At 45.0% G+C, this 57,671-nt stretch carries 44 protein-coding genes and 1 pseudogene (2 of these 45 cut by a window edge); 21 read left to right on the forward strand and 24 right to left on the reverse strand.

The genetic code is table 11. From position 1 onward, the window contains the following. The 4 genes from B7360_RS07145 to B7360_RS07160 form a co-directional block, all read right to left on the reverse strand. A protein-coding gene (locus B7360_RS07145; RefSeq protein WP_085343119.1) for an ATP-binding protein crosses the window boundary here: on the reverse strand, window positions 1–819 show its 5' portion. 531 nt of this gene lie to the left of the window's left edge; 819 of the gene's 1,350 nt are visible here — the first part of the coding sequence; it begins with the start codon at window positions 817–819; the stop codon falls past the left edge of the window. Continuing rightward, the gene (locus B7360_RS07150; protein ID WP_005378073.1) at window positions 809–1,468 is read right to left on the reverse strand and encodes a response regulator transcription factor; all 660 of its coding nucleotides are present in this window, start codon (window positions 1,466–1,468) and stop codon (window positions 809–811) included. Before B7360_RS07150 ends, B7360_RS07145 begins: the two co-directional genes overlap by 11 nt. Before the next feature lie 76 nt (window positions 1,469–1,544). Next, on the reverse strand, window positions 1,545–1,970 hold the full coding sequence (locus B7360_RS07155) for a PepSY domain-containing protein (protein WP_046874807.1): 426 nt from the start codon (window positions 1,968–1,970) through the stop codon (window positions 1,545–1,547). 95 nt (window positions 1,971–2,065) lie between these two features. Further along, window positions 2,066–3,817 (reverse strand): DEAD/DEAH box helicase, encoded by a 1,752-nt coding sequence (locus B7360_RS07160; RefSeq protein WP_012841929.1) that lies wholly within the window; start codon window positions 3,815–3,817, stop codon window positions 2,066–2,068. Window positions 3,818–3,938: 121 nt separating this feature from the next. Between B7360_RS07160 and rsuA the strand changes: the two genes are divergently transcribed. The 3 genes from rsuA (at window position 3,939) to B7360_RS07180 (ending at window position 6,928) form a co-directional block, all read left to right on the forward strand. After that, on the forward strand, window positions 3,939–4,640 hold the full coding sequence (rsuA, locus tag B7360_RS07165) for a 16S rRNA pseudouridine(516) synthase RsuA (protein ID WP_085343121.1): 702 nt from the start codon (window positions 3,939–3,941) through the stop codon (window positions 4,638–4,640). 426 nt (window positions 4,641–5,066) lie between these two features. Beyond that, the gene (locus B7360_RS07175; protein ID WP_005393240.1) at window positions 5,067–6,269 is read left to right on the forward strand and encodes a Bcr/CflA family multidrug efflux MFS transporter; all 1,203 of its coding nucleotides are present in this window, start codon (window positions 5,067–5,069) and stop codon (window positions 6,267–6,269) included. Continuing rightward, on the forward strand, window positions 6,269–6,928 hold the full coding sequence (locus B7360_RS07180; RefSeq protein ID WP_005393239.1) for a DUF2913 family protein: 660 nt from the start codon (window positions 6,269–6,271) through the stop codon (window positions 6,926–6,928). The genes B7360_RS07175 and B7360_RS07180 overlap by 1 nt, the downstream gene beginning before the upstream one ends. Window positions 6,929–7,014: 86 nt before the next feature. Here the strand turns inward: B7360_RS07180 and B7360_RS07185 are convergent, their stop codons facing one another. From B7360_RS07185 to B7360_RS07195, 3 genes are read right to left on the reverse strand one after another with little or no spacing between them, the layout of a single operon-like run. Continuing rightward, entirely contained in the window at window positions 7,015–8,997 is a 1,983-nt protein-coding gene (locus B7360_RS07185) for an MtrB/PioB family decaheme-associated outer membrane protein (RefSeq protein WP_085343123.1), read from the reverse strand. A 9-nt stretch (window positions 8,998–9,006) separates the two neighbouring features. Next, a complete protein-coding gene (locus tag B7360_RS07190) occupies window positions 9,007–9,987 on the reverse strand; it encodes a DmsE family decaheme c-type cytochrome (RefSeq protein ID WP_085343125.1) in 981 nt (326 codons plus the stop codon). Between the two features lie 53 nt (window positions 9,988–10,040). Then, the gene (locus B7360_RS07195; protein ID WP_085343127.1) at window positions 10,041–12,305 is read right to left on the reverse strand and encodes an OmcA/MtrC family decaheme c-type cytochrome; all 2,265 of its coding nucleotides are present in this window, start codon (window positions 12,303–12,305) and stop codon (window positions 10,041–10,043) included. Window positions 12,306–12,756: 451 nt separating this feature from the next. Here B7360_RS07195 and B7360_RS07200 point away from each other — a divergent pair, with 451 nt between their 5' ends. Both B7360_RS07200 and B7360_RS07205 read left to right on the forward strand, forming a co-directional pair. After that, window positions 12,757–13,380 carry a c-type cytochrome gene (locus B7360_RS07200; RefSeq protein WP_085343129.1) on the forward strand — a complete coding sequence of 208 codons (624 nt, stop codon included), beginning with the start codon at window positions 12,757–12,759 and terminating at the stop codon, window positions 13,378–13,380. A 22-nt stretch (window positions 13,381–13,402) separates the two neighbouring features. After that, window positions 13,403–13,987 (forward strand): NapC/NirT family cytochrome c, encoded by a 585-nt coding sequence (locus B7360_RS07205; RefSeq protein WP_085343131.1) that lies wholly within the window; start codon window positions 13,403–13,405, stop codon window positions 13,985–13,987. Here B7360_RS07205 and B7360_RS07210 read toward each other — a convergent pair. Beyond that, window positions 13,944–15,422, reverse strand: coding sequence for a DUF2867 domain-containing protein (locus tag B7360_RS07210; RefSeq protein ID WP_085343133.1), 1,479 nt, complete (start codon window positions 15,420–15,422; stop codon window positions 13,944–13,946). The two genes, B7360_RS07205 and B7360_RS07210, sit on opposite strands and share 44 nt — an antisense overlap. 95 nt (window positions 15,423–15,517) lie before the next feature. On the opposite strand from B7360_RS07210, the gene B7360_RS07215 reads away from it, so the two are divergent. The 8 genes from B7360_RS07215 (at window position 15,518) to fabV (ending at window position 27,886) form a co-directional block, all read left to right on the forward strand. Then, window positions 15,518–16,894 (forward strand): MATE family efflux transporter, encoded by a 1,377-nt coding sequence (locus B7360_RS07215; RefSeq protein ID WP_085343134.1) that lies wholly within the window; start codon window positions 15,518–15,520, stop codon window positions 16,892–16,894. Window positions 16,895–17,081: 187 nt separating this feature from the next. Continuing rightward, window positions 17,082–17,753 carry an ABC transporter ATP-binding protein gene (locus B7360_RS07220; RefSeq protein ID WP_005393230.1) on the forward strand — a complete coding sequence of 224 codons (672 nt, stop codon included), beginning with the start codon at window positions 17,082–17,084 and terminating at the stop codon, window positions 17,751–17,753. Then, on the forward strand, window positions 17,734–20,190 hold the full coding sequence (locus tag B7360_RS07225; protein ID WP_085343136.1) for an ABC transporter permease: 2,457 nt from the start codon (window positions 17,734–17,736) through the stop codon (window positions 20,188–20,190). Before B7360_RS07220 ends, B7360_RS07225 begins: the two co-directional genes overlap by 20 nt. Beyond that, window positions 20,190–21,314 (forward strand): lipocalin-like domain-containing protein, encoded by a 1,125-nt coding sequence (locus B7360_RS07230; RefSeq protein ID WP_005393228.1) that lies wholly within the window; start codon window positions 20,190–20,192, stop codon window positions 21,312–21,314. The genes B7360_RS07225 and B7360_RS07230 overlap by 1 nt, the downstream gene beginning before the upstream one ends. Window positions 21,315–21,643: 329 nt before the next feature. Continuing rightward, complete coding sequence (gene nhaA / locus B7360_RS07235; RefSeq protein ID WP_006742626.1) at window positions 21,644–22,795, forward strand: Na+/H+ antiporter NhaA; 1,152 nt, start codon at window positions 21,644–21,646, stop codon at window positions 22,793–22,795. A 724-nt stretch (window positions 22,796–23,519) separates the two neighbouring features. Further along, the gene (locus B7360_RS07240) at window positions 23,520–24,164 is read left to right on the forward strand and encodes a TetR/AcrR family transcriptional regulator (protein ID WP_005393225.1); all 645 of its coding nucleotides are present in this window, start codon (window positions 23,520–23,522) and stop codon (window positions 24,162–24,164) included. 62 nt (window positions 24,165–24,226) lie between these two features. Continuing rightward, entirely contained in the window at window positions 24,227–26,509 is a 2,283-nt protein-coding gene (locus tag B7360_RS07245; protein WP_006742625.1) for an acyl-CoA dehydrogenase, read from the forward strand. A gap of 174 nt (window positions 26,510–26,683) precedes the next feature. Continuing rightward, window positions 26,684–27,886, forward strand: coding sequence for an enoyl-ACP reductase FabV (fabV, locus tag B7360_RS07250; protein ID WP_006742624.1), 1,203 nt, complete (start codon window positions 26,684–26,686; stop codon window positions 27,884–27,886). A gap of 76 nt (window positions 27,887–27,962) precedes the next feature. On the opposite strand, the gene B7360_RS07255 is transcribed toward fabV, so the two are convergent. Next, entirely contained in the window at window positions 27,963–29,645 is a 1,683-nt protein-coding gene (locus B7360_RS07255) for an aspartate:alanine antiporter (RefSeq protein ID WP_006742623.1), read from the reverse strand. Between the two features lie 174 nt (window positions 29,646–29,819). Beyond that, on the reverse strand, window positions 29,820–30,086 hold the full coding sequence (locus tag B7360_RS07260; RefSeq protein WP_005378026.1) for a GrxA family glutaredoxin: 267 nt from the start codon (window positions 30,084–30,086) through the stop codon (window positions 29,820–29,822). A 377-nt stretch (window positions 30,087–30,463) separates the two neighbouring features. On the opposite strand from B7360_RS07260, the gene B7360_RS07265 reads away from it, so the two are divergent. Then, window positions 30,464–31,708 carry an iron-containing alcohol dehydrogenase gene (locus B7360_RS07265; protein WP_005393219.1) on the forward strand — a complete coding sequence of 415 codons (1,245 nt, stop codon included), beginning with the start codon at window positions 30,464–30,466 and terminating at the stop codon, window positions 31,706–31,708. Between the two features lie 78 nt (window positions 31,709–31,786). On the opposite strand, the gene B7360_RS07270 is transcribed toward B7360_RS07265, so the two are convergent. The 5 genes from B7360_RS07270 to B7360_RS07290 all read right to left on the reverse strand — a co-directional run bounded on the left by B7360_RS07270 (window position 31,787) and on the right by B7360_RS07290 (window position 37,496). Next, the gene (locus tag B7360_RS07270; protein WP_005378021.1) at window positions 31,787–32,641 is read right to left on the reverse strand and encodes a MurR/RpiR family transcriptional regulator; all 855 of its coding nucleotides are present in this window, start codon (window positions 32,639–32,641) and stop codon (window positions 31,787–31,789) included. Window positions 32,642–32,952: 311 nt separating this feature from the next. Next, window positions 32,953–34,599 carry a pyridoxal-dependent aspartate 1-decarboxylase PanP gene (gene panP / locus B7360_RS07275; protein ID WP_006742621.1) on the reverse strand — a complete coding sequence of 549 codons (1,647 nt, stop codon included), beginning with the start codon at window positions 34,597–34,599 and terminating at the stop codon, window positions 32,953–32,955. A 199-nt stretch (window positions 34,600–34,798) separates the two neighbouring features. Beyond that, window positions 34,799–35,311: a hypothetical protein gene (locus B7360_RS07280; protein WP_012841922.1), complete on the reverse strand. Its 513-nt coding sequence runs from the start codon at window positions 35,309–35,311 to the stop codon at window positions 34,799–34,801. Between the two features lie 206 nt (window positions 35,312–35,517). Further along, window positions 35,518–36,423: a lysine exporter LysO family protein gene (locus B7360_RS07285; protein ID WP_006742620.1), complete on the reverse strand. Its 906-nt coding sequence runs from the start codon at window positions 36,421–36,423 to the stop codon at window positions 35,518–35,520. A 152-nt stretch (window positions 36,424–36,575) separates the two neighbouring features. Further along, entirely contained in the window at window positions 36,576–37,496 is a 921-nt protein-coding gene (locus B7360_RS07290) for an HDOD domain-containing protein (protein WP_048626253.1), read from the reverse strand. 369 nt (window positions 37,497–37,865) lie between these two features. On the opposite strand from B7360_RS07290, the gene B7360_RS07295 reads away from it, so the two are divergent. Further along, complete coding sequence (locus B7360_RS07295; RefSeq protein WP_005393210.1) at window positions 37,866–38,453, forward strand: TfoX/Sxy family DNA transformation protein; 588 nt, start codon at window positions 37,866–37,868, stop codon at window positions 38,451–38,453. Between the two features lie 190 nt (window positions 38,454–38,643). Here B7360_RS07295 and B7360_RS07300 read toward each other — a convergent pair whose 3' ends face one another. The 3 genes from B7360_RS07300 to B7360_RS07310 all read right to left on the reverse strand — a co-directional run bounded on the left by B7360_RS07300 (window position 38,644) and on the right by B7360_RS07310 (window position 41,847). Beyond that, complete coding sequence (locus B7360_RS07300) at window positions 38,644–39,192, reverse strand: hypothetical protein (RefSeq protein ID WP_005393208.1); 549 nt, start codon at window positions 39,190–39,192, stop codon at window positions 38,644–38,646. A 289-nt stretch (window positions 39,193–39,481) separates the two neighbouring features. Continuing rightward, window positions 39,482–39,979, reverse strand: a complete 498-nt coding sequence (locus B7360_RS07305; RefSeq protein WP_012841921.1) for a response regulator — start codon at window positions 39,977–39,979, stop codon at window positions 39,482–39,484. Beyond that, complete coding sequence (locus B7360_RS07310; RefSeq protein ID WP_085343220.1) at window positions 39,976–41,847, reverse strand: ATP-binding protein; 1,872 nt, start codon at window positions 41,845–41,847, stop codon at window positions 39,976–39,978. Before B7360_RS07310 ends, B7360_RS07305 begins: the two co-directional genes overlap by 4 nt. Window positions 41,848–42,033: 186 nt before the next feature. Here B7360_RS07310 and B7360_RS07315 point away from each other — a divergent pair, with 186 nt between their 5' ends. The 3 genes from B7360_RS07315 to B7360_RS07325 all read left to right on the forward strand — a co-directional run bounded on the left by B7360_RS07315 (window position 42,034) and on the right by B7360_RS07325 (window position 45,950). After that, window positions 42,034–43,302: a DUF945 family protein gene (locus B7360_RS07315; protein WP_085343138.1), complete on the forward strand. Its 1,269-nt coding sequence runs from the start codon at window positions 42,034–42,036 to the stop codon at window positions 43,300–43,302. A 138-nt stretch (window positions 43,303–43,440) separates the two neighbouring features. Next, on the forward strand, window positions 43,441–44,535 hold the full coding sequence (gene serC, locus B7360_RS07320) for a 3-phosphoserine/phosphohydroxythreonine transaminase (RefSeq protein WP_085343139.1): 1,095 nt from the start codon (window positions 43,441–43,443) through the stop codon (window positions 44,533–44,535). A gap of 83 nt (window positions 44,536–44,618) precedes the next feature. Continuing rightward, window positions 44,619–45,950, forward strand: coding sequence for a D-serine ammonia-lyase (locus tag B7360_RS07325; RefSeq protein WP_085343141.1), 1,332 nt, complete (start codon window positions 44,619–44,621; stop codon window positions 45,948–45,950). Between the two features lie 97 nt (window positions 45,951–46,047). On the opposite strand, the gene cydC is transcribed toward B7360_RS07325, so the two are convergent. The 3 genes from cydC to trxB all read right to left on the reverse strand — a co-directional run bounded on the left by cydC (window position 46,048) and on the right by trxB (window position 50,612). After that, complete coding sequence (gene cydC, locus B7360_RS07330) at window positions 46,048–47,769, reverse strand: cysteine/glutathione ABC transporter ATP-binding protein/permease CydC (RefSeq protein WP_085343143.1); 1,722 nt, start codon at window positions 47,767–47,769, stop codon at window positions 46,048–46,050. Next, the gene (gene cydD / locus B7360_RS07335; RefSeq protein WP_085343145.1) at window positions 47,762–49,549 is read right to left on the reverse strand and encodes a cysteine/glutathione ABC transporter permease/ATP-binding protein CydD; all 1,788 of its coding nucleotides are present in this window, start codon (window positions 49,547–49,549) and stop codon (window positions 47,762–47,764) included. The genes cydC and cydD overlap by 8 nt, the downstream gene beginning before the upstream one ends. Before the next feature lie 103 nt (window positions 49,550–49,652). Continuing rightward, window positions 49,653–50,612 (reverse strand): thioredoxin-disulfide reductase, encoded by a 960-nt coding sequence (gene trxB / locus B7360_RS07340; RefSeq protein ID WP_005393195.1) that lies wholly within the window; start codon window positions 50,610–50,612, stop codon window positions 49,653–49,655. Window positions 50,613–50,971: 359 nt separating this feature from the next. On the opposite strand from trxB, the gene B7360_RS07345 reads away from it, so the two are divergent. Together B7360_RS07345 and B7360_RS07350 are read left to right on the forward strand one after the other, a co-directional pair. Continuing rightward, window positions 50,972–51,628, forward strand: a complete 657-nt coding sequence (locus B7360_RS07345; protein WP_074191154.1) for a 2OG-Fe dioxygenase family protein — start codon at window positions 50,972–50,974, stop codon at window positions 51,626–51,628. Then, window positions 51,612–52,847, forward strand: coding sequence for a cysteine desulfurase-like protein (locus tag B7360_RS07350; protein WP_085343147.1), 1,236 nt, complete (start codon window positions 51,612–51,614; stop codon window positions 52,845–52,847). Before B7360_RS07345 ends, B7360_RS07350 begins: the two co-directional genes overlap by 17 nt. Window positions 52,848–52,945: 98 nt before the next feature. On the opposite strand, the pseudogene B7360_RS07355 reads toward B7360_RS07350, so the two are convergent. Then, a pseudogene (locus B7360_RS07355) lies at window positions 52,946–53,769 on the reverse strand (DUF2797 domain-containing protein). 336 nt (window positions 53,770–54,105) lie between these two features. Here B7360_RS07355 and B7360_RS07360 point away from each other — a divergent pair. Continuing rightward, window positions 54,106–55,443: a GGDEF domain-containing protein gene (locus tag B7360_RS07360; protein WP_048626262.1), complete on the forward strand. Its 1,338-nt coding sequence runs from the start codon at window positions 54,106–54,108 to the stop codon at window positions 55,441–55,443. Window positions 55,444–55,585: 142 nt separating this feature from the next. Here the strand turns inward: B7360_RS07360 and B7360_RS07365 are convergent, their stop codons facing one another. Both B7360_RS07365 and B7360_RS07370 read right to left on the reverse strand, forming a co-directional pair. Then, window positions 55,586–56,956, reverse strand: a complete 1,371-nt coding sequence (locus B7360_RS07365; protein ID WP_005395853.1) for a DASS family sodium-coupled anion symporter — start codon at window positions 56,954–56,956, stop codon at window positions 55,586–55,588. A gap of 218 nt (window positions 56,957–57,174) precedes the next feature. Next, window positions 57,175–57,671, reverse strand: partial view of a vancomycin high temperature exclusion protein gene (locus B7360_RS07370; protein ID WP_031780501.1) — the 3' portion only. It continues 238 nt past the right edge of the window; only the last 497 of its 735 coding nucleotides appear in the window; its start codon lies off the right edge, out of view; it ends in the stop codon at window positions 57,175–57,177.

Below are 57,671 nucleotides of genomic sequence, written 5' to 3' on the forward strand. Positions count from 1 at the left end.
GGATTGCGTATTAGGTTCTAACGTCTGTACTTCATTTTTTAGGACAGAAAGGGGGGTTTTTAGCGCGTGTGAAAGATTGCCTGCATGATTCCTAGCTCGTTCTAACAATTCCTGATAATGGAAAAGCAGAGCGTTGAGGTCGAAGATAAGAGGAGAAATCTCTTTCGGATAGGTTTCTTCTAGACTCTTTTTGTTACCAGACTTCAGCTCGGCCAACTCTTTTTGTAACTTTGTAAGCGGACTCAATGACCATGCAATTTGCAGCAAAATGACGGCAAGAACCCCTGCGAATAATAAGCCTAAAATAAGCCAGAGTTGCCCGATTAGCGTTTGCAGGGTGCTTTTGATAGGCTCTTCGTCAATACCAATAATGATATGGATAGGCCCATCGTAATCTGGTAAGTACAGAGCTTTTTCTATGGTAATCAGCCTTTCGCCTCTCGCGCCGTAAGCATCGTTATCCAGACCTTTGTATTCGATTTTTTTGTCCCACAAAGAACGAGAACGCTCGAGACTCGTCTCAGTAGAGGCACTCCAATATAAACCACTGTAAGGTCGGTTAAATCGAGGATCTGAGAGCAGAGCAGCGAGTGAGAGGTGCCCAGTCTCATCGACTTCTAACTGAGCGGCGATTTCATCCATAAAAATGCTCAGCTGTGAGCGAGTGTCGTCAACCATATAGTTGTACACTTGGGTCGGTATCGTCACACCAGCTGCGAGGATCATTGCCGTCAACCAAACGATCGCCGCTAAAACGAGGCGACTTTTGATACTCAGTCGTTTTATTGCGTTCAACGGTAGCCTGTTCTTATTCGGCATTTAATTGGTATCCCAACCCTCGGACAGTTTTTATGATCTTTGGCGCGATTTTTTTGCGAATTCGGCCGATAAAAACTTCGATTGTGTTGGAGTCACGATCAAAGTCTTGTTTGTAAATGTGCTCGACGAGTTCGGTGCGAGAAATTACTTTTTCTGGGTTATGCATAAAGTAAGCGACCACTTTATACTCCAGCGCCGTTAAGCTTACTGCTTGCCCTTGCCACATGACTTTAGAAGTGCGCGTATCCAAGCTCAAGTCGCCAATTTGCATCACAGGAGAGGCGTTACCTGATGCTCTTCGCAGTTGTGCGCGAATACGAGCGATAAGCTCAACCATTTCAAACGGCTTAGTGAGGTAATCGTCTGCACCTGCGTTTAGACCTTCAACTCTCTGCGTTAGGGTATCGCGAGCACTCAGGATAACGACAGGGGTATTGATGTTTTCATCACGAATGCCTTTTAGCACGGTGAGGCCATCCAATTTCGGCAGTCCTAGATCAAGAACAATAGCGTCCCATTCTTCCGATGTCGCGCGATACAGAGCGTCTATGCCATCTTGAGATAATTCTGGTACCCAGCCGGTACTTTCTAATGTTTCGATGATTTGCTCGCCTAAACGAGGGTCATCTTCAACGACAAGTATTTTCATATTGGTGATTCTTATTATGTTTGGAGTGTTATCGACGTAAGCTACGCATTGAGTCGGGATTACGCATTAGACCAGTTTAGTTGTTTTGTGGCTTTAACGCTTTGTTAAAGCTGCGACCTTTGATCTCAAGCATTTCCAGCGTGGCGGCGTCATACTCAACTTTCAGGACGCTATTGTTGTACAGAATTTTCAATTCATACACCCAAGCATCATCATCTTCTTCAAGCTCGACCTTGATGATACGGCCGTATAGGTCGTTTTCTACTGCGGCGTAAAGTTCCGAAAATGGTCGTATATATCCTTGTTGAACCGCGCGATAGACCTCATCTTGATCTTCATCGAATTCGATGCGTGTTCCAGGCTTTTCGACATCTTGCACGATGGCGTGACCATTTTGTGATGCATAGTAGTCGTCATGCTTGGCGAAACTTGGTGCACACATCAATGTCGTGATAAGGCCGAAAAGTAACGCAGAATGTTGAGAAGTCGTTGCTTTATACATAGTCAAACCTTTTCTAGAACGTTAGCCGCAGTATATCGGATATAGATGAACAGAGAGTGAATCATCGAGTTCAGTTTTACTAAATGTTGCAGAGGTTATTTCAACTCGTCTTCAAAAATTTTGTCTCGCAATTTCCAAAAGCGACCGGATTTCCTTGCAATAACAAACTGAGGCAAACGGAAACGATGTTGATTGGCAACAACACGTGTCGGTGAAGCCTCTTCAAAAGGGCGATGCTTGTCTGCCAAGTGAGGGCGCACAAATTGGTCTTTAAACGTTTGTTTTTGTTTTTTGGTACTCAATGACCAAAACTCATGAACTAACGCATTGCCTTCGCCTTGGTATGGTTCGCCAGAATATGTCACCTTGAGTTGAGATTTACCATCACTGGACTTGAATACTGACAGGTCCATTTCTGTGCATTCAAATATCAATGCATCTTTCAGATTAAGGGCTTCTTTTAATTTTTTATCTGGATCAACAAGCGTTGCGTCACACTCATGACAAATGCGCGCAGCAATATCGTTGTCGGCACCACATTCACCACAGTATTTGGCACGAAAACGGTAGCCACAGTGTTCACGCTCGCCTGTGTCTTCATCTTCAAAGTAACCCTGGCAACGTCTGCCAAAGTGTTCAACCAAGAAGCCGTTACTATCCAACTTACCCCAGAAGTTGTTATTGAATCCGCAAGCCGGGCAGGGAATCGTGATAATTTCACTGTCAGAGTCTGGTTTGGGATCACCGACTTCAGGTTGGTATAAATCGTAGCTGTTGCCTGCATAATCAAGCACTAAACATTCTGATTTTCCGTCTGATAAGCGTAATCCTCGCCCTACAATCTGCTGGTATAAACTGACTGACTCTGTTGGTCGCAAAATCGCGATTAAATCGACATGCGGCGCATCAAACCCGGTAGTCAGTACCGAAACATTGACCAAATATTTTATTTGACGATTCTTGAACGCTTGGATGATCGCATCGCGCTCCGGCGTAGGTGTATCACCAATGACGATTTCAGTTTCGCCTTCAGGCAGTAAACTGTGGATCTCTTGTGCGTGTCGGACAGTCGCGGCGAAGATCATGACACCTTGACGTTCTCTCGCATATTGCATGATTTGCTCAACAATTTGCGGAGTGGCGCGTTTGGCTTTATCGATCACCATGTCCATTTCTGCTTCTTTGTAGCGTCCGGTGTTTGCGGGTTTCAGTTGCGAGAAGTCGTAAGACAAAACGGGCGCGTCCATCATGCGGGCTGGAGTGAGGAAGTTTTCGTCGAGCAAGTAACGGATCGGCAGTTCGAAAATACAATCGCGGAAGAATCGAGGCTCTTCGGTGCGTACTTGACCTCGGGTGTGATACTGATAAATCCAGCCCATTCCTAAACGATAGGGCGTTGCAGTTAGTCCCAGCACCTTAATGCCTGGGTTCAGTTCTCGTAAGTGAGTAATAACTTTTTGGTAGCTGCTGTTTTTGTCATCCGGCACACGATGGCACTCATCAATAACGAGCAGAGAAAACTGGTTTTTGAACGAATCTAAGTTACGCACCACCGATTGAACCGAAGCAAACACGACTTGCTGGTCAGTTTCTTTTCGCCCCAATCCTGCTGAGAAGATGGAACCTTTTAAACCATAACCTTCATACTTCGCGTGGTTTTGCTCGACTAGCTCTTTAACGTGAGCGAGGACTAACACTCTCCCTTTCGCAAGGCGAGCAAGCTCTGCGATCACCAAGCTTTTTCCGGCACCAGTAGGCAGTACGATCACTGCTGGTGTCGAGTGTTTACGAAAGTAGTGAATGACGGCTTTAACCGAGTCGGCTTGATAAGGGCGAAGTGTGTACATGAAAATATGTGAAATTGCTCAACTATTCGAACGAGGAACGCTATAATACCTGACTTTTATACCCAAGTGACCTTTAAACCGAGATTTGGAGGTTACTTGGGTATAATTCAATGAGGTATTCATGCGTTTAGATAAATATTTGTGTGACGCTCTGGGTGCAACACGCAAACAGGCAACAAAGATCATCAAAAGTGGTGACATCACCGTTGACGGTGAGGTTCAAAAAAGTGGTGCATTTAAAGTACCTGAAGGTGCGGAAGTGATGTGGGAAGGCCGTGTTATTGGTGCTCCTGGTCCTCGTTACATTATGTTGTACAAGCCTGCTGACTTTGTTTGTTCACATGAAGATGGCTACAACCAAACTGCATTCGCATTGCTCGATGAGCCTAAAATTGAAAACCTTCACTTTGCAGGCCGATTAGACGTAGACACAACCGGTTTGGTGTTGATTACGGATGATGGTAAGTGGTCTCACCGTATTACCTCACCTAAGCATAAGTGTGAGAAAACGTACCGTGTTTGGCTTGTCGATGCGATTCAGCCTGATTACGCGGAAAAGCTCGAACAAGGCATCATTTTGCGCAATGAATCAGAAGCAACATTACCTGCTCGTTTGGAGATCGTGAACGAGGCAGAGAATGAAGTATTGTTAACTATTGTGGAAGGTAAGTATCACCAAGTGAAACGCATGTTTGCGGCGTTAGGAAATAAAGTTGAGTACTTACATCGTGAGCGTATTGGTTCGATTGAACTCGATGAGGCTCTAGAACCTGGTGATTATCGCTACCTCACGCAGGAAGAAATTGATTCTATTTGGAATTAATTATCGGCATGGGAAATTCTTTAGTTCCCAATTGGAACTAGTTTTTTGGTAGGAATTGGCTCAAAATTAATTTTCCTACCAAAATTAGTGCCTAGACAATTCCGGTGTGCTTACTCATCTGAGTGATATGCCTTTGCATTTAGCTGAGCCATGCATACTCTTATTGCAAAGCCTTCGGCTGTGGTGAGTAAATGGTGGAATCAATTCCATTGCATTGTGTCTATTTCTCATAAACACACTTCGCTTTCACACGCTTTTCTATGTCGAGTTCGTCAAGGTCACACCTTGGTACATATTTGCCCTTATGATTCTCGAACGTTGATAGAACAGACCTTTGGCTTCTAGATTCAACGATATGAGAACCGTCCGTTACGTTCACTTTGCTCTGAAAGTATTGACGAAAGGGCTCCAACAAGAGGTAAAAGAATGACAGAAAAAGCGCAAAGCGCTCCGCAATCCCAAATCAGTTTTCTATTGTTTCTTGTATTAGGAGCGATTGGTGCTTTGACGCCTTTGGCGATCGACATGTATTTGCCTGCAATGCCAACCATCGCGAAAGATTTGGGTGTTGCGCCTGGTGCGGTTCAGATTACGTTGACGGCATATACGGCAGGTTTTGCGATTGGCCAGTTAATTCACGGGCCGCTTGCCGATAGTTTTGGCCGCAGACCTGTACTGATTTTGGGTGTGCTTTTCTTTGGATTAGCGGCGGTAGTGAGTGCGACCACAAACGGCATTGATGCATTGACTTATGTGCGAACAGCGCAAGGTTTTGCTGGCGCGGCAGCGGCGGTCATTATCCAAGCCGTCGTGCGTGACATGTTTGACCGTGAAGACTTTGCCCGTGCAATGTCTTTCGTTACCTTAGTGATCACCATGGCACCCTTGGTTGCGCCTATGATAGGTGGTCACCTAGCGATCTGGTTTGGTTGGCGTTCGATCTTTTGGGTGTTAGCCATTTTCGCTGTGGTGGTAATTCTACTGGTACTTTGGAAAATCCCAGAGACGTTGAAACCAGAAAATCGTCAGCCGCTTCGTTTTCGCACTACGATGAGAAACTACGCCAGATTATGCTCCAACCCTGAAGCGATAGGTTTGATGCTTTCTGGAGCGTTTTCATTTTCCGGAATGTTTGCATTCCTGACTGCGGGCTCGTTTGTTTATATTGATTTATATGGTGTTCGACCAGACCACTTTGGTTATTTATTTGGTTTGAACATTGTTGCGATGATCATCATGACCAGTATTAATGGTCGCTTGGTGAAGAAAGTTGGCTCTCATGCCATGCTTCGTTTTGGGTTGTTCGTGCAACTTTTGGCGGGGATTGGTTTATTCGTAAGTTGGTTAATGGACTTCGGATTATGGGGTATCGTACCTTTTGTTGTGCTGTTTATCGGTACATTGTCGACGATAGGTAGTAACGCGATGGCGCTGCTTTTAAGTGGCTACCCATCAATGGCGGGTACAGCATCGTCTCTGGCGGGGACGTTAAGATTCGGTATCGGCTCATTGGTTGGCGCGCTGGTGGCATCACTACCAGGTAATGTGGCGTGGCCGATGATCATTGTGATGTTTGCTTGTTCTGTGCTTTCAGCACTGTTTTATTGGACTTTAGGAAGAAAGGCGTAATGTCGAATTACACCAAAGAAATTCAAAACTTAGTTAACTCAGCACTTGAAGAGTTAGATCAAGAGCATCGCTCAGGTAAGTTAGCCAATGCACCTGTTGCGAATAACCATTATTTAGTGCGCTGGGTTACCAAAGCACTTAAATCTCAGCGTTTCGGTCGAGCCGTAGGCGATGATTTAACACGTTGGCAAAAAGCGGGTCGTTCAAAGGGTAATGACGCTGGTTTGTTGTTTATCTTCAAGCGTATTTCCGCTTTTTACGCTCAGTTTTTTCCTGAAGATGAAGATTCAAAAGTGATCAAAGACTCTGACGTCGAAGCATTTTTAGATGTGATGGAGCAAGCGGGTTGGGAAGTATCAACGTCTGAGCAACTTGTTGGTTGTGGCAAAATCCAAATCTTCACGGAAGGTCAAAACTCTTTGGCGCTATGTGCAGATCAATGCGAAAGCTGCTTCGACGGCGAGCTGCTCGTCAAACCAATGAGTTGGTTTGTACGTGGCAACCATGCTGAGTTTGTTGAGAAAGCAGCGCAAGCGGGCTTTATGGTGCATAAAGTGACGGACTACAAATCGATGGTGAAATACCACGGCGAGTACCTTATCTTTCCTGCAAACGAAGGTAACCAATTGGCTGAGATTCCGTTGAGCTTCCAAGCTTAATAAACTTCTCACAGCAGTAGAATTGAAATACGAAAGTATCAGGCGTTTGAAACGTCTGATACTTTTTTTGTTACGTCACTCTGTATTTAAAAGCGATATTTCCAATAGACGCCGCCATATAAACCTTCATAGCTTTGCAAAACGTCGCCCATCGTTTCGGTTTCGTTATTAAACAAGTAATCCTCTTCTGAGTAGTCTTCATAACGGAGGTTAAGCTGCACGTTTTGGTTTTCAGATACTTCATAGTCAGCGATGACTTCAAATCGGTACGAGTTCGCCTCGTTATCAGGATATTGGTAGCCACCAGATGTGGTTGAAGATTTCCCATCAGTTTGGCTGTAGCTGTAATCAAACGAGATAGAAAGTTTGTCGTCTAGTAGCTGCTCTTTACTCACACCAAAGCCAATGGTAGTGATGTCATCTTTGAGTTTGGTGGTGTAGCGATTCCAACCGACAACGTCAGAGTTTGCTTGTTGTTGCTCGGAGCGGATGACCTGTTGATTGTAAAAAACATGCCCGTTTAGTCCGTCGAGTAAAGTGAAGTTGACGCTGATATCGTAGCCGTAATCTTCTCCTTCGCTTAAACCTATATCGGGTTTAACATAGTCGTCGTTTCCGTACCAAAGCTCAGCAAGTAACTGGACATCGTTTGTTACGTCATAGCCGCCGTCGCCACGGAGCTCAATCCTCTCTTTATCGGCTAAATAGTATTGGCGCAAATTAGGCGAGTCGCTGCTGTCGTCCTGCCAATCAGAGCCATCGCGAAAAGAGTAGGAGACTTTACCGCCTAATTGCCACGGTCTACTTGGTCGGTACTGGGCTCCAACAAAAACGCGTTGTTCATCGGTACGTTTCCTATCAGCATAACTTCGCTCATCTTGTCTAAAATGGTAACCCGTATTCACTTTTACATCAGAAGTAACACGATGCTTGAGTGTTGCTTCCAGTTTGGTTTTGGTGTGGTCGTATTTTTCTCTCGTCGATCCGATGATGGTGTTTCTATCGGAGTTATCGTCTTTGTCTGAATAGTCCGCAGAAATGGCGAAAGCAGTGTCTCGCGAAAGTTTGTTGTGGTAATCCGCGCTCATTTGCCAAGTGTTAGTTTCGCCATGGAATGTATTGGAGTTAACGGGGGACTGCGGGAATGGATTTAACCCGCCTTCAGAAGACGTCTGTGACCAAAGTAAGCGGCCACTGAACGTTTGTTGATTCAACCGATAATTCCCCGTGACAGCAAACTGGTGAAAGTCGTTGTCAGGCTCATACGCGAGGTGGTTAGCGTAAGGATTGGTAGTGCTGCCGTAATAAAGTGCGGACTTGTCATTTCTAAAAAACGAGCCGCGATACGCAATATCCACCAGCCACAAATCTTCCATGTAGCTTACTCCTACTTGAGTATTTAAGGTTTCATGTTCGACGGCTTTGGGTATGAATCCCGGCGCGTTGGCGTAACCCGGAATAGTCGATGAATAAAGCGAAGTTGTGCCTTCTTTACGTTCGTGCTTCATGGATGCATATGGCTTCCATGGCGTATGTGGTGTGTACTTGAGTTCTAACTTAAACGTCTCTCGCGTCACTGAGTTTTCATATTTCGATAGGTCACCACTGACGAATGCATCCTCTCTTGGATGATACGCACTGAGTGAGGACTGATTCCAGAAATACGGCTTTTCACTATAACTGCCGAGGACACGTAATCCGTCGTACTGCCCCATTTCCCACTGCAGTAAGAAGCGTTGCAAACCAAGATCTTCGACGACGATTCGATTGTAGAACCCATCGTCTTCATATTGTTCGATATCGGCGTTTAGGCTCGCGTTAAAGTGTTTATTGTCAGAGTTTGTACCGTAAACGGGTGGATTCCAATTATAGAATCGCGAGGAACCATCGTTGTTAAGGTAACCGACGCCAGCGCTGACTTCTCCACTCCACGTGCCGTCGCTGCTGCATCCACTGCACTGCCAGCGGCTAGTGTCGGCTGGTTGAGAACGTTGTAACGAATAATCGTTGGCGTGTGCTTGCACAGCAAAAGCAAGGGAAATAGCGATGCACAGTTGAGATAGTTTCATGCCTCCCTCCTAATAACTTAATGTTTGACCACGTGGGTGGTTAGAGCCATGCACTTGATTGTGGCAGTTCAAACAACTTCCGCCGCGCACTCTCAAGTCGTTTTCAGGAATGGCTACGTTTGCATGTGGCACACGGTGACATTCCTGACATAGCATTGGCAGCCGTTTATTGAGCAGGGCTTTGTTCACTGAACCATGAGGTGTGTGGCAGGATGTACAATCTTCAGTTACAGGCTCATGCTCCCATAAGAATGGGCCGCGTTTTTCTGCATGACACTCGTAACAAGCGTTATTGACGGTTGACCAGTTCAGGCTTGCTTCATTTAATGCCTGATGTGGATTGTGGCAGCTAGAACAAGTCATGACGCCGTCAATGATAGGATGACGACTGCGTTTGTGGATATCCGATTTGGTGCGGGAGTGGCAATCGGTGCATTTGTCTGCTTGCATTTCGGCAACCATCATCGGATCGTTTTTTTGATGCAGTTGGTGACAGCTTGCACAAGACAGCCCTTCAAAAGCGTGCTCACTGCTATGCCAAGTCGAGCGTTTCGCATCTTGGTGGCAAGATAAACACACGCTGTTTTGCTTTTCGGCCGGAACAGGGGAGTTTGGCCCAAAGGTGATCATCGGCTCACGAACTTGTCCTTTTCGCGGATTGCGCGCGTGATTGTTTGCTGGGCCATGGCATGCTTCACATTGTTTATCATTCATTGGCCCATGCAAATTCGCTGACTTGCCGTGGATGTTGTCGAAAATACCGGTTGCAGGTTTGTCTGAGGTATCGTCATGGCAACGAAGGCAGCCATCTGCTCCACGGCGTGAGTATTTCCCCTCAGAAAATTTGGTGTCCAATATAGTTTCAATTTCTTCTTGAGTTAACGTCGCCGCTTTGGGTTCTGGCTCGGCGACATCTTCCGAACTGACGGTGAAGATGACGCCTAACCCAAGTATCCCAGCTACCAACCACCGCAGAAACATTGCTTTCATAGCTCTTCCTTTTCTTGTCCTTAATTGTCAAAGCATTGTGTTCAATGACGAATTCAACGGTAGTCGTATACCTTGTGAACCTTATCTACCCCTTGTGACTGACCAATGGCATGGCAAGTTGCACATTGCTCGGAGCCCATGGCTTGTGCTGCTGTGTCTGCTCCAAATACGGCGCCGTGATTCAGCATATGGTTCAGAGTCGCATCTCCTGCCACACTATTCGGGTCAGCATTAGCTAAAGATGACTCTAGGTGACACGCGCCACAGGCGACTAATGCAGGACTAAAGTACTTACCACTCGCCAGAGAAGGGCGCGTATTTTGTTGGCTAGGTAAGTTGTATTGAGCATTGGTATGGCAGGCCTCACAGTTGTTGACTGCGCCAGGGAAAGGCGCTTCACCGCTATGAGCGGAGCCAAAGGCGTGGAATGAGTGTACGTGGTACTTTAGATCAGCCGCCATCCCAGGATAAAACGCAGAACGTTCAGAGTTATGGCAATTTTTACATTGTTGGAAGTCGGTGGCGGTATGTGGATGCTCACCAAGCTTATGGATAGTCAGCTCTTTGTGACAATCGTTACACGATGAAATGTCCGCGCCCACTGGCAGTTTGTGTTGCTTGTTGATACCAGACACATCAAACGAGCCGGATGCGTTATTGGCGGCAATGACGAAAGGCGATTTGATAAGATCGATGCCTTCAAACGTGACGCATTCGGCGAGCTCGCCATCTCTACGGTTGGCGCAAAGTGGCATGTCGGCGATGTTAACCGTCAACGTAGAGTTGGAGATTGGCTTAATCGCAGCGTCAGTGAAGTCTTTATGACACAAGAATAGGCCTTCTCCTTGAGCCTCACAGCCGTCACCAAGTGCGCCATCATCGGCGACGTTGAGACTGTTGTTTGCGACCATCGGGCCTTGGCCGTTATCCCAGTTCAGCAACAAATTGAGGTGGCCATGTTCATTGATGAAAGGTGTCAGTTCGTCGATGGATCCAATACCTGTGCCCGCTTTCGACACTCTTAGTTCAACCTCAAACTGGTCATCAATAAATCGCGCGCTTTCAACGTTGATTTCAAGCGAATCACGTGCCTTTGCAAGATTCTCTAAACGCATTACGTGAACAGTTTTAGCACTTCGGCTCGCGTCTTGGCCGATGATTGGATCGCCATTGTCATCTCGGTCATAAGGTCGGTGACAGCCCGAGCAGGAGTTTTGTGGCTCGCCGTTTCTTACCCAAGCCGTACCGACTTGGTTATCATGCGCGCCTCTGTCTCGGTACAAGTGACAGGTCTCACAGGCAACTTGACTTGGGTGTTCAAACCAATTGTTGGCGTCTGATGCTTTCGCGACATCGGTTGAATGGCAGGTTGTACAGTTGCGGGCATCTTGCGGGAAAGGGTTGCCTTCAATGACTAAACCATTGATGTCGGTAACGAGCACGTCATTCTCGTCGACAGGCTGTTTGTAAGTCTCGGTGTTATTTCTGTCGCTACCTAATTTGAAAACATTACCGTGGTATTGATGAACAATGGCAGCGAGAGGGCGTCTGGCTGGCGCAGCGCCAGGGTTACTGTCATTGTGGCAAGCGGTACAAACGGCAATGTTGTTATCAATTGAGCGATAGCCCGGTCCATGATGAAGCGGTTCGCCCATATGACAGTTTTCACAGGTGCCTGTTTCAATCACATTGCGGGAGACAGCCGTATCTGAACTTTCTTGCGGCACCCATTCAAACACGTAGGTAAAACCGTTGCCTTGCTCGCCATACGCCATGACGATTCGGTGGAGTTTATTCGCATCCCAAGCGATAAAACCATTGTTGCTAGAAGAGTCGGCAGTATAAGGATCGGACACTTTCAAAACGTCAGGAATGGCAAACGTGTAGCGATATCCCTCGTCTGTTTTTACTAATGTTCCATCCCAAACACTCTCCATGCTGGCACGGTTATTTGCGGTATTACTTGAGTGATGGAAACTCTTCCAATAAGTGTTGCCATGGCGCCCATTGAAGGCAAAGGCTGGATCGCTCGAGTTTTGTGTATCGACACGAGAGGGCATTGCTTTAAGAAGTGCGATGCGAAAATCTTTCGTTTCGTCTAGCTCATGAGGTCTGTCACTGCCGTCTTTAACGGTAAAATCGACCACCAGTTTGGTTTCTCCGGTTTCTTGAGTGACCAATGATGGCTTGGAAACACTGATCTCGAAATCACCAAGTGCAGGTGGTGGTGTATTCTGATCGTTTTTGCTGTCTGGACCACATCCGGTGAGCAGTAAAATAAAAAATATTAATGTAGCGATCGACTTTAAACCGTTCATAGTCCCTCTCGATTCGTCCTAAAGTAAGTGGGAATGCATGGGAATGGTTGAATATTTCAATAAACGATTGATTGAAATATTAATTTTATATTCAAGACAAAAGAAAAATATCCATATTTACATCGCTTGAATAAATCGAAATACATGGCTTGTAAGAGTATAGACGCAATATGAAATATTATTAAAATAAACCGCTATTTTTATGTGTGAATTTTGGGGTTGAATTTATTATCATTTTAAATCAATTGTTTGGGTTGGGTTTTCTGCTATTTAAGAGGTCGGCGCAGAAAAAGTAAGGGTATTGAACTACGCTACTTTAAATAGTTGACGGCTTAATATTTTTATCTTGGATATCGTTGGTTTTAAGTCGCGTTTATAAATTGATTTTCTTATCGTTTATTCGCTGTCTGGTTTTGATTAATAAAGATAATTACTACGGAGTCAGTCTAATATGCACCAACTAATTAAATTCTCTCTAAAATTTTCCTCGGTGTTAGTCATTAGCTCAGTTTTGGCTTCCCACAGTTTAGCGTCACCAAGTGAGCTAATTTCACAATACGAATGTGAAGCCTGTCATGGGCCAGACGGTGTTAGTTCCGACACGAATATTCCTACCATCGCAGGGATTCCCGAGTTCAACTTTTTTGACCAGATGTTGCGTTACCTTGAAGGTAGGCCTGCAAATTCTGTTAGTCACGCTTACGGAGACACGAGCAAAAAAGGCGACATGGTGTCGATAGTTAAATCTTTATCTGAGGCGCAGATTGAAGAGTTAGCAAAGCATTATGCTGGACTTGAGTTTGTGCCAGCTAAACAGTCTTTTGATCAAGCGTTAGCGATAAAAGGTAAGGCTATCCACGCGAAAAGCTGCGAGAACTGTCATTCGGATGGTGGCAGTAACGCTCTGGATGAAGCTTCGATTTTAGCTGGTCAGCAGAAGGGCTATCTCGCCACTACGTTGCAACAGTTTAAGCAAGGCAAACGCTCCGTTGATAAAAAAATGGATGAGGCGTTCAAAGGGCTTAGTGCCGATGATTTAAGCGCGCTCGTAGAATACTATGCGAGTTATCGCTAGCGCTGCTTTGGGATGAACACCAATGAGTTTATGGCGTAAACCAAACAGAAAATGGATGCTCGGCATACCAATTGGTGGCTTATTGGCGTTTATCCTTGGTGGGGCGGCCCTCAGTGTTTTTCACTTTGGTATGGATTACACCAATCGCAACGAGTTTTGTTACAGTTGCCATATTGGGATGGATACGATAGTTGAGGAGTACCAAGCATCTCCACACTTCAAAAATGCTCAGGGTGTGGTTGCCGCTACGTGCAGTGATTGCCATGTCCCTAGGGAGTTTTTTGCTAAAATCGCATTGAAAATCGGCGCTACAGCCGACATCTATCACAAACTGACTGGTGACATTACACTTGAGAATTTCGAGGCGGAGCATCGTCCGAGGTTGGCTGCTGAAGTCACACAGCAGTTTATCGAGAATAAATCAAAACAGTGTCGATATTGCCATTCTGTTGACAAGATGGATTTCGAAGCGCAAGGACGAACCGTTGCGCGTCGACATCAGATGATGGAAAGTCGAGAGCAATCGTGCATTGATTGCCATGCGGGGATTGCTCATCACCTGCCTATTTCTCTATATTCTCCAGAGACTGTTCCTCCTGAGGAGTAATACTGATACTTTCGGCTTCTTTCGCGATGGCTTTGACCATGCCTTTGAATATGAATAGATGGGCTGGCATCATGGCAAACCAGTAAAGTAGCCCGAGAAATCCCTGTGGGTGCCACCAAGCGGTGATATCCAGTTCTCGTTCATCACCATGGTCTTTGATGGTAATCTCTAAACGTCCAAGCCCTGGGCCTTTCATCCCAAAAAACAGTGAGAGGAACTGATCTTCCTCGCAGCGAATCACTTTCCAAGAGTCAATATAATCGCCGACTTTGAGCTCCGGCCCCGGAGGAGAAACGCGAATCGGTTTCCCGCCACCAAAAAAGATGTCGAGCCATTCGCGTGTGCGCCACAAAATGTTGGCAAAGTAATAGCCTTTTTCACGACTCCCGATTTTTTGAGCCACTTTCCATAATGCCGCAGCGGAGGCTTGAGTTTTTATGCTCGCACCGGCTTGTTTAGGGTAGTAGCCATACCCCGGTTGCCATCGACGAAGTGCCGCTGGCTCAAAGCCCCAAACATTACTGCGCACAAACGTGCCTTCATCTTGAATGGTATCGGATACCGCTTGCTCGTAGCTGATCAGCGTTTGCGGAAATCGTGCTTCAATCGCTTTGGAATCGGCAATGTAGTCATGCTCTAACCCCGCGAGTAATGCTTTGCCGATGTTTGCTGGTACAGAGGTGACCAAGCCGAGCCAGTACGATGCCATTTTTGGGGTAAGCAACGGTGTCGACCACAGCCGATAAGGCTTGTTGGTGATTCGGCAAATGACTTTAAACTGCTCGCGGTAGCTGAGTGTATCTGGCCCACCAACTTCATAAATTTGGTTTTCTTCTGGGGCTGATGCTTCGGCCAGCTGCAATAAATAGTGATTGAGGTTGGGTAGGGCAATAGGGTTGGCTTTTGAGTCGACCCATTTAGGCGCGATCAAAATAGGTAAGTTGTAGACAAAATCTCGCATGATCTCGAAAGCCGCGGAGCCGGGGCCAATGATGACGCCAGCACGCAATTCAGTTACTGGAACGCCAGACTGTCGGATAATTTTGCCCGTTGCTTTGCGAGCGGCTAAATGGCGCGAGTTTCCGGTTTGCGGTTGGATGGCACTTAAATAAATGACATGTTTGACACGGCTTTGCTCCAATGCGTATTTAAAGTTCAAAGCAAGGTTTAGTTCGTATTCAACAAAGTCATCGCCTTGTGCCATTCCGTGTACTAGGAAAAATACCAAGTCAAAATCGTTCACCACAGCGAGCGTGGCTTCTGCGTCGGCTAGGTCTAGATACCGCAACCTTAAATTAGGATGGGGCCGAGTCCTTGACTCCAAATAATCGATATGTCGCGCTGCGGCCGTGACGGCGTAACCTTTATCTAAGAGTAACGGAAGAAGTTGAGAACCAATGTAACCCGAGGCGCCTAGCACCAACACCTTTTTCATTATCTGTCCTTTTAATCGTTGGTGGAATAAACACCACAGAGTATAATCATGAGACACTTTCCCCATTCTATCAATAAGTTGTCGTTGGAGCGCTTGTGACTTTTCTCTCTCAACTCTCAATACATGCAGATAAAGCATTCTTACGTCGCTTATTCGCGATCGCGCTACCAATTACACTGCAAAGCATGATGTTTTCTAGCCGAAGCCTCGTCGATGTGCTTATGCTCGGCCAACTTGGTGAAGCTGAAATAGCCGCTGTTGGGGTAGCGGCGCGCGCGACGTTTGTTACTACCATCATGTTAGTTGGGGTGACGACGGGTGGTGCGTTACTGACCGCACAATATTGGGGGGCAGGCGATAAAGTCGGGGTACGTCGCAGTACGGCTTTAACATGGATGATAGCCATGGTGTTTGCCGCCATTGCCGTTGCTTTGTTTGTTATTTTCCCACAGCCAGTCATGAAACTGACTACAGACTCACAAGAAGTGATTGAGTTAGGGGCCAGCTATCTAATTATTTCATCCGTTAGCATGTTTGCTGTTGCGTGTGTCGCTAGTATGTCGGTGGGCTTGAGAGCGATGCACCAACCGGGGCTGAGCACATTTTTTAGTGGTATAGGCATTCTGTCTAATGTTTTCCTCAACTGGGTGTTAATTTTTGGTCACTTAGGTTTTCCTGCTTTAGGGATTACAGGGGCAGCCATTGCAACGGTTATCAGTGGCGCTATCGAAGTCGGTTGTCTATTTGGCTATTTATGGCTGAAGAAACACATAATTGCATTTGGTTGGGATGATATACGCGCAGGTTTGGTTGTAGACAAAATAACGCGTTTCTTGAGCCTTTCCTTACCGACCACGTTTAACTTTTTGGCATGGGCTGGTGGATTGTTCGCTTACCATGCCATCATGGGGCAAGCGGGTGTGCAAGGTTTGGCAGCGTTGTCGGTGATGACGCCCGTTGAGTCAATCGCATTGGCGATGATGATTGGCCTATCGAATGCAGCTGCGGTTTTAGTGGGTAACCAACTCGGCGCGAAAAACTTTGAACCTGTGTATTACCAAGCTTGGGCTACGGTCATTTTGAATGTGTTTATCGCATTTGTGGTCGCTGTTGTATTGATCGTGTCCAATCAATGGATCCTTAATGCGTTTAGTGCACTGACAGCGGATACTCGCCAGTTAGCTGAACAGTTTATGGTGATTCTTGCTTTAGGTGTCGTATTACGCTCGGTACCGATGATGGTCATTGTTGGGGTATTACGTGCGGGTGGTGACGTTAAGTTTTGTTTGTATCAAGACATTCTTGCGCAGTGGGTGATCGGGATTCCACTCGCGGCATTTGCTGCGATTCAGCTCGGTTGGGACCCACAATGGGTTTACTTACTCTTTTTGACCGAGGAAGTTGTGAAGTGGACGATTTGTCTGCCAAGAATGGTGAGCCGAAAATGGATGAAAAACCTTATCGGTCAATAAAGGTAAACAGAGCTTTCTGCAGCTGCAAAAATCTGCTCAATACGTCAACAAAATTAGGAACAGAAAGTGAATCGAGTTGCATTTGTACTCTCATAGTGTGATCAAGCATTCAAAATACTTTCTACTAACAGGATTTTAGTGTAGATTCTGATCCCAATTTTTAAATACCATCCGAGCGGCATAATCAATGTTAAAACTGTCAGACCTATGTAAAGGCTATGTAGATGGGGGAGAATTTCACCCTGTATTACAAGGGGCAGAATTAACATTACAGCAAGGTGACCAAGTCGCTCTGATGGGAGAAAGTGGTTCGGGTAAAAGTACTTTGCTGAACTTAATTGCCGGACTGGATACTGCAGACTCTGGTGAAGTTCAGTTTCCAAATTTTGCCATGCATGATGCGCCAGAGCATTTGAGAACCCTTTATCGCCGCAACAATATTGGTAATATCTTCCAACAGTTCAACCTGCTTCCTACGCTCAATATTGCCGACAATATTCGTTTTTGTCGTCAGTTAAAAGGTTTGCCAGAAGATAAAGAGTTGTGGCGTCAAATTCTTTCTGCTCTGGATTTAATGCCTCTGCTAGGCCGTTACCCGGAAGAAGCATCTGGTGGTCAGCAACAACGTGCTGCTATTGCTCGCGCACTCTATATGGAACCTAAAATCCTACTCGCTGATGAGCCAACTGGTAGCCTAGACGAGCGAAACGCAGAAGCGGTAATGCGCTTATTGACGAGTCTCGCTCGCCAACTGGAGTGTACTTTGCTGTTAGTGACGCACAGTGAAAAAGTGGCGGCCCATATGGAAGGTAAGATTCGACTTCAAGGAGGGCAACTGCATGTTATGGCCCGTAGTTAAGGCACTACTCGGTCATTACCGTCGTTACCCACTACAAATTATTCTTGTCTGGCTAGGGTTAACCTTAGGCGTGTCCCTTCTTGTTGGTGTTACTTCTATCAACCAGCATGCAAAACAAAGTTATGCGACAGGAGAAAAGCTTTTCTCCAATCCTTTGCCATACCGAATCCGAACTAAACACTCTGCCAATAAAATCCCTCAAGGTTTCTATATCCAGTTGCGTCGAGCTGGGTTTAACCAATGTGCGCCGTTTGACGTGCTGCATCTAGATGCTAAAACCGATATGAGCTTGATGCTGGTGGGGATTGATCCTGTCGCGATGATTCCATTGCAGCAAGGCAAATCTTTGGGTGAGATGCCCGTTCTATCATTAATGAAACCTCCTTATCCCATTCTAGTCAGTCAAGATTTGGCCGCTTACATGAGTTGGCAGGATGGGGACTTTATTGAGATGAATGACGGAAGTCGTCTCGGACCGATTCAAGTCGATAAAAACAAAATGCTCTCTGGGACTCGGCTGGTTACCGACATCTCATTACTGCGTATTATGCTCAAGCGGAGCTCAGGTTTGTCTGCGATTTCTTGTGGTGAAATGCCAGAGGAAAAGCTAATAGCACTGAAAAATATGCTACCTAATGGCATGACGCTCGTTAGGAATACGCGCACGGAGCTTGAGTCGTTAACTAATGCATTCCACATGAACCTCACCGCGATGGGGATGCTGTCATTTTTGGTCGGGTTGTTTATTTTTTATCAAGCGATGTCTTTGTCATTTATTCAGCGACAACGTTTGGTGGGTATTTTGAGACAGACGGGGGTCAACGGAACGCAGTTGGCTCAAGCATTGTTGTTAGAGTTGTCGTTGCTCGTCTTTATTGCGTGGGCGTGTGGTAACTTTTTTGGTTTGATCTTGGCAAATGAACTGATCCCTGCAGTCTCATCGAGCCTGAGCGATTTGTACGATGCCAACGTAGGCTTAACAATAGGATGGTCTTGGCAGTCCAGCTTATATAGTCTGATCATGGCAGCGATGGGCGCATTAATATCGTGTTTGTGGCCATTGATTCGTTTGTTGAAGTCACAGCCAATTCGTCTATCTTCTCGACTGTCATTAATGCGATTTGCAGGGCGTGAGTTCTCTTGGCAGGCTCTTGCTGCGTGTGCGTTTTGTGTCGCGGCAATCGCAGTGTATCAAGCACCGAAAACACAAGAAACTGGCTTTGCCATTATTGCGCTGATGTTGGTTAGTGTGGCCTTGTTCATGCCATTTATTATGTGGCATATGTTCCAGAGCTTTTCTTACACCATGCGTTGGGTACGTGTACGTTGGTTTTTTGCCGATGCGGCTGCGAGCATGAGTTATCGCGGTGTGGCAACAATGGCGTTTATGTTGGCACTGGCGGCAAATATCGGCGTAGAAACGATGGTAGGCAGCTTTAGGGATACAACCGATAAATGGCTCAGCCAGCGATTAGCAGCGGATATTTATATCTATCCGACAAATAACTCAGCAGCTCGGATGAGTGCGTGGCTGCAAAACCAACCAGAAGTCAACTCGGTTTGGTGGCGTTGGGAAAAAGATATGCCAACCGAACATGGTGCTTTGCAAGTGGTGAGTACAGGCTCTTCTGAAGGTGAGCTAGATGCACTGACGGTAAAACTAGGTGTCCCGAATTACTGGTATCAACTGCACGCGACCAAGAGCTTGATGGTGAGTGAATCGATGGCCTTAAAACTGGATATTCGCCCAGGAGACTTCATTAACTTGCAAGAACCACTAGGTGGAGACTGGCAAGTCGTTGGTGTTTATTACGATTATGGAAACCCGTATAACCAGGTGATGATGTCGCACCGGAATTGGCTGTATGCATTTGCAGGGACGGGCAATGTTGGCCTTGGTGTGGTGTTAAAAGATAGCGTTAATGGGGAGGGGCTGAAAAATCGCTTAGAAAATGTATTCCGCCTCCCGCAAGACCGTGTGTTTGATAATGGTAATATTTATAGTCAGGCAATGAGGGTATTTGATCATACCTTCGCTATTGCAGGAACCTTGGGCAACATCACGCTGATTATTGCTGTGTTTGGCTTATTCTTCGCGACATTGGCGGGCGAGCTGTCGCGGCAGCGGCACTTCTCTTTGCTGAGATGTATGGGTGTATCCGGAAAGGAACTTGTCGCATTGGGTGGTTTGCAGTTGTTTGTCTTCGGGGCCATTTCCGCGATTATTGCGGTGCCACTTGGTCTGGCACTTGCACACTTGATCGTTGATATTATCATTAAGCAATCATTCGGCTGGTCTCTGGAGCTTCAAACGATCCCTTGGGAATACGCTCAAACTATTGCTTGGGCGATGCTTGCCATCATGATTGCTGGCGCATTGCCAGTTATTAGAATGATTAAGAGTACGCCAATGAAGTCATTAAGGGACGCGTTGTAATGAAAAAAGTGGGCTCTAAAAAACGCTTGTTAGTTTCAACGATCATTGTTATTACGTTTGCCTTTTTGACCGGGGCTGTTTTTTACTCAACTTTTTGGTTGGAAGCGACAGCGACACAAGAAAGCGAGCTTAATTCTATTCTAACGCGTGAAAATCAAACGATTTTCGAACCTGTATTACCTGACGAGCATGTCTCTTTACCGTCAGACTTTCGCTTTCATCCTGAGTACCAACATGAATGGTGGCACTACTTTGCGAAACTGAAAGATGAACAAGGGAAAATATACAATGTTCAATGGAGTTACTTCAGGGTCGCGACGGACGAGAGAGAAACCAGCGGATGGCAAAACCCTCAACTGTACATTTCACATGTTGTCGTTAGCCATGGTTCGCACGTCTGGAAAGAGCAACGTGTAGCGAGAGGCGGGATAGGCCAAGCTGGCATGACTAATCGTCCTTTCAGGTTATGGATTGATAATTGGACGTGGCGTTCACTTGGTGCAACGCCTTTCCCTGGTAACTTGAATGTGACTACCGATACGTTTGGTTTAGATCTCAATACTATGACAAATGGCCCCTTTGTCGTGAATGGAGACAAAGGTTTTCAGGTTAAACATGCGTTGCAATCTGTTGCCTCTTTCAGTTTTAGTGCGCCATTTTTAAAGGTGAAAGGGAGTTTGAACATTAATGGCAAACGCTTCTCTGTTGCTGGCTCTGCTTGGGCTCAGAAAGAGTGGGGCAGTGGCTTAATTGGTGAAGGGCAACAGGGTTGGGATTGGTTTGTATTCAATTTAGATGATGGTCGAGCACTGACTGTCAGCCGCTATCGCCACCATGGACAAACACCGCACGTGTTTGGCACCTTGTCCACACGCTCAGGTAAAGTCATCAATCTCTCAGATGATGATATCAGTATTAAACCAATGCAAGTGACCAGTTTATCAAATGGAAGAAGGCTGCCTTTGCAGTGGATTATTAATATTCCAAAGCATCAAATTAACTTGACCACTCGTATTATCAAATCAGATATGTGGCTTCCTTTTGTTATACCGTATTGGGAAGGTCCTACCTTAGCTTCTGGCTCCAACGAGGCTTGGGGCTTTATGCAGCTCACCGGTTATTAAATTCTGATAAAAACCACCCCAATGGGTGGTTTTTTAGTGGATGAAACTTCCTGAATTTTTCTCAAAAGTATGGGGTTATCATGACAGTACATGCCATGTTATGCTGATTTTCTCATAATCTTGATAAACATTTGGCGCGATAACCACAAGTACGCGCTGTGATCAAAATTGAGTGTTATGTTGGAAAATACGATGTATAGTAAACTTCATATCGGAAAAATCGAAGTTTATACTCTGAAGAAGCGATTATTCTAAAGTTTTCGACCGCTATACACTCTTATCATTCTTTGTTAATCGTTTATTAAGATAATAAATATAAGGACGAAACCATGAACGATGTCATTCGTGACTTTTTCAAAATGGAATCAGCTGGTGGTATTCTTCTCGTGATTGCCGCGGCAATTGCGATGACCATTGCTAACTCACCGCTGGGCGAAACTTATCAATCTGTACTGCATACTTATGTATTTGGTATGTCAGTTTCTCACTGGATTAATGACGGCCTAATGGCTGTTTTCTTCTTACTCATTGGCCTTGAAGTTAAGCGAGAGCTACTTGAAGGTGCGTTAAAATCAAAAGAAACCGCAATTTTCCCTGCGATTGCAGCGGTTGGCGGTATGTTAGCTCCTGCTCTTATTTACGTAGCCTTTAATGCCAACGATCCTGAGGCGATTTCTGGTTGGGCAATTCCAGCGGCGACAGATATCGCTTTTGCTTTAGGTATCATGGCGTTATTAGGTAAGCGTGTACCAGTAAGCCTAAAAGTGTTCTTGCTAGCGCTTGCTATCATCGATGATTTGGGTGTGGTTGTTATTATCGCGCTATTTTACACCGGTGACCTGTCGACCATGGCGTTGCTTGTTGGCTTCATCATGACTGGTGTCCTATTCATGTTGAATGCGAAGGAAGTAACAAAACTTACGCCATACATGATCGTCGGTGCGATCTTATGGTTCGCGGTGCTTAAATCTGGTGTTCACGCAACATTGGCAGGTGTAGTGATTGGTTTTGCTATCCCACTAAAGGGAAAGCAGGGCGAACATTCTCCACTTAAACATATGGAGCACGCGCTTCACCCATACGTGGCATTTGGTATTCTGCCTCTATTCGCATTTGCCAATGCGGGGATTTCGTTAGAAGGCGTATCGATGTCAGGTCTAACTTCAATGCTGCCACTCGGTATTGCTTTGGGTCTACTGGTTGGTAAGCCTCTAGGTATCTTTACCTTTAGCTGGGCAGCGGTAAAAATGGGCGTTGCTAAGTTACCTGAAGGTGTTAACTTCAAGCATATCTTTGCGGTATCTGTGTTGTGTGGTATTGGCTTTACAATGTCTATCTTCATTTCCTCTTTAGCGTTCGGAAATGTAAGTCCTGAATTTGATACCTATGCTCGACTCGGTATCTTAATGGGTTCGACGACAGCAGCATTACTTGGCTATGCCTTGCTGCACTTTTCTTTGCCTAAGAAAGCGCAAGCGTAAGATAAAAATGCGCTATTTTGTAAAGCCTCCCACTCGGGAGGCTTTTTTATACCCATAGTTCAGTACATCAGCGACTTAATAGCGACACTTTCGTATTGAGCGGATGTCTAGACCATGGAGATGAACGGAATCATCGAAAAAGGTAGGTTGGTAGATCTGCGGGCGAAAAAAAGCCCAGCCGAAAATTTGACTGGGCGGATACAAACATAGGAGTTAATAAGAAAAAAGCAGCAACGTAACAATTAGATGGAAACAAGTTTGACGGCCAGTGAAACTTAAAATGCCCTAGTTGTTACATTTATTCAGACCGAGCCTTTTCCAAACAGTTCCATTTTTTTTCAAAAAAAATTCGATTTAATTCTTTCTGCCCGCTTGTATCGTAAAGAAGTAAGAGAAGAGGCGAACAGCGTAACCAACTTAATGGCGGTTTGAAACTCGATAGCCCTCTTTTCTACAGTAGCTATAAACTTAAATTGCATTTCAAACCCGCACCTCCTGCTCCGACCGCCTACGACATTGCTAGCGTTTCAAATACGATGGTTTGCGAAACGTGGTCATTTTCTTCAGGCGAGCATCATTTGCTTATTAGACTTAAATTCAAAAGATTAGATCACACCTTCTAAGTTCTGGTCAGACCAATTGGTGAAAGTGTGATGTTAATCATTTGTTAATCTAAAGTTTCGGGAGTATATTTTCAAACAGTTGTTTAATACGAGTGATTAAAATGGCCCCGAGAACATCAACAAAAGAAAAAATACTCGATGTCGCAGAAGGACTCTTTGCTGAACATGGTTTTAATGATACTTCGCTAAGAACGATAACAGGTAAAGCGAACGTCAACTTAGCATCGGTAAATTATCACTTTGGTGATAAAAAAACGCTAGTTAGAGCGGTTTTAGATAGATACCTAGAAGCGCTCATGCCGAGCATTAAAACCTCACTAATTGAGTTAAATACGCGTGATAGCTACGACATGGACGACGTCTTTGAGTCATTGCGTTTACCTTTGCGTACATTAAATGATGTGCGCCCCAATGGTACTGCATTATTCATGTTGTTAATTGGCCGTGGTTACACAGACGTACAAGGTCATCTGCGTTGGTTCATCACCACTCGATATGAAGAGGTACTTAACCTCTTCACCTTCTCGATAATGAAGGCAAACCCGGAACTATGTGAGGAGCAGCTGTTTTGGCGACTGCACTTCACGCTAGGTACCTGCGTATTTACGATGGCTTCAAGCCAGGCTCTTTCGGAGCTTGCTGAAAGTAAATTTGAAAAGGAAGTCGATGTGAAATCTGTCGTCGATTTGCTGATTCCTTATTTGTCAGCAGGAATGTCAGCGAAGCAGTTGGCACAAGACAAATAAGAAAGTTAAACCAATAATAAAATTATGCCCAGAGCGGTTACGTGAACAAAAGGATCTGAACTATGAGCTCTCTACGAAGAAAATGGATTAGTGACCCAGCTTTTAAAGTGTTCAAAAAAGTATTGCCACCTCTCTCTAGCACCGAGAAAGAGGCGATGGAAGCGGGTAGTGTGTGGTGGGATGCCGAACTATTTTCAGGCAAGCCTAACTTCACTACATTGCACCATTATCCAACGCCGACACTGACAGCAGAAGAGCAGTCATTTATGGATAATGAGCTTGAAACCCTGCTAGAAATGCTTGATGACCAGAAGATTGTCAAAGAAGACAGGGATTTACCGCCTGAAGTATGGGAGTACTTACGTAAAGAGCGATTTTTCTCACTGATCATTTCAAAAGCGTATGGTGGTCGTGAATTTTCCGCTTTAGCGAACTCAACCATTGTTTCTCGTATTGCGACTCGTAGCATCAGCACCGCTGTATCGGTAATGGTACCGAACTCTCTTGGTCCAGGTGAGCTTTTATCGCACTATGGCACACAAGAGCAAAAAGATTACTGGTTGCCTCGTCTTGCTGATGGTACCGACATTCCTTGTTTTGCATTAACAGGGCCCGAAGCGGGATCTGACGCCGGTGGTATACCAGATCAAGGCGTAGTTTGTTATGGCACTCACGAAGGCAAAGAAGTGCTTGGCGTGCGAGTTAGCTGGAATAAACGCTACATCACACTTGCGCCAGTGGCGACAGTGCTCGGATTAGCATTTAAGCTACAGGATCCAGAAGGGCTACTTGGTGATAAGAAAGAGGTTGGAATCACATGTGCGCTGATCCCCGCTGACCATGAAGGTGTCGAGATAGGCGAGCGCCATGATCCTCTGGGTTCTGCATTTATGAATGGTCCGACTCGTGGTGAAGATGTCTTCATCCCTATGGACTGGTTGATCGGTGGCGCTGATTACGCAGGTAAAGGTTGGCGTATGCTGGTTGAGTGTCTTTCTGCTGGTCGTGGTATCTCTCTCCCAGCGCTTGGCACAGCGATTGGTCATCTTACTACACGTACAACCGGTGCTTATGCTTACGTGCGTAAACAGTTTGGTATGTCGATCGGTAAGTTTGAAGGTGTCGCAGAAGCAATGGGGCGCATTGGTGGCCTTACTTACCTACTAGAAGCGACACGTACGCTGACGACGACTTCTCTCGATATGAAAGAAAAACCTGGGATCGTAACCGCGATTGCCAAGTACCACATGACGGAAATCGCGCGTACTATTCTAAATGATTCGTTTGATATCCATGCGGGTCGTGCGATTCAAGATGGCCCAATGAACTATCTTGCTAAACATTATCTCGGTATTCCAGTTGCTATCACTGTTGAAGGCGCGAATATTCTGACTCGTAACCTGATGATTTTTGGTCAAGGTGCGACTCGTTGTCACCCATATGTACTGAAAGAAATGGAAGCCGCGGCGAATCCAGATTCTGAACAAGGGGCGAAAGAATTTGACAACTTGCTCTTTAAACACATCAAACATGCGGTAGGCAATACATTTGGTGCATTTGGCGCGGCGCTAACTGGTTCTCGGTTTGTCAAAGCACACATGAGTGGCCCAACACAGCAATACTACAAAGAAATCACAAGATTAAGCCGAGCGCTTGCTGTTAGTGCTGACTTCGCGATGTTAACACTAGGCGGTGATTTGAAGCGTAAAGAAATGATTTCTGCACGTCTGGGTGATGGCTTAAGTTATCTATATATGGCGTCTGCCGCACTGAAAAAGTATGAAGATGAAGGACGTCAACAAGGCGATCTAGATTTTGTCCACTACGCCGTTCAACATTGTTTGTATAACGCATCTAAGTCATTAAATGAGGCTTATACCAACTTCCCTGTGAAATACGTTGGCGGTGTGCTGAAAGGGTTATTGTTCCCACTTGGCAATCATTTCAATAAGCCAAGCGATGAACTGTGTGTGAATCTGGCGGAAGCGATGATGACGCCAGGAGCACAACGTGATCGACTCACGCATCTTTGCTACATCGGAAAATCCGACGACGACAGCGTAGGCTTAATGGAGAATGCCTTCCTCGCAATGTACGAAATCAAACCATTAGAGCGTAAGCTTATGAAGGCGGCGAAGGATGGGAAAGTGGCTCGTAAAGGTCTGCTACACGACCGTCTGCAGCAAGCATTTGAAGCAGGCGTGTTAACTGAGCAAGAAATTGACCAAATCATGGCGGCAGACAAATTGCGTTACAAGGCGATTCAAGTTGACCACTTTAGTCATGACTTTTCTGAAGTACGAACCGATTGCCCAAAAAAGTCGCATTTGAACCCGGCGGCATAGTAAACCGTTAATACTACGAAAAGCACCTCAATGAGGTGCTTTTTTGTGTTCTTGCTGAGTGGATGTTGGGATAGTGCTCCAACCACTTGCCTTTTCAGAGCATTTTTACAGAAATTAGATGCGAAATCCCGACGAAACTTTTATCCTAACAAGGTTTTTTAAAGGAAGTTGAATATGATCATCAAACCTAGAATTCGTGGATTTATCTGTACTACAACGCACCCTGTTGGTTGTGAAGCTAACGTAAAAGAACAAATTGCGTACACTAAAGCGCAAGGCCCAATCAAAAACGCACCTAAGCGCGTTCTTGTTGTCGGTGCATCAAGTGGCTACGGTCTATCTTCTCGTATCGCTGCGGCATTTGGTGGCGGTGCATCAACTATCGGTGTTTTCTTCGAAAAAGAAGGCACTGAGAAGAAACCAGGTACGGCAGGTTTCTACAATGCAGCTGCTTTTGAAAAGCTAGCGCGTGAAGAAGGCCTGTACGCAAAAAGCCTAAACGGCGACGCTTTCTCAAATGAAGCGAAACAGAAAACTATCGAACTGATCAAAGAAGATTTAGGTCAGATCGATATGGTGGTTTACTCACTGGCTTCCCCAGTACGTAAAATGCCAGAAACTGGCGAGTTAGTTCGTTCAGCGCTTAAGCCTATCGGTGAAACTTACACATCAACTGCCGTTGATACCAACAAAGATGTGATCATCGAAGCAAGTGTTGAGCCTGCAACAGAAGAAGAAATCAAAGACACAGTAACCGTTATGGGCGGTGAAGACTGGGAACTTTGGATTAATGCACTGTCTGATGCTGGTGTTCTTGCTGAAGGCTGTAAGACAGTCGCGTACAGCTACATTGGTACTGAGCTAACTTGGCCAATCTACTGGGATGGCGCACTAGGTAAAGCGAAAATGGACCTAGATCGTGCGGCGAAAGCGCTAAACGACAAGTTAGCAGCGACAGGCGGCAGTGCAAATGTTGCTGTACTTAAATCTGTTGTAACTCAGGCAAGTTCCGCAATTCCTGTTATGCCACTGTACATTGCAATGGTATTCAAGAAAATGCGCGAAGAAGGCGTACACGAAGGCTGTATGGAACAAATCTACCGTATGTTCAGCCAACGTCTGTACAAAGAAGATGGTAGCGCAGCAGAAGTGGATGAGATGAATCGTCTACGTCTGGATGACTGGGAACTTCGTGACGACATTCAGCAGCACTGTCGTGAGCTATGGCCTCAAATTACGACTGAAAACCTAAAAGAACTGACTGACTACGTAGAGTACAAAGAAGAGTTCTTGAAACTATTTGGTTTCGGTGTTGAAGGCGTAGATTACGAAGCGGATGTAAATCCAGCGGTTGAAGCTGATTTTATCCAAATCTAATCGAATGACTGATTAGACAACCGATATACAAAAGGCGCTCATTGAGCGCCTTTTTTGCTTTCATCAGTCAAAGTTATTAACTTAATATTATCAGGATCGTACCGGCTAACGTCATCAGAATATTAGCAATCGCATAGGTACCCGCATAGCCAAGAGCAGGGATGGTGGATTTAGCGTAGTCGTTGACGACATCCATAGCTGGGGCACAAGTTCGGGCACCAATAATGGCACCGAAGAGCAGGGCACGGTTCATCTTGAGTATGTGTGCGCCCACTAAATAGGCCAGTACCACAGGCACAACACTAACAATGAATGCTAGACCAATCACTTTTGGACCAACTTGAGTCAAGTGTTCGAACATCTTTCCGCCTGCACTTAGACCTATTCCCACCATAAAGAACATCAAACCCAAATCTTTGACCATATTCAGCGCCCCCTGCGGGACATAGCCGAAAGTAGGGTGATTTGCTCGTAAGAAACCAAGTGTAATACCAGATAACAAAAGACCTACCGCGTTACCCAAGCTGAACGAAACCTGGCCGAATGTCATGGTGATGAGGCCAAACAGAATACCCAAAATAAAGAAGCTGCAAAAAGCGAGTAAATCGGCCATTTGACTGTGGATCGAGATGAAACCGATTTTTTCCGCGAGTCCATGTACTCGGCTTTTCTCGCCGCTCACCTGAAGGACGTCACCTTTAGCGAGCACAATGTCTAAGTCCATCGGCATTTCTATTTGCGCACGTACCACGCGGTTTAAGAAACAGCCAAACTCAGACAAGTTTAAATCAGATAAACGCTTGCCTGCGATAGCGTCACTTTTTACGACAATTTCTTCTTCAACGATGCGCAAATCAAGCAAGTTACGATCAAATACTTCTTTTCCGTTGCGGAAGCTAGGATCCAAGCGAGCATGGCTATCAGGGAAGCCAACCAGTGCAATTTCATCACCCTCTTGCAAAATGGCATCACCATCTGGATGGGCGAGAATACCGTTACGGCGGATTCGCTCAATGTAACAGCCAGTTTGACGATAAATGCCCAGTTCACGCAAGTTCTTGCCGTCAGTCCAGTCAATCAATTCTGGGCCGACTCGGTAAGCACGAATAATCGGTAAGTACACTTTTCTTTGGCTTGAATTTCCAAGGCCACGTTCTTGAGCAATTTGCTGCGCAGAATCAGACAGATTCTGCTTTTGTAGTTTTGGCAACAGCTTCGCGAACATGATCATGCTTATTAGGCCGACCAGATAAGCCATCGCGTAACCTACGGATAGATTTTCTAATACCAAAGAAAAATCCATATTGCGCGGTATAGTCGCAAGGCCAGAGTTAAGAGCGTCTTGTGCACCAACCAGTACAGGTGTTGCTGTCAACGCGCCAGCCATCATACCGGCTGACAAGCCAAAATCGAGGCCGAAATAGTGGCTCAAGCCATACGTTAAGCTGACTGCGGACACGAGAACGGTCATACTTAAAATAAAGTAATGCTTACCATCTCTGAAGAATATGCCAAAAAAGTTTGGTCCAGCTTCAATGCCGACGCAATAGATAAACAGCATAAAGCCAATGGTTAATGCTTCTGCATTGAATGAGAAGCCAAGGTGACCCATTACCAACGAGGTAATAAGAACGCCTATGGAGTTGCCTAGTTGTAATTTGCCAAATCGGATTTTTCCGATGGCAAGGCCAATGGCTAATACGACGAAGATTAGAAGGATAGGGTTTTGCTCAAGAAGGTATACGACGTCTATGTTCACTGTGTGGCTCGGTAAAGTGTGTGCCAAAAAGATTAAGAATTGCGAATTGTAACTAAATATAGCAAAAAGATAAGTGAATTTTTTTAGGTTTTACCATTAGTTGACGTAAGGTAATAACCAACTGAAAAATAATAAAAAAGCCGCATGAAGCGGCTTTCTTAAAAACTGTCTTTATTATTCGTCAAATAGACCTAGGTGCTCTTTCGCGTATGCTTCGAACTCGTCGCAGCCACCGATGTGCTCTTGGTCGATAAAGATTTGAGGAACAGTTTCAACTGGTTTACCAACTGTTTTCTCAAGATCTGCTTTAGAAATGCCTTCAGCATGGATATCAACGTAACGGTAGTTGAAGTCGTCACGCTTCGCTTTTAGCGTTTCTGCGTGTTCTTTTGCACGAACACAGAAAGGACATGCAGGGCGACCAAAGATAACAACGAACATAATCTTATTTCTCCTAAATCTATTCTTTTTTGAAAGCGTACAAAACATAGCGGCTGAGTGCGCTCTCTTTTGTTGCAGTAACTATGCCCGATCCAGATACGGAAATAAAGCGGCAATTACCTCTTGGTTCTATAGGTGAAATCTATCGAATAAAAACTAAACGCGCTCCCTTATTCTATGGCTCTAAAGTATGTGAAGTGACGCATAAAAAACATACATTTTAAGGGGTTAATGATGGCAAGGTGGAATTGGTCAATTTTTTTTATTCAAAAACATAGCAATCTAATCTGGCTATACGCAAATGACTTCAACTCTTACATAAGTGTTAAATCAGAGGGCAAGAGGTTATTTGGGTATATTATTTTGGGAGGATGTGTATGTTTCAGTTTATGACTGCAACAAGGATTATATTTGGTGAAGGTGCACTTCAGTCTTCATTATCCGTTATCAACCAATTTGGCTACAGTGTTTTGCTGGTAACTGGGAAGGACACCCAACGAGCCACGCCCATCATTAACTACCTTAAAGCTCAAAATATGCGTTACCAACACGTAGCAATCAATGGCGAACCTTATATCACAATGGTAGAAGAGACCGCGGTACTCGGTAGAAAATTCCAGCCTGATATGGTGATTGCTATTGGCGGTGGCAGTGTCATCGATATGGGTAAAGCCCTAGCCGCTATTATTCCTAATCAAGGCAATGTTTACGATTACGTCGAAGTGGTAGGAAGAAACGTACCATTAAAGGCAAAACCTCTTCATTTTATTGCAATTCCTACGACAGCAAGCACGGGCTCAGAGGTGACTCGAAATGCGGTGTTGAAGTCTGGACAAGATAAAGTGAAAGTGAGTCTTCGAAGCCCTGATATGCTGGCAGACGTTGCCATTGTGGATCCGACGCTCACTTATGGAACCGATCAATACACATCCGGGCGTGGCGCGATGGATGCGTTCACTCATTTGATGGAAGCGTATGTGTGTGGTGAGCCAAACCCTCTTACAGATATGGTGTGCGAAGAGGGACTTCGTCGTTTAAGCCGTTCAGTGATTGCTGCTTGTAAGCAAGATAATCATAAGGCTCGGTCGGATTTATCGTTCGCTGCGTTGCTTGGTGGTATGGCCATAACTAATGCCAAATTAGGTGCTGCGCATGGGCTTGCGTCGGCGTTAGGAGGTAAGTTAGATGCACCCCACAGCGTGATCACGGCGCGTCTTGCACCGCACGTGATGCAGGAAAATATTAACGCCGCGAAGCTCGCTGGCAGGAATGATGTGATAAGTCGTTATCGTAAACTTGCCCAATTGGTTACCGATCGTGCGAACGCGAATGAGCACGATGGGGTTCTTTGGGTAAATATGGTGTTAGATAAGTTAGCGTTGCCGTTACTTGGCCAATTCGGAGTATGCCAAACTTCTTTTGAACAAGTGGCGAACGATGCGCTTAAGTCGATGGCGATCAAAGGCAACCCGTTACCCCTTAATCAGGAACGTTTGATATACATATTGCAGCAAGTCTGTGATTGCAGTGGAGAGTGTGTGGCAGAGAGCACACAACACGTGAGCTCTGTAGAAGTGCTTGAATCAAGAACGGACTTATCGAGTGTGAACGACTTGGGTTGATGTATTGATCTAAAGCACATTGAAAAAAGGGGGAGCGTCGAGCTCCCCTTTATTAAATCGTTCACTAAACAGCAGGACTTAGTACTGACTTAGCTTGTCATAGCGACTATCTTTCAACGCATCTTTTACGCGTTTTAGGTTCTCACGGAAACCTGTACCACGGCGGAGTGTGAAGCCAGTTGCCAGTACATCAATCACCGTCATCTGTACAACTCGACTCGCCATTGGCATATAGACGTCGGTATCTTCAGGAATATCAAGCGTAATAGCGAGTGAACTTGCCTTTTCTAGCGGTGAGTCCTTTGCTGTAATCGCAATGACCGTCGCGCCGTTTTCACGAGCAAGGTTTGCTATTTCGACCTGACTCTTCGTTCGACCTGTGTGAGAAATAAGAACCACAACATCATTATCACTGCAGTTAATACAACTCATGCGCTGCATGACAATGTCTTCAAAACAAGTAATTGGAATGTTAAAGCGAATAAACTTGTTTTGTGCGTCTCGGGCTACAGAAGATGATGCACCAAGGCCAAAGAATGAAATGCGCTTCGCTTGCGTTAGCAAATCGACCGCACGGTTCACTTGCATTGGATCTAGGCTGTTTTTCGCGACATCTAAACACGCCATGGTCGATTCGAAAATCTTATGGGTGTACGCGTCTGGGCCATCGTCTTCTTCCACGTTACGGTTAACGTAAGGGGTACCGTTGGCTAGGCTCTGTGCCAAGTGAAGCTTAAAATCTGGAAAGCCCTTGGTGTCCAGACGACGACAGAAGCGGTTTACAGTGGGCTCACTAACATCAGCCATTTTAGCCAACGTTGCAATGCTTGAATGAATTGCAGTTTGTGGAGACGCCATAATTACTTCCGCAACTTTGCGCTCTGACTTACTGAAATTCTCCAGGTTTTTTTGAATTTTTTCTAATGTATTCATAGTGTTCACGAGGGTATAGAGAACAACTCGCTGGCTCTGTTAACGAAAGGAAACACGAAGATTCCAGAGTAGAGTGGGGCGTTAACGAAAACAACCAGCGCCATAGAATCAGTATAAACCTGATCTTCAATCAGTCTAAACCAATAACGGATACTATTTAGTGAGAATTTGACAGGCCTCAAACAAAATGTTGTAAAAACTACAGAATTGGATGTGTAATCGATGTTTTGTTGCGCCAGTCGCACGAGAATGATGTTTGAGTTACATCAAAACGAAAAAAAATTTCAAATTGATGTAACTCTTTCGGGCCATTAAGACGATTGGATATCAGTGACCACCTGCTGAATTCTTTCCATCAAATTTGGCGCTTGCTTGGCGATTTCACGCTGTTCATCAAGCACCGAACTCAAAATCTCTTTGGTCGTCAGCGGATTTGCCAAAACCACTCGGAACACAATTGTGTTCATGCGCTGCCATTGGTCTGGGTTCAGTCTTGTACGTGAAACAAACGATTTGCCCGTTTCGCGCTGACGCTTTTGAATAAACTGTGTTAATTCATTAATCAGTTCATTCAGTTGTTCTTTTTGTGAACCTTCCGCTTTTGCTAATGCCTCACGGATGAATGGCGGCAAGTAGCGGTACGTGAGGAGACAAAGCTCTGGTTCAGAAACCAATTCGAAATCATCTTGCTGCTTGATTAAATCTGCAAAGTAGCGAGCTTTTTCAATGCTTTGGTCTATCAGCAGCTCATAGCCAGGGCGGCTGATGATGTGCATTGCGGCATAGACTAACATTGCCATGCCCGAACGAGAGCCTTCTAATGTATGGCTGCCTAGGTCTTTTGAGCCTTTACGCAAGATATATTGAGCGTGATGCTCTATGGATTTCATTGCGTCAGGGTCTTTGAACAGAACCATACCAGCGCCCATCGGGATGTAGAGTTGCTTGTGCGCATCAATGGTTACTGAGTCTGCCATTTCCACACCGTTAAGAAGGTGACGATGGTGATTAGACATAAGTGTTGCGCCACCCCATGCGGCATCCACATGGAAATGACAACCGTGAGCTTGACAGACTTCTGCGATTTCAGGTAGCGGGTCGACATTACCTGTCTCTGTTGTACCAGCTACACCAATAACAGCAATAGGCTTGATGTTTTGTTTCTCTAGTTCAACAATTTTCGCTTTAAGGTCGTCGACAATAATACGGTTGTTGGCATCCGTTTTAACCGCAACCAAGCCTTCTTGACCTAAACCTAGTACATCGGCTGCTTTCTTAAGGGAGTAGTGACCACGCTCAGACACCAATACCGCTAAGCCATCGTAGCCATAATGCTTCATGGCTTTAAATAGGCCTTCTTTCTCAACGCCTTTAAATGAACCATTGGCTCTTAACGCCTTGTTACGTGCTACCCAAAGTGCAGTGATATTGGCAATGGTACCGCCGGAGCAAAATGCGCCCAATGAGTGGTTTGCGCTATGCATCCACTGATCGTAAAACGTATCGCTCTGACCATAGATCAAGCGATGTAGCATGCCCAAAACTTGACGTTCAAGCGGGGTAAAGGCTTTAGAAGTCTCTATCTTTACCAGGTTTTGGTTTAAGGCGATCATGATCTTTGACAGTGGCATCAAGAAATAAGGCAGCGCCGATGTCATATGACCAATGAAGCTTGGTGAAGAAGTGTGAACGGAGTGCGACACCAAAGTGTCGAGTAAGTGTTCTGTATGATCTGACACGAACTCTGGCTGCTCAGGAATCTGAGCAGAAGAAAAGTCTTTTTCGATTTCGCGTAAAGGCTTTTCTTCTGCCACGATGTGTTCACGAAGAAATTGATTTAGATTTCGCGAGAGGCTCTCGTCAATTTTGGTTAACGTTGAGTCAGGACCTTCTGGGACAGTGAAGATCTTTAGCAAGCTCTCAAAGCTAACGTCAGCGGTTTTTTGTTCCTTAACCATAGCAAAGAATCTTTGTAGTTATTTTGGTAATGCGAGCGGCACAATCTAAACTAAAACGGGCGCAAAGTCCCGTTTTAATTATTGAAACCCATGTTGCTGAAATGAAAATTTTAGGTGAGGGCTACAATCTTCGCATTAAAAAATCGTTGATTTTAATGTGTTAAAACACTTGGCGTTTTCGAGCATCCTCAACGATTAATTAATCACACTTCTGCTTTTCAATCTTCTCTATTGACTGATTGTACTTATTAAGCGCGGTATCAATTTGTTGTGGATGGCTAAGCAGGTCGGCGAATGCTGAACGGAGTTCGTAGTTTTTTGGATGGTTAGTCGATTGACGGTCACTAAACGTTTGTTTTGCGACTTCACCTAACTTATCACTTCGGCTTGCTAGCTGCTTAACGTCGTGTTGTTCCAATTTTAGCCATGCTTCGATTGGCTGTTCTGTTGCAACACGGCTAGGATCGTTCTCTAGAAAATAGTGAACCGCTTCACGGTTTAATTCAAAGTGATGTTTACGGCCGTCCAAAAACCACTGGCTAACTTCTTTTAGATCTGGATACTGGGTAACCGTCAAATCGACAAGATCTTGATACCACTGTAGTGAGGCATCAACATAGCCGTCGTATTTGCTTGCAAGACATTGTTGATCTGCGGCAAACGTAAAAGTTGAGCTTGTAGCGAGGAGCGCTGCAACGACAAAGCGTTTCATTCTTCTTCCTTCTGGTTGTTATCCCTTTATTAACGCAAGGCACATAAGTTGATGTTTCACCCTTCTTTCTCTTTAGTCGTGATAAATCATTGGGCTAATTGACAAAAAGAAAGCGGATTATTGCCAAAATCTTGATCACTTTGACGTTAACTGGGTATTTGAATTTTTGCCGTATTGTAATGGATGTTAAAGCGAAAACCTGAGATCTAGCTAGCAAGTGATACAAAGAAAAGCATCATAACTGGTACCAGTAAACTCAAAATAAACCCACTAACGATGGCGACTGGGACACAACGCACACCACCTGTAGTCTGAATAACAGGTAGGGTAAAGTCCATTGCTGTTGCACCTGCATAACCAATTGCTGTGCACGGATAGCTGCGAATAAAGAGAGGAATGGCTACCAGCGCGACCAGCTCTCTCATCAATTCGATCAGGAAAGATGCTCCCCCAAACACGGGGCCAAAAGCGTCTCCCATCAAAATTCCTGCGAGTGAATACCAGCCAAAGCCTGAAGCCATCGCGAGGGCTTGATAGAGAGGAAGGTCCAAAAGTATCGCTGCAATAACGCCACCAAGCATACATGTTGCGATCACAACTGCCGCAATGGCCATACCCTGTTTATTTAATAGAATTTGGCGAAGAGTAAGACCACTATTGCGAAGCTGAATACCAATAAAAAATAGGAGCAGGAAGAGTATCCATTCGCTCGCTGTATCCACCCAACTTAAATCGATGGGTAACAGCAGACCAACTACTAGCCCGCCACCAACGACAACAATCAGCTTTACTGATTCTAAAGCCATCGAGGATAGTGGCAGCTTCTTTTGATTCTGATTGGTCTGGAGAGGAATAATCCTATCGATAATAGGCAGCGCTAACAGATTACAGGTACTTAAACATAAAAAGAAAGTACTCGCATAGAGGAGAATACTCTGTAGGTTGCTACTTAAGTTATCGAGCGCTGCTAGGCTAAGTCCCATCAACGACAAAATGACGTAAATAAGGTAGGACGTTGATTGATTGATCTTCTCCAGTAACGAGGCTCGAGATATAGGAATTAGATACCCCACAACAAGTGGAGCGAAAATAAATAGCATCCCTGAGAACATAAAGCTCTATGATTCCTTTTTTGAGATAATACCAACACACATAAATCAAATTATTTATCGGTTGAAATTAGAGAGATATTTCACCAAATACCAAACGCTGCTCAGCCTTGAGCGAATCGTTTATCGCGAATTAGGTGTGAGAAAACGATAAATTACAAGCCGCTAGCACTTAGCACTGCACGTATTTGGTCATTGAAGTCAGTATCACTCATATTGCTGAGTTCATACAAGACCTCTGCACCTGTTAAGTTGAATTCAACTTCGTGTTCATCAATGCGTTCATCATGATTGCGGAACATCAATAGGTGATGCGCGATTCTTGCAATGTCTAAATAACTTACTTCCGGTCGCGTTTGCTCGTACTTCTCGTTTGAGGAGACCTCTCTAAAGTCATTGTCAAATCCCCAGCGCTCGAGCACCAGTTTGCTTGTTGCTGAACAACGAGTTTGGAAGATTTGCAACGCAATTTCAGGATCTAGGTAATTGCCTCTATCTAAGTAAAGGTGGTACTCGTTAATTAGACAAAACAAACCGATATCGGCTAGCAGACCAACCAGCAATGCTTTTTCTTGCTCCAAGTGCCCATAAGTACCTGGCTCGTGTTTACGAAACGATTGAACCAATATCACCATGACGGCACCGAGTTCTCGGGATACCGCTGCACTTTTCACCAAGATGGCATTACATTCTTTGGTTAAATTTACTGAATGTTTAAGTTGTTCAATCGCTTGTGCGGTAACAATATCACGCACGCGCAGTATACCAAGGCGAGATACCGCGGTAGTTAAGTCGTTGCAGGTAATGTTTCTGCGATTGAAAATTACAGAGTTTGCTACTCGCAGAACGACCGCCGCCAAGCCGGGATCTTCTAACAAACAGTTAGCAACATCTGAAATAGTGGTGTGTTCTTCGACACATAACTGCTGAATTTTAAGCACGACATCAGGAATAGGGGGTAATGAAATCTTACCCGTTGAGATGGACTGTTCTACCAGCTGAGCAAACTCGGATTCCAGTGCGTTTATAAGCTTATCTTTATTATTTGGCAGCCAAAAAAATGATAAATGTTCCATTGTGACGCTGTACTTGAGATCTTTCGTACAGTGTACCCTTACAGCGTATTCTTTATCAATTAAATGCGTATCACGTGCTCGTAATTGCCAGCGAGATCATAATGATGGCGTGTTTTGGGCATGCCGTGCGTCAAAAAAATATCACCACATGAATAATAAGTGTGAAACTAATCACGTATGCTGAATATATACTTTTTTATATGTGACCTATGTCCTAACTTATTTTTCAACGTTAAGTATGATTAAGCAAGTTGGTGAGCACAACTCACAAAAATATCGCCAACAAATCGACATTTATAATTCGCTATAAGCTGCTGTTTATCTGGTGACATCGCTAATCGGGGTAATTTATTCAGATTAAAGAGGTCAATGGACATGACAGACCAAGCTTTTTTTAAATATGTACGCAACTTTAGTGAGTATCAAAAACGTTCTATGTTCGGTGGTATCGGTTTATTCACCGATGATGCTATGTTTGCGCTTGTCAGCAATGATTGCTGCTACTTACGTGGTGGTAATGGATTGGACGAAGTGTTTACTCAACTGAATTGCGAAAAATATAAGCACGTCAAAAAACAGACGACGGCAACCGTAAATTATTATGACGTAACAGATTTGTTTGAATCCGGATATGCAGGACTCGATGAACTGGTACAAAAATCAATTGAATACTCAATTAAGGAACGAAAATATCAAAAGTCTTCTGCCAGTAGACGTTTGAGAGATCTGCCAAATATGCAGTTAACTCTTGAGCGAATGGTCAAGAAAGCAGGTGTTGATGACGTAGAAACCTTTTTAGAACTTGGACCTGTAAAAGTCTTCAACAAAGTTAAAGTGGCTTATGGCAATGACGTTGATGTTAAGTTGCTTTGGAAATTCGCTGGTGCCACTGACGGTGTTCATTGGAAACTGATTCAAGAGCCGCGTAAAAAGCAGTTACTGGCGCTGTGTGAGTAAGCAAGCTGAACGCACGATGATTGACTCGTTTTGATGGAGTTAGCGGGTCGTAAAGGCAAGTGTTGAAAGCGGAAAAAGGACATTGAAGTTTTTGACCACTTCATTGAGTTAGTCATTAGATTAGACAAAAAACCGAGGCATAGGCCTCGGTTTTTGTTTTTTAATTTGCTCTTTTCTTAAAGCACAAATCTTAAAACTTAAAACGCGTGGTGAACATTACCTGATCACCATAAAAGTCGTTGATACGCGCTTCAGCACCTAGAGAGAAAAGCTCAGTTGAGTGGAAACGAGCGTATGCTGCACCGGTCCAGTCGTCATCGTTATCAATAGAAACGTAGCCGACTTTGCCGCCTACTTCTAATTGAGGGCCTAACCATTGACGAACACCTAAGTTCAGTTCCATACCTACGTCAGTGCTGCTATCGCTTGAAGGTTGTACAACGCGCATTAGCATTTCACCTGTAAGGTCAGCCCAGTTGTTTAGTGGCGAATGAAAGCCAAAACCAGCGGCTGAGTCAAAATCACTTTCAAACTCAGAGTCGATACGAGCAATAACATGTGCGTTAGGGTGAATTGATTTGCTGAATCCAGCACCAAATGTCACAGGACTTGCGCCAATACGTGCTTCGAAATAGTCGTAGCTAAAGTTGCTCATAGTTGCTGGCGCATTGCGGTCGTTTGCGGCTAGGGCATGGCTTGATGCCACTAGTAAGGCAGCGGCTAATAGTGTTTTACGCATAACTAACGATAAACCTTGTTCATTATTTCCATGGATTCAAGCAACCACTTGAACCGTAATCTGATTTGTCCGACATCATAATAAAAAGGAAGGTCCACGACCAACAAAAATGTGTCGATGTTTTGTCAATTAACTTAATAGTTAGTTGGTTTAAGCAAAAACTACGCCATATACATAACGTCTAAGAGCATCAATCGGATAAATAGTGATGCTTTTCCATACTCGCGCTATTGCGCGAAATAACGTGGATCAGCTGGCTTTGGTGACATTCAAGCTAGAGCCACGCATATTACTCGCCGAAGCTTGCTCTGCGTTCAGCCATGGCATTGAGGATCGCCTCAGAATCAAGGACTTGAGTCCAAGATAATAAGTTATCATCATTTGCAATCATAAAAGCAGTAAGCTGAGACACGATTGCTTTTCTCAACTCTTCACCTCTCCATGGTTTGGCTATGTAATAGTCCAGACTTGCGTTATTGACGGCCTCAACGGTGTCTTCTAAGCCGGCTTGTCCTGTAAGTAAGACTTTGCGGGCCGCTTTTGTGTCACCATTTTGACTGAGTTCGATTAAGAAGCTAATCCCAGTTTGCTCCGGCATAATGTGGTCGCATAAAATGAGCGCAAGCTGAACTTCCTCTTCCGCCATCTCCTCGATCACTTGCCTTGCTTCAGTGACTGATTCCGCTCCCTCGACAATAAAATGTTCCTCAAAGGGAGCGAGATCCTGGAGCACGCTATCCAAGACTTCTCGTTCGTCATCGACACATAAAATTAAATACTTGGTCATATTTCATCTCCTTTTTCGATGACTGGTAACCAGACTGTCATTCGTGTGAACTTGTCGAGCTCTGATTCGACGTCAATCCATCCCTTATGTGCTGTCACGATTTGCTGGCAGATGGACAGCCCAATGCCTAAACCAAAGTTGCCTTCTTTTTTCGTCGTGAAGTTGAGCTCGAAAATGGCATCTCTTTGCGATTCAGGAATGCCACACCCATTATCTTCAAACGAGATAACGGCGTAATGTGTATGATCTTTTTCTGCAAGACGTGTTTGTATTTTTAAAACGCCTTTTTCCGGAAATGCATCAATGGCGTTAGAGACCAAATTCGTCCATACCTGTTGGAGTGCGATTGGTTGACAAAGGATAGGAGGTAAATCCGCATAATCAGTGGAAACCTGATGCATTTTTAGTTTGTTTTCGAAGATCACCAAGGTATCTTCAATACCTTCATGAATATCAGCATAGTGCTGGGTCTCATCATCTGAGCGTGCGTAACCTTTAAGGCTTTTCACCATATCTGCAATTCGCGCAGCACAGACGTTAATCGAGCGAAGAGTGGAACCTGCTTTGTGGTATTGCTCAAGAGTATCTAGAACATGAGAAGACACTTGCTGTTTTTTCGTTAGTTGAGTGAGTAACTCGTGATCTGACTCTAGCCCAAGGTTCACCACTTTCTTTGCCAATGTTCGATCTGGAAGGGCATGATTAAGTGCTTTAACGCGTGATCTGAGCTCTGCGGTTGAAGCGGGTTTTGCGGTTTGAGCTTTGCTCAGTAACTCAATGCCTTTGATTTGTATATCGGAACTGGGTACTTCGTTAAGTAATCGTGCAAGCGTATGCGTTAAATTCTCTACGCCCCTCAATATCGCTGCTATCGGATTATTTAGTTCATGCGCCACGCCCGCAACCAACTGGCCGAGCATCGCCATTTTTTCTCTTTCAATGAGTTGCTGGTGGGCAGACTCCAGCGATTCGAGCGTTTTTTGAAGTTGCAGCTTGGTGTTGATGCTTCTTTGTAATCGGCGGTTGAAGTGGCGTAAAAGCAAGTTTGTAAAAAGAGGCAGCAAGTTTGAGTCGCTTTGCATCACTTTATTGAATACGTTGCGATCGAGTTTGATGACCTCTGTCTTTGTCAGCGTTAGGGCTGTCGAGAAAGAACATTCCCCAGTAACAAACGACATGCCTCCGACAATATTACCTTTGTTATGGCGTACAACCTCTCGCTGCATGCCTTGTTCATCGCGCTTGTACAGAGCCACTTCACCATCGGTAATAAACCACAAAAAGCTATTTGGCTCGCCTTCCACGGTTAATAAGTGTTCAGGTGAGTATGTGCGGCACGCTCTTGTTTCGTCGTTATCTTTGAAAAACTGCTGGAGAGCGGAGATCACTTGCTCGGCTAACTCAGCATCAGACATCGAGTGGTAGTCGTGTAAAAAGCCCGCTTGATAATGGCTCATCTGATTATTGATGTGCGCTCGCAACAAGCTGTGATGATCCAATATCTGACTGTAACTTAGCAGGTCTTCTTTACCGTTTCGCAATATAAATTGGGTCAGCTCTTTTTGCACTGTGTTAAATAAGACGTGATCTGGCAAAGGTTTAGTGAGGCAGTGATCGAGCCTGCCCTCATTAACGGCAGTGAGAATTGCCTCTATATCAGACGAGCAGCTAATAAGAATTTTTCTTGCTTGCTCGGTATGCGGCATCGTCTGCTCTCTTTCTTCCAGATACTCTAAAGCGCTTTGAGCCTCTTCTATCGATTCGACAGAAAAAATATCAAACTTACTTGAGAAGGCAGACAGCTCCAATCGAAACTGTTCAGCACTGATTGGGTTGTTGTCGAGACACAACACAGCATAACGATTCACAGATGTTTTAGCTCCGGTTAAAACTTCGCCACGCAAACTTTAACAATAAAAGGACATGATGAGTGGGAGCCAAGTATGATTCCTGATTAATGGACTAGAATAAGCATCAATAGTCTGATTTGTCTCAATGTTTTCTCCGCAGGTGGTTTGGGGTAGACTGACCGAAAATACCTAATAAGTGACGTTATGCAAAATCTTAAAAAAATCGGCGCCATTGGTGGTGCTATCTCATTAGCGCTGTGTTGGCCATTGGCTGTCGGACAAATTGGTCAGTCCATCATTGAAGATGGTATTACCAATATGAATGATGAAATGATTAAAGGCGAAGTGGTCGAGTATCAACGTGGCTATTTGTCTTCAGTCGTGCTGACTCGTTATTCAGTTGTTGATCCTGAGCTTAAAACGCAGCTAGAGCGTGATGGTATGCCAACGACGTTTGACGTAACCAGTGATGTTAGCCACGGTCTAACAAGCCTAACAGCAGATTCAAAATTGGTGGACAATGACTTTTTGCCTCTCACGATGCATAGTCAGACTCAACTAAATGGCAATACGGCATTTATCCTCGACCTAGACAGTTGGCATTATCGTAACGAAGCGCAAGGTGTTTCTGTTTCTACAAGCCCTGCAAAAGTGACAGGGGATGTGACGGTATTGGGTGATCTCAATTACCAAGTTTCTGTTCCTTCTGTTCAAGTGGATTTTGAAAACGGTGAAGAGCTTCATCTGAATGCATTGACAGGGCAGGGTAAAGGTAAGCAAGCAAAAGGCTATTGGCTGGGTGAGCAATCTTTTTCTCTAGAGAAGCTGGATGTGGTTGATTCGAACTTAACGCCTGTCTTTTTGATTGAGAATGCAAGTTACCGCGGCAACACTACGATGAATGAGTCTGGTGATAAGCTGAACAGTCAGCTGAACCTAGATGCTAAGAAACTGCGTTTAACTGATGGTACGGATGTCGATAACTTTAAGTTGGATTTCTCAATTGCAGATGTGGATAGCCAGTCATTTGACCAAATTATGTCTATCTATCAAAGCTCTCCAATGTTAGACGAGCAGGAAATTGCGAGCTTATTGCCGCATGTTGACACGCTGTTTAGCAAAGGCTTTGATTTATCAGTGAATGAGCTTTCACTTGCGTTTGGTGACGGTAAGTTCCATAACGAGTGGCAATTATCCATTCCTGAAGGTACTGACCACATTACTCAAGACCCAATGAAGTTGATGACGGCGACTACTGGTGAGCTCAGCACTTACTTCTCTGACGAATTAGTGACGCACTACCCATTTATTCAAGAAGGAATTGATGAGCTGCTCATCATGGAGCTGATCGAGAAAGTTGAGGGCGGTTATCAACTCAAAGCAGAAATCGGTGAAGGCAAATTGAAGTTCGAAAATGGACATGAGTTCCCATTGGTGGCACTACTTATGCCTGCCTTGATGCAACAACAGTAGCCAAGTATTGTTGCGGAATTAATCCAATTTAACGCTTAGTCTTTAAAAAGAGGTCGTAAGACCTCTTTTCTTGTTTTTATCGCTGCGAAAACGTGATATTAATTTCGTAATATTTACATAGCAGGAGCAATGAGCATCATGGAACAAAATACGGACAACGTATTTAACTTCAGTGCAGGGCCAGCAGGTCTGCCTAAAGCAGTTATGCAGCAAGCACAACAGGAACTAATTGATTGGCAAGGTCTTGGTACTTCGGTCATGGAAATCAGCCATCGAAGCAAAGAGTTCATCAAAGTTGCAGAAGAAGCCGAGCAAGATTTACGTGATCTTCTGAATATTCCGGACAACTATAAAGTGCTGTTCTGCCAAGGTGGTGCTCGTGCTCAGTTTGCTGCTGTTCCTCTAAACTTACTTGGTGATGCCGAGACGGCAACTTACATCGACGGCGGTTATTGGGCTGAAAGTGCGGTAGCTGAAGCGAAGAAATACTGCGAGCCAGACGTATTTGATGCAAAAACAGAAATCAACGGAAAAGTAGCCGTTCTACCTGCAAACGAATGGAAAATTGCTCCAGAAGCGGCTTACGTGCATTTCTGTCCAAATGAAACCATTGACGGTATCGAGATTAACGATCTTCCTGTCACCGACAAACCAATCGTTGCTGACATGTCTTCGACGATTCTTTCTCGTGAGATTGATGTATCGAAATACGGTGTGATTTATGCGGGCGCTCAGAAAAACATTGGTCCTTCAGGCATTGCTATCGCTATCGTGCGCGACGACTTGTTAGGTATGGCGAAGCAGGTACTGCCAAGTATCTTGGATTACACTGTTCTGGCTGAGAAAGAATCAATGTTCAATACGCCACCAACCTTTGCATGGTACCTGTCTGGTCTTGTTTTTAAATGGTTGAAGGCGCAGGGTGGGGTAAAAGCGATCGAGCAAGTGAACCGCGCTAAAGCCGCACTACTGTATGATTACATCGATCAGTCTGATTTCTACCGTAATGGCGTGCACTCAGCAAACCGTTCTTTGATGAATGTGCCATTCCAACTTGCGAAACCTGAACTGGATGCAACCTTCCTTGAACTAGCCGATGCCAAAGGGCTGAAATCACTAAAAGGGCACCGAGCCGTTGGTGGTATGCGAGCTTCCATTTATAACGCCATGCCGCTAGAAGGTGTACAAGCGTTAATCGATTTTATGCAAGAGTTTGAGAAAAACTACGCATAAAATCAAATTCACTGTTATTCATGAAAGCGTCGCAATTGCGGCGCTTTTGTTTATCTCAACTCACATCACTCCAGGAAGGTAAAATGACCAAGGCGAATATTGAAGCGCTGATCAAGCAGTTCCCACTCTTGGCGCCACTTATCGATCTTAAGGAGGTTTGCTGGTTTAACCCAAACATAACCTCTTTAGCAGAAGGTTTGCCCTATGTGGGGCTAGATGAGAAAGATATTCAAGCTGCGAGTGAACGGCTAGCACGATTTGCGCCTTATTTGATGAAAGCGTTTCCCGAAACGGAAGCTTCGCATGGCATCATTGAGTCTTCTGTGGTGGATGTTCCCAAGATGAAAGTGCGTTTGGAGCAGCAATACGACACGCCAATATTGGGCCGTTTAATGCTCAAAAAAGACAGTCATCTGCCAATTTCTGGTTCTATCAAAGCGAGAGGTGGCATTTATGAAGTGCTGACCCATGCAGAAAAGTTGGCGTTTGAAGCTGGCTTACTCTGCGAAACCGATGGTTACAGCAAATTGTTCAGCAATGAGTTTCGGCAGTTTTTTAAGCAGTACAGTATTGCGGTTGGGTCAACGGGTAACCTCGGTATGTCCATTGGCATCATGAGTGCAAAGCTTGGTTTTTCAGTCTCGGTTCACATGTCTTCTGATGCGCGGGAGTGGAAGAAAAATAAGCTCCGGTCACATGGCGTCAAAGTGGTGGAGTACCAGCAAGACTATGGTGTTGCCGTTGAGCAAGGTCGTAAAGAAGCTGAGCAAGACCCTAACTGCTTCTTTATTGATGATGAAAACTCGCAGACGTTGTTTCTAGGTTACTCTGTTGCGGGTGAGCGTCTAAAGCAGCAGTTTGATGACTTGGGAATCGTGGTTGATGAGCATCATCCGCTGTTTGTTTATCTACCCTGTGGTGTTGGCGGTGGGCCTGGTGGCGTGGCATTTGGTTTGAAAGTCGCGTTTGGTGATCATGTTCATTGTATTTTCGCAGAGCCAACGCACTCTCCGTGCATGTTGTTGGGCGTGCATACGGGCTTGCATGACGAGATTGCGGTACAAGATTTGGGTATCGACAACATGACCGCTGCTGATGGATTGGCAGTAGGGCGTGCGTCGGGCTTTGTCGGTAGAGCGATGGAAAGGCTAATTGATGGCTTTTACACCATTGATGATGCTCGTATGTATCACCACTTGGGTGAGTTAAGTGAACTCGAAGGCATTAACCTAGAGCCTTCTGCATTAGCCGGTATGGTTGGGGCAGTGCACGTCTCGAATAACCATGCTTATCAGTCTCAAATGCAATTTGACGAAGAAAAACTCAGAAACGCCACGCATCTTGTTTGGGCAACAGGTGGAGGCATGGTTCCGGAAGAAGAAATGGCGGCTTATCTCAAAAAATCAGGTCGGTAAATCAGCCCTGTATACGTACTTAACTAGGCAATTAACAATACAGGAATAACAAAAGGGCTCATCGTTTGATGAGCCCTTCTCGTCACTGAATATCGAATTATAGAGACTGTAATAGCTGGTAGTAACGCCCTTTTTGAGCGAGTAGCGTTGGATGATCGCCTTGCTCGATGATCTCACCTTGTTCCATCAAGCAGATGCTATCCATGCTTTCTAATTCTATTAGTCGGTGTGTAATGAATACCACTGTCTTATTAGCAAAGTGCTCATTGAAAAGCGCCATCACTTTCTGTTCCGTACGCTTATCGAGACCTTCAGTTGGTTCATCCAAGAGTAGGATTGGCGCATCACGTAGCAATGCGCGAGCGATACCGATTCGGCGTTTCTCTCCACCAGATAACTGACGACCACCGTCGCCTAACCAAGCGTCTAACCCTGGAGCCTCAAGAAGGCCACCAAGTTCGACTTTTTGAAGAATCTCAGACAGTCGATCATCACTTGCTTCTGGAGCGGCCATGAGTAAGTTGTCACGCAGTGTTCCATTCAGTACATCAACGCGTTGACTGACCACTGTCATTGCTTCTCGCAGGTCAGACTCGCTCCAATCTTGCAGTTTTGTACCACCGATTCGAACTTCACCTTGGTTAACATCCCAGTAGCGACAAAGAAGCTGAATGAGTGTTGATTTACCTGAACCTGTTTGACCTACAATCGCTGTTTTAGTGCCCAACGGTAGTGAGAGTGACAAGTCTTTCAGCACCTTTTGCTGACCGTCAGGGTAAGTGAAGTCAATGTTGTCGAATTCAATGTCTAACGTTGTGCCTTTATGTTTCGATTGCTCAGGGAAGACAACGTCCGGTTCAGCCAAAATTACTTCATTTAAACGACGAGCAGAAGTCAACGTTTGACCCAGGTACTGGAACGCGCCCGCAATAGGCATCAAAATTTCAAAACTTGCCATCGTTGCAAATGCAAACAACGCAATCCAAGGATCAGGAGCACGACCTCCTACGCCGTCTGCAGCAAACCAAAGCATCACAACCAGTGTAAGACCGTTCACAAGCATAAGCAGGCCTGAAGCCATGCCCGTTAAATTCGCGTTCACAAACTGATTAGACAGCAGCTGCTTTTGCTTCTCTAGAATGAGATTGCGATAACGCTCTTCTGCTCCAAAGATACTCAGTTCGCTGTAGCCTTGAAGCCAGTCCAGAGTCGCCACTCGCAATTGCGCTTTATGATGAGTGAGATTCTCGCCATTACTTTTACCAAGTTTATAGAACAACACTGGCCATACAAACAACATGACGGTAAGAATCGAGCCAAGCAGTAGGGCGAGATGCCAATCAAAGAACGCCAGGACAGCCGTTAAACTCAATATGCCAAAAATACCAATCACGACAGGGCTGATAAGTCGAAGGTAAACGTGATCCATCGCATCTACGTCCGCCACTAGGCGGTTGAGCAGATCGGCATCACGCATCGTAGAAACACGACCCGGAATCAGTGGTGCAAGTTTCTTAAAGAAGAAGATACGTAAATCGGTAAGCAGCTTGAACGTTGCATTGTGGCTGACGACACGTTCTCCCCATCGACCTGCGGTTCGAGCCATTGCAGCGCCGCGTACCCCGGCACCTGGTAACATGTAGTTGAAGGTTTCACGAGCAACCGTCAAGCCTGCCACCGCTGCGGCTGAAATAAACCAACCCGATAGCGTTAATAAGCCAATAGATGCAGCTAAGGTCAGAAATGCCAATAGCATACCTAGAGAAAGACCAAACCAATGTTTCTTATAGAGTTTTAGATAAGGGAGTAAATCACGCATCTAAGTTCCCCTTGTCTGTTTCACGTTGTGCGAGGTTCGCTTCCAACATGTCTTTAAATAAGCCATCTTCTGTCGACAGTGTGTCGTAATCACCACGTTGAACAATCTGGCCGTCCTGCATAACAAGAATTTGCGATACGCTTTGTAAAGGTGCCAACTGGTGAGTAATCATCAAATTCGTTGTGGCATGTGCGTACTTGTTAATGCCTTCCATGACGAGTTTTTCACTACGAGCATCTAAGCTTGCGGTCGGTTCATCTAATAACCAAAAACGACCATTTTGTAGCATAGCGCGAGCCAACGCTAAACGCTGGGCTTGGCCGACAGATAAACCACCAGAGCGGTCAGATATCGGGTAATCCAACCCATGCATTTCAACAAATTCAGCAGCATGAGAGTCATTCAAAACAGAATGAACGTCTGCATCTTGAATGTTGTGTTTGCCTAACGTGACGTTATCTCGAATGCTGCCATGTAATAGCATTGGGTTTTGACCAATCCAGCTTACGGCCTCTCGCCATGTGGCGAGATCCAGTTGTGACAATTCACAACCATTAATCTTCAAGCTACCTTGATAAGGCATGAAACCGAGGATGGTGTTTACCAAGCTTGTTTTACCTGCGCCACTTGGTCCAACTAAAGCCGTACTTTTGTTGGCTTCAAGAGAGAAGGATAGGGGACCTGCGAGCTGCTTACCTTCCGGACTAAAAATGGTTAACTCGTCCGCTTCAATATGGATGGGACTACTCTTATCTAACGCTTGGGTGCCATCTTTGACTTGATCGACTTCCAAATCCAGAAACTCGACAATGCTTTCTGCTGCGCCAACCGCTTGCTGTTTCGCATGATAGAACGTGCCCAAATCACGTAATGGCTGATAAAACTCTGGCGCAAGAATCAGAATGAACAAACCAGCAAACAGCGTAACACCTGTGCCGTAGTAGCCGAAATCGAGCTCTCCGATATAACTAAAGCCAAAGTAGACGGCGGTAATTGCGATAGAAATGGAAGTGAAAAACTCTAAAACCGCAGAAGATAGAAACGCGATTTTCAGAACGTCCATGGTGCGAGTACGAAAGACTTCCGAAGCACCCTTCAGAGTTTCAGTTTCAGATTTTGTTCTATCGAATAAGCGAATGGTCGTCATTGCTTGCAAGCGGTCATAAAAGTGACCGGACAAACGCTGCATCGCTTTAAAGTTTTTACGGTTTGCTTCTGCGGCTTTCATCCCAACCAGTGCCATGAAAACAGGCACCAGTGGTGCAGTGACTAGGAAGATCAAGCCTGCCGCCCAGTTTACTGGGAATACGACAACCAAAATAATGAAAGGCACTAGTACCGATAATGACATCTGAGGCAAGTAGCGAGAGAAGAAATCTTGCATATCTTCTACCTGCTCTAAGATGAGCGTCGCCCAGCTGCCGGCAGGTTTGCCTTTGATGTAAGCTGGCCCAAGTTTATGAACTTTATCTAAAATGAGTTGGCGAATATAAACTCGAATTTGCTCACCGCAACGGTAACCGGCAAGCTCTCGACCCCAGGTACAAGCAGCTCGACCGATAACCGTGCCACCAAGCCCAACAAAATGCCAAATGAGGTCGGCTTTGTCGACTTGGTCAATGATTAACTGGTGCAGAATGGAGGCGAGCAGGGCTGCTTGAGCCAATAAAAACACGCTTGAAAGTACGCCTAGGCCTATCGCAATCATAAGCCAGCGCTTGGCTAACTTACTTTGTTGCTTAAGCCACTTATTCAAGCTGCTTTGCTTTTTCTTATCCATCGTGAAGGCTTAATGATAATTGTTTTAATGAGGCGGTAGTATACAAAAGAAAACCCAGCGGGAATACCGCTGGGCTTTAAGGATATGACACAAATGTGAAAAGTTATTTGTCACCAAGTGAGTCTAAGAAACGCTCAGCATCTAATGCCGCCATACAACCTGTACCTGCTGATGTGATAGCTTGACGGTAGTTATGGTCCATAACGTCGCCTGCTGCAAATACACCTTCAATGCTAGTTTGTGTCGCGTTGCCTTCTAGGCCAGACTTAACGATGATGTAGCCATCTTTCATGTCTACTTGGCCTTCAAAGATTTGTGTGTTTGGCTGGTGGCCGATCGCAATAAACGCGCCCATCACTTCAAGGTCTTCAGTCGCACCTGTGTTGACGTCTTTAATACGAACGCCAGTTACGCCCATGTCGTCGCCAAGTACTTCATCGAGAGTTCGATCGGTATGAAGAACGATATTACCGCTTTCAACTTTATCCATCAGACGTTTCACAAGGATCTTCTCTGCACGGAATGAATCGCGGCGGTGGATCAGGTGAACTTCTGACGCAATGTTAGATAGGTAAAGTGCTTCCTCAACAGCAGTGTTACCACCGCCCACAACTGCAACTTTCTGATTACGGTAGAAGAAACCGTCACAGGTTGCACAAGCAGAAACGCCGCGACCTTTAAATGCTTCTTCAGACTCAAGGCCAAGGTATTTTGCTGATGCACCTGTAGAAATAATCAATGCGTCACATGTGTACTCGCCAGAATCGCCTTTTAAACGAAATGGGCGTTGTGATAGTTCTACTTCGTTGATGTGATCAAACACGATCTCAGTTTCGAAACGCTCGGCGTGCTCTTTCATGCGATCCATCAATGCAGGACCTGTCAGACCTTCAGCGTCGCCGGGCCAGTTTTCAACTTCAGTAGTGGTGGTTAGCTGACCACCTTGTTGCATTCCCGTCACAAGCACAGGGTTTAGGTTGGCACGCGCTGCGTACACGGCAGCTGTGTATCCTGCTGGACCAGAACCAAGAATTAATAGTTTACAATGTTTTACGTCGCTCATTATGGCTCCAAAAAGGGCTGAACATTTCCCTCGATTGTATGGAAATTCTTAGTGCTTTAAAAGCATAAACAACGATTGTGATCGAATAATTGGTTATAGATTAGAACCCACTAAAGATTGATAAAGAACGTTGACTTCTAGCATAAAATTCTATTCGTAGTAGAGAAGTCTAGTTTCAAATATCGCCAAAGCGCAAAACTGAAACATGGTTCTGTATTTGTGCTTTGGATTGGTCTGTTATGTTGTTTTTGTTATTTTGTTGAAGCTATCAACGTTAAAAGCTGGCAATTGCAGAATATTTGCGTAACCTAGTGTGTAAATTAAATGTTAATTAATGTGCCTCATTAAAGGAGACAATGATGTTACATTCACGTGAGAATACTCTGCATTTAACACAGCTCAGCATGGCAGCAATAGAGCAGCTTTCCCCATCGTTTGAAGAACTGCCTCGTACCGAGCATGCAGATGGTCAGTATCGACTAAGACGTTATTCTGTGGTTGGTTTTGATAATGGCAAAGTCATTGACTTAAACAAAAACAGCTTTGTTCAATCGTCTGATATCAACCGATTCCAAGGTGATGTTGTAAGACAATTTGAGCCGATTGAGAAGGATATTCTCATCAGTGATGGTTTCCGAGAAATGTGCGAATTGTTTGTCAATGCGAATCATCTGCCTAACGGCCAGGAAATAGAAATTCACCAAATCCGAATCACAGCGCTAGAAGAAGAAACTCAAGTGGCACCTGAAGGTGTGCACCAAGACGGTTTTGATCACATTGCAATGGTTGGCGTAGGACGCCATAACATCATTGGTGGTGACATCATGCTGTACAGCAGTCATAACCAAGCCCCATTTTTCCGTAAGGTGTTAGAAACGGGTGAGGTTGCAATATTGGCAGACAGTAAACTGTGGCACAACGCGTGCCCAATCCGTTCTGTCATTGATGATGAAGCGGGTCATATGGATGTGTTTGTACTCACGGCTACGGATAAGCGCAATGAACTTCAATCTTAATCTGATCAGAGAGCAGTTTCCGGCACTCGCTCAATACCATAACGACAAACCTGTGACGTTTTTTGATGGTCCAGGCGGGTCACAGGTACCTCAATCAGTGCTAGATAGCATGGTGGGGTATTTAGGTCGTTTCAACGCCAACTTAGGCGGGCATTATTTTTCTAGCCAAAAGACGGTTGACGTGATGCAAAATGCACGCGAGTCAGCGCAAGCTCTGCTAAACGCGCCGTCGTCTGGCAATATCGTCTTCGGCGCGAACATGACATCGTTAACCTTTCAGCTCAGCCGTGCGATTAGCCGAGATTGGCAAGAGGGAGATGAGATCATTGTTTCTGCTTTGGACCACTATTCGAATGTGTCTAGCTGGCAGCAAGCGGCAGAAGATAAAGGCGTTACGGTTCATCAGGTTCGTATCAACGAAGATGATTGTACGTTGGACTTGGAGCATTTAAGCAGTCTTCTTTCTGATAAAACGCGCCTTGTAGCGGTGACCTATGCATCGAATACGACTGGTTCTATCGTGGATGTGCAGCGAGTAGTAAGCATGGCGCACAACGTTGGGGCACAAGTTTATGTGGATGCCGTTCATTATGCGCCTCATCATTTGGTTGATGTTCAAGCGCTAGGCTGTGACTTTTTAGCTTGCTCAGCTTACAAGTTTTTCGGCCCGCACGTTGGTATTGCTTACATAGCCGATCAGTGGCTGCACAGTATTCGTCCGTACAAAGTCGAGCCTGCTACCAATATTGGCCCAGGCCGATTTGAAACGGGGACGCAAAGTTTTGAAGGTCTTGCTGGTGTCGTTGCTGCGGTTGAGTATCTGGCTCAGTTTGGTGAAGCCGGTTTACCTCTTCGTCAACGATTGGAGCAAAGTTACCAATTGTATGAACAACATGAGCAACGCTTGAGTGAGCGTTTCTTACAGCGTCTGAGTGCACTAGATGGTGTCAATCTATTTGGCATTGCGAAAGAAGATAGCCAGCTCCGCACACCAACTTTTGCGCTAACATTCGACCGATATTCTCCAGAATTCATCGCGAAAACGCTGGGTGAACACAACATCTGTGTTTGGAACGGCCACTTTTATGCGCTGGGCTTAGTTCGTCAACTTGGTCTAGAAGAGTCGGGTGGTGTAGTACGAATTGGTTGCATGCATTACAACACAATAGAAGAAGTCGATATGTTGTTCGATGTACTAGAAAACATCCTTGATGCGTAACTGATCATATCTTCCTGATAGAAAAACAAAAGCTCGAGTTTGACTCGAGCTTTTTCGATTTTATTTTCAACAAACCAGCTATATATGCGTATATGCGATTAGGCGCTTACTTCTACTTCATAGGAAGTGAATTTTCTTACGTTGATCACGCCAGTGTCAAAAATGAGGTATTGACCTTTGATGCCTTGCAAAGTGCCAGTAACAACCGGGTTTTTATCGAAATTATGCGAGGTGATCTTAGTTGGGTGCTGTTGCACCGGATAGCTAAGGTCGGTAATGCTTTCGCTCAATACTTCAATTGCATCTTCACCGAATTTCTGTTTTATCTCAGCAATCTTATCTTCGACCAACGGCAATAGCTCAGCAAAACGATCTTGCAGTGCCATTGGTTCACCATCGCCTTTCAACAGTGTGCGCCAATTGGTTTTATCTGCGATATGTTTCGCCAGTTCAACTTCAATTAAACCGGAGATATGGCGAGTTTTTACCTTAAAAATTGGCAAACCCTGAGTCGCACCTTGATCAATCCAACGAGTTGGGATTTGCGTATGACGAGTGATACCAACTTTTAAGCTGGATGTATTGGATAGGTAGACAAAGTGATCCACCATGCAGTTCTCTTCGCCCCATTGTGGCTCGCGACAAGTCCCTTGGTCGTAGTGACAAGTCTCTGGCTTCAAGATGCACATATCGCAGCTTGCTAGCTTTTTCATACAGACAAAACAATGGCCTTGCGAATAGCTCTTTTTCGTTTTCTTACCACATGAGCAACAAAAAATATTGCCCGTGTGAGTCAGTGTGAGCGTTTACCCAGAAACGGCGATAGATCAATCTCTTCCTCACCAACAGGTAGACGGTAACTGACAGCACCGTCCAGAGATGCACGCATTTTATTTAGCGTACCAGTTGCAATTAATGACATGACATTACTCATTATTGTGTTTTTGCACAGTATATCCGAAGTGGTGATGAGATGCAGGGTTGACAGACACATTAAAGCGAAATGTATAGCTCTGAAATGTTATGCACTGGCCTTCATGGGTTAGGAAATACGGTTGTGAAATGCTTCGCAAATAACAAGTGAACCGCATTTTTGAGAGATTTAAAAACGTGATAACGGTTCAAAACACGTTACCATGTATCGAAAGTAAGAACGAAGACTAAAAGTAATTTTGTTTCTTGATAAATGGCTTTGTTTGAAGTTCGAAAAATCATTGAGTACATTGTGTTGTATATAAGCTGAGCAGGTCACTCGCCCATGAAGTGGATCCATAAATTTATCTTTGCCCTCTCTATTTGCACTATTAGTTTGGTTGCGCTTTATAGTGTTCTTGGCGATACACGAAAGCTGACCATTACACCAGAACATTTCAATATCTATGCGACTAAAGACGCCAGCGAAGGTGGCTTGAGTGAGGCTGATATTATTTACGATAAGCAAAGCCTAGTTCTCAGCTGTGACTTAAAGCAAAGCTCGTATGCTTGGCCTTATTGCGGAATCTCTGTTTATACCGATTCCACAACGCCAACACAGGGGATTGACCTTTCCAATTACCATACGATTCGATTGAAAGTGAGATATGAAGAGGCGGGGGTGGGGCCCAATCCGAGCCATGATTTGCGTTTATATCTGCGCAACTATAACCCTGAGTATTCCAAACCAGACGACGAGTACACTATTAAATACAATGGCATGCAGTTTTCTCCGTCCGGTTCAAACGACATCATCGAAATTCCGATTAAAAATTTACAGGTGATGACGTGGTGGTTAGTAGACAACAAAGTCGCGATTGAACACTCTGCACCTGAATTTTCAAACATCACACGTATTGATATCGCGACCGGATCTGGTGCGGCACTTGGCGAGCACAAAATTGTGATTGATAAAATTGAGTTTGAAGGCGCTTACCTTGCACAAGAAACGTTACTGTATGCGCTCTTACTCTCTTGGATGGCGCTTGGACTGGCATTTTCTCTGCACGAATTACGAAAAAATCGAGTCGCTTATGAAAAAGCGAAAAAACGTCATCGTCATTTAGAGAAGGTGAATGGTACGTTGCGAGCTCAAAACTATGAGTTTGCAGAGTTGGCGCATCGCGATGCGTTGACGGGAGCGATGAACCGTCACGCAGTTCAGCACTGGCTTGAGCAGCAATCACGCCAAGTTCGCTGGGGACATAGTACATTCAGTATCCTTTATATGGATTTGGATAAATTTAAGAAGGTGAATGACAAATTTGGGCACCAAATGGGGGATGACATATTGCGCGAATTTGTCATGGTGGTGGCAAGTTCCATCTACCCAGATGACCGACTTGTTCGTTGGGGGGGAGAAGAGTTTGTTGTATTTTGCCCTGACACCAATATTGAGCAAGCTGTGAAGAAGTCGGAAATGATTCGCAAAAATGTGGAGAGTCATTTGTGGGTACACGGTGAATCATTAACATGCAGTATTGGCGTCGCCCAAATGCAAAATGAACGTGTCTCAGAAACCATGGCGAGAGCAGACGAAGTGCTTTACCAAGCGAAGCGCAATGGTCGTAACCGGGTCGAGGTTCATTATGGTTTGCTTGCCTGCGAAAAGAAGCAAGCCTGATAGCCGTTCACTGAAAGGAAAGAAAAAAGGTGGCCAACTGGCCACCAAGAGGGAAACTGCTGAACACCACTTAGGGGGAAGTTTGGGTCATCGATGTGATTACCGTGAGCAGCAGTGTAGTGCTAATCGAGCTTGTTGTTTTTTACCAGAATAACCAAGCGAAAAGCGTTAGTGCAGCAATACAGGCAATGTTTAAGACGAAGCCAATTCGCATCATTTCTTTTTGCTTGATATGACCCGTACCGAACACAATCGCGTTTGGAGGTGTTGCAACTGGTAACATAAATGCACAAGATGCAGCGACGGCAATCAAAGCAGAGAGAATGACCGGAGACATGCCTAAGGCCTCTGCGATGGTTGCAAATACAGGGACCAGTAGTGCAGCACTGGCGGTGTTACTTGCAAACTCAGTCAAGAAGACAACAAAAGCAACCACTGCAAGAATCGTTAGGAGAATACCGGCTTGCTCAAGGAAGCCTGACAAGCTATGAGCCAAAAATACGCTTGTTCCGGTTGCTTTTAGAACGTTGCTCAAACAGATACCACCACCAAATAGGATTAACACACCCCAGTCGGTTGTTTTCTCAATATCTTTCCACTCGACGGCGCGAGAAGCCCCAAGCAGAAGGATCGCACCTATTGCGACAAGGGTATCGAACTTAGCGAAGCCACCTAGCATAGCGTTAATAGGCTTACTGAAAATCCACAACGTGACCGTCAGTAAGAAAATCGCCAGCGTAATCATTTTGCCGTTTGTCCACTCGACTGGTTGATGGTCAAGGTCAAACTTGTGGCTAAGGTCAGGCTTAGTCATGGTGTACAAAACGAGAATAGCGATTGGCATTAGTACTAATGAGATAGGCACACCGAGCTTCATCCACTCAGTAAAACTTAGGCCGACTTCAGCTGCTGCAATGGCGTTTGGTGGGCTACCAACCAGCGTTGCAATACCACCAATCGAAGCGCTGTAAGCGATGCCGAGCAGAACAAACAAAAAGGTATTGTGATTTTTCTTCGCGTCTAGCTTTGTCATCACACCCAGTACAAGGGGCAGCATCATAGCGGCAGTGGCGGTGTTTGAAATCCACATCGACAGGCCAGCACTAACACCAAATAGCATGAATACAGCGACAGACATTTTGCCTCGTGCGAGTAACAGCACTTTATCAGCAATAGCTTGGTCTAACTTCTGTTTATGCAAAGCCGCAGCAAGTGCAAAACCACCTAAGAATAGAAAGATGATGGAGTTGGAGAAGTTGTTCAGCGCGGTCTGAGTGTTAAACACGCCTAAAAATACCGCAAGTAATGGTATAAGCAGCGCGGTTATGCTGACGTGAATCGCTTCGGTTAGCCAAAGAATAGCAACAAAAACTAAGATGCTTAGGCCGGTTACTACTTGTGGCTCAAAGGGTAGGGTATTAAACAAGATAATGAACAATACGATATTCGCGTTCAAAATCATGCTGTTGCGAGTGAAGAACCAGTTCTTCAATGTCACAGCGAGTGCGGTCATGGGTAGTGCTCCTTTTGCATTGCCTTTTGTCGGTTTTTTATGGCAAAGTAACTGACTTGTAGTTATTTATTGATTAAATGTTACTTGGAATGCAAAAAAGAGTTTTGCCTGAATCGTAGAGCAAATTAGAAAATGTGATGTTGAGAATTGGAAATGGGTAGAAAACTACCCATTTGTTTTATAGAAATGTTATTAACCTTGTGAGCTGCGTTGTTCCTCTATTCGACGGGAACTTGCAGAGGCTCATTAGAGATTTTTTCAGGCTCTTTTACTGCAACGATAGGTTCTTGAGGACCAAGAAACTTGGGCTGCGTATTAATAATGTAGAGGTCTAAAAAGGCTTTCACACGGGCGAGCAATTCTCGAATACGCATTGATGTTTTTTGTTTGTTTGTCGTAGGTCCTGCTACCGCAAGACACTGCGCATCAATGTTGTAAGCATCGGCAATAAACAGCGCTCGCTCACAATGAAAGCGCTGAGTCACAATCAGAAAGCGCTCCGAAGCAAAAATCTTTTTCGCCCTCACAATCGAATCTAGAGTACGAAAGCCAGCATAATCAAGGTGAATCACTTCCTCAGGCACGCCGGCTTTAAGTAAGTCGCGTTTCATCGTCCACGGTTCGTTGTAGGAGCGATGGGCGTTATCGCCACTCAATAAAAACTGTTTTACTTTGCCTTGGTTGTAAAGCTCAATCGCCGCATTAATACGATGAG

The organism is Vibrio sp. ArtGut-C1, from assembly GCF_002105475.1.
Lineage (GTDB): Bacteria > Pseudomonadota > Gammaproteobacteria > Enterobacterales > Vibrionaceae > Vibrio > Vibrio diabolicus.

Coding starts and splice junctions, on each gene's coding strand:
- B7360_RS07155 (WP_046874807.1), bottom strand. CDS start 1,970: ATGTATAAAGCAACGACTTCTCAACATTCTGCGTTACTTTTCGGCCTT.
- B7360_RS07175 (WP_005393240.1), top strand. CDS start 5,067: ATGACAGAAAAAGCGCAAAGCGCTCCGCAATCCCAAATCAGTTTTCTA.
- B7360_RS07280 (WP_012841922.1), bottom strand. CDS start 35,311: ATGAAACGCTTTGTCGTTGCAGCGCTCCTCGCTACAAGCTCAACTTTT.
- B7360_RS07195 (WP_085343127.1), bottom strand. CDS start 12,305: ATGAACGGTTTAAAGTCGATCGCTACATTAATATTTTTTATTTTACTG.
- B7360_RS07160 (WP_012841929.1), bottom strand. CDS start 3,817: ATGTACACACTTCGCCCTTATCAAGCCGACTCGGTTAAAGCCGTCATT.
- nhaA (WP_006742626.1), top strand. CDS start 21,644: ATGAACGATGTCATTCGTGACTTTTTCAAAATGGAATCAGCTGGTGGT.
- rsuA (WP_085343121.1), top strand. CDS start 3,939: ATGCGTTTAGATAAATATTTGTGTGACGCTCTGGGTGCAACACGCAAA.
- B7360_RS07285 (WP_006742620.1), bottom strand. CDS start 36,423: ATGTTCTCAGGGATGCTATTTATTTTCGCTCCACTTGTTGTGGGGTAT.
- B7360_RS07190 (WP_085343125.1), bottom strand. CDS start 9,987: ATGAAAGCAATGTTTCTGCGGTGGTTGGTAGCTGGGATACTTGGGTTA.
- panP (WP_006742621.1), bottom strand. CDS start 34,599: ATGGTTAAGGAACAAAAAACCGCTGACGTTAGCTTTGAGAGCTTGCTA.
- B7360_RS07230 (WP_005393228.1), top strand. CDS start 20,190: ATGAAAAAAGTGGGCTCTAAAAAACGCTTGTTAGTTTCAACGATCATT.
- B7360_RS07180 (WP_005393239.1), top strand. CDS start 6,269: ATGTCGAATTACACCAAAGAAATTCAAAACTTAGTTAACTCAGCACTT.
- B7360_RS07270 (WP_005378021.1), bottom strand. CDS start 32,641: ATGAATACATTAGAAAAAATTCAAAAAAACCTGGAGAATTTCAGTAAG.
- cydD (WP_085343145.1), bottom strand. CDS start 49,549: ATGGATAAGAAAAAGCAAAGCAGCTTGAATAAGTGGCTTAAGCAACAA.
- B7360_RS07265 (WP_005393219.1), top strand. CDS start 30,464: ATGTTTCAGTTTATGACTGCAACAAGGATTATATTTGGTGAAGGTGCA.
- B7360_RS07260 (WP_005378026.1), bottom strand. CDS start 30,086: ATGTTCGTTGTTATCTTTGGTCGCCCTGCATGTCCTTTCTGTGTTCGT.
- B7360_RS07240 (WP_005393225.1), top strand. CDS start 23,520: ATGGCCCCGAGAACATCAACAAAAGAAAAAATACTCGATGTCGCAGAA.
- B7360_RS07245 (WP_006742625.1), top strand. CDS start 24,227: ATGAGCTCTCTACGAAGAAAATGGATTAGTGACCCAGCTTTTAAAGTG.
- B7360_RS07365 (WP_005395853.1), bottom strand. CDS start 56,956: ATGACCGCACTCGCTGTGACATTGAAGAACTGGTTCTTCACTCGCAAC.
- B7360_RS07295 (WP_005393210.1), top strand. CDS start 37,866: ATGGACATGACAGACCAAGCTTTTTTTAAATATGTACGCAACTTTAGT.
- trxB (WP_005393195.1), bottom strand. CDS start 50,612: ATGAGCGACGTAAAACATTGTAAACTATTAATTCTTGGTTCTGGTCCA.
- B7360_RS07305 (WP_012841921.1), bottom strand. CDS start 39,979: ATGACCAAGTATTTAATTTTATGTGTCGATGACGAACGAGAAGTCTTG.
- B7360_RS07300 (WP_005393208.1), bottom strand. CDS start 39,192: ATGCGTAAAACACTATTAGCCGCTGCCTTACTAGTGGCATCAAGCCAT.
- B7360_RS07350 (WP_085343147.1), top strand. CDS start 51,612: ATGAACTTCAATCTTAATCTGATCAGAGAGCAGTTTCCGGCACTCGCT.
- B7360_RS07210 (WP_085343133.1), bottom strand. CDS start 15,422: ATGAAAAAGGTGTTGGTGCTAGGCGCCTCGGGTTACATTGGTTCTCAA.
- B7360_RS07360 (WP_048626262.1), top strand. CDS start 54,106: ATGAAGTGGATCCATAAATTTATCTTTGCCCTCTCTATTTGCACTATT.
- B7360_RS07205 (WP_085343131.1), top strand. CDS start 13,403: ATGAGTTTATGGCGTAAACCAAACAGAAAATGGATGCTCGGCATACCA.
- B7360_RS07345 (WP_074191154.1), top strand. CDS start 50,972: ATGTTACATTCACGTGAGAATACTCTGCATTTAACACAGCTCAGCATG.
- fabV (WP_006742624.1), top strand. CDS start 26,684: ATGATCATCAAACCTAGAATTCGTGGATTTATCTGTACTACAACGCAC.
- serC (WP_085343139.1), top strand. CDS start 43,441: ATGGAACAAAATACGGACAACGTATTTAACTTCAGTGCAGGGCCAGCA.
- B7360_RS07150 (WP_005378073.1), bottom strand. CDS start 1,468: ATGAAAATACTTGTCGTTGAAGATGACCCTCGTTTAGGCGAGCAAATC.
- B7360_RS07200 (WP_085343129.1), top strand. CDS start 12,757: ATGCACCAACTAATTAAATTCTCTCTAAAATTTTCCTCGGTGTTAGTC.
- B7360_RS07290 (WP_048626253.1), bottom strand. CDS start 37,496: ATGGAACATTTATCATTTTTTTGGCTGCCAAATAATAAAGATAAGCTT.
- B7360_RS07325 (WP_085343141.1), top strand. CDS start 44,619: ATGACCAAGGCGAATATTGAAGCGCTGATCAAGCAGTTCCCACTCTTG.
- B7360_RS07315 (WP_085343138.1), top strand. CDS start 42,034: ATGCAAAATCTTAAAAAAATCGGCGCCATTGGTGGTGCTATCTCATTA.
- B7360_RS07185 (WP_085343123.1), bottom strand. CDS start 8,997: ATGAAACTATCTCAACTGTGCATCGCTATTTCCCTTGCTTTTGCTGTG.
- cydC (WP_085343143.1), bottom strand. CDS start 47,769: ATGCGTGATTTACTCCCTTATCTAAAACTCTATAAGAAACATTGGTTT.
- B7360_RS07225 (WP_085343136.1), top strand. CDS start 17,734: ATGTTATGGCCCGTAGTTAAGGCACTACTCGGTCATTACCGTCGTTAC.
- B7360_RS07220 (WP_005393230.1), top strand. CDS start 17,082: ATGTTAAAACTGTCAGACCTATGTAAAGGCTATGTAGATGGGGGAGAA.